The sequence below is a fragment of the Kitasatospora sp. NPDC059827 genome, assembly GCF_042731675.1.
Classification (GTDB): domain Bacteria; phylum Actinomycetota; class Actinomycetes; order Streptomycetales; family Streptomycetaceae; genus Kitasatospora.
On record NZ_JBHWIV010000005.1, the window covers coordinates 117,195 to 173,553 of the forward strand.

General features: G+C 74.3%; 47 protein-coding genes and 1 riboswitch. Of the genes, 27 read left to right on the plus strand and 20 right to left on the minus strand.

From position 1 onward, the window contains the following. Positions 1-340 precede the first annotated feature (340 nt). From ACFV8H_RS05145 to ACFV8H_RS05205, 13 genes are all read left to right on the plus strand, one after another. Positions 341-1,324, plus strand: a complete 984-nt coding sequence (locus tag ACFV8H_RS05145) for a zinc-binding alcohol dehydrogenase family protein (protein ID WP_380396587.1) — start codon at positions 341-343, stop codon at positions 1,322-1,324. Positions 1,325-1,676: 352 nt separating this feature from the next. Then, complete coding sequence (locus ACFV8H_RS05150) at positions 1,677-1,931, plus strand: hypothetical protein (RefSeq protein ID WP_375887298.1); 255 nt, start codon at positions 1,677-1,679, stop codon at positions 1,929-1,931. Positions 1,932-2,011: 80 nt separating this feature from the next. Further along, the gene (locus ACFV8H_RS05155) at positions 2,012-3,367 is read left to right on the plus strand and encodes an LLM class flavin-dependent oxidoreductase (RefSeq protein ID WP_380396588.1); all 1,356 of its coding nucleotides are present in this window, start codon (positions 2,012-2,014) and stop codon (positions 3,365-3,367) included. Positions 3,368-3,408: 41 nt separating this feature from the next. Further along, entirely contained in the window at positions 3,409-4,578 is a 1,170-nt protein-coding gene (locus ACFV8H_RS05160; protein ID WP_375887303.1) for a pyridoxal phosphate-dependent aminotransferase, read from the plus strand. Then, positions 4,568-5,533 (plus strand): 3-methyl-2-oxobutanoate hydroxymethyltransferase, encoded by a 966-nt coding sequence (locus tag ACFV8H_RS05165; protein WP_380396589.1) that lies wholly within the window; start codon positions 4,568-4,570, stop codon positions 5,531-5,533. The genes ACFV8H_RS05160 and ACFV8H_RS05165 overlap by 11 nt, the downstream gene beginning before the upstream one ends. Continuing rightward, positions 5,530-6,828 (plus strand): diaminobutyrate--2-oxoglutarate transaminase, encoded by a 1,299-nt coding sequence (gene ectB, locus ACFV8H_RS05170; RefSeq protein ID WP_375887307.1) that lies wholly within the window; start codon positions 5,530-5,532, stop codon positions 6,826-6,828. Before ACFV8H_RS05165 ends, ectB begins: the two co-directional genes overlap by 4 nt. Continuing rightward, positions 6,825-7,826, plus strand: coding sequence for a diiron oxygenase (locus ACFV8H_RS05175; RefSeq protein WP_380396590.1), 1,002 nt, complete (start codon positions 6,825-6,827; stop codon positions 7,824-7,826). Before ectB ends, ACFV8H_RS05175 begins: the two co-directional genes overlap by 4 nt. Next, the gene (locus tag ACFV8H_RS05180) at positions 7,826-9,067 is read left to right on the plus strand and encodes an MFS transporter (RefSeq protein WP_380396591.1); all 1,242 of its coding nucleotides are present in this window, start codon (positions 7,826-7,828) and stop codon (positions 9,065-9,067) included. Before ACFV8H_RS05175 ends, ACFV8H_RS05180 begins: the two co-directional genes overlap by 1 nt. 26 nt (positions 9,068-9,093) lie before the next feature. Further along, positions 9,094-9,966 carry an NAD(P)-dependent oxidoreductase gene (locus tag ACFV8H_RS05185; protein ID WP_380396592.1) on the plus strand — a complete coding sequence of 291 codons (873 nt, stop codon included), beginning with the start codon at positions 9,094-9,096 and terminating at the stop codon, positions 9,964-9,966. After that, the gene (locus ACFV8H_RS05190; protein WP_380396593.1) at positions 9,963-11,276 is read left to right on the plus strand and encodes an ATP-grasp domain-containing protein; all 1,314 of its coding nucleotides are present in this window, start codon (positions 9,963-9,965) and stop codon (positions 11,274-11,276) included. The genes ACFV8H_RS05185 and ACFV8H_RS05190 overlap by 4 nt, the downstream gene beginning before the upstream one ends. Further along, on the plus strand, positions 11,273-11,761 hold the full coding sequence (locus tag ACFV8H_RS05195) for a flavin reductase family protein (protein WP_380396594.1): 489 nt from the start codon (positions 11,273-11,275) through the stop codon (positions 11,759-11,761). The genes ACFV8H_RS05190 and ACFV8H_RS05195 overlap by 4 nt, the downstream gene beginning before the upstream one ends. 120 nt (positions 11,762-11,881) lie before the next feature. Further along, positions 11,882-13,129 (plus strand): acetyl-CoA carboxylase biotin carboxylase subunit family protein, encoded by a 1,248-nt coding sequence (locus ACFV8H_RS05200; protein ID WP_380396595.1) that lies wholly within the window; start codon positions 11,882-11,884, stop codon positions 13,127-13,129. Between the two features lie 6 nt (positions 13,130-13,135). Then, a complete protein-coding gene (locus ACFV8H_RS05205; RefSeq protein WP_380396596.1) occupies positions 13,136-14,170 on the plus strand; it encodes a ketopantoate reductase family protein in 1,035 nt (344 codons plus the stop codon). 43 nt (positions 14,171-14,213) lie between these two features. Here the strand turns inward: ACFV8H_RS05205 and ACFV8H_RS05210 are convergent, their stop codons facing one another. After that, positions 14,214-17,540 (minus strand): BTAD domain-containing putative transcriptional regulator, encoded by a 3,327-nt coding sequence (locus tag ACFV8H_RS05210; protein WP_380396597.1) that lies wholly within the window; start codon positions 17,538-17,540, stop codon positions 14,214-14,216. 398 nt (positions 17,541-17,938) lie between these two features. On the opposite strand from ACFV8H_RS05210, the gene ACFV8H_RS05215 reads away from it, so the two are divergent. Continuing rightward, positions 17,939-19,375, plus strand: a complete 1,437-nt coding sequence (locus ACFV8H_RS05215) for a diacylglycerol/lipid kinase family protein (protein ID WP_380396598.1) — start codon at positions 17,939-17,941, stop codon at positions 19,373-19,375. Beyond that, positions 19,372-19,929 carry a phosphatase PAP2 family protein gene (locus ACFV8H_RS05220; protein WP_380396599.1) on the plus strand — a complete coding sequence of 186 codons (558 nt, stop codon included), beginning with the start codon at positions 19,372-19,374 and terminating at the stop codon, positions 19,927-19,929. The genes ACFV8H_RS05215 and ACFV8H_RS05220 overlap by 4 nt, the downstream gene beginning before the upstream one ends. Positions 19,930-20,121: 192 nt before the next feature. Here the strand turns inward: ACFV8H_RS05220 and ACFV8H_RS05225 are convergent, their stop codons facing one another. Next, positions 20,122-20,673, minus strand: coding sequence for a hypothetical protein (locus ACFV8H_RS05225; protein ID WP_380396600.1), 552 nt, complete (start codon positions 20,671-20,673; stop codon positions 20,122-20,124). A 273-nt stretch (positions 20,674-20,946) separates the two neighbouring features. On the opposite strand from ACFV8H_RS05225, the gene ACFV8H_RS05230 reads away from it, so the two are divergent. The 6 genes from ACFV8H_RS05230 to ACFV8H_RS05255 all read left to right on the plus strand — a co-directional run bounded on the left by ACFV8H_RS05230 (position 20,947) and on the right by ACFV8H_RS05255 (position 26,881). Then, positions 20,947-21,714, plus strand: a complete 768-nt coding sequence (locus ACFV8H_RS05230) for an ABC transporter ATP-binding protein (protein ID WP_380396601.1) — start codon at positions 20,947-20,949, stop codon at positions 21,712-21,714. Continuing rightward, a complete protein-coding gene (locus ACFV8H_RS05235) occupies positions 21,699-23,657 on the plus strand; it encodes a hypothetical protein (protein ID WP_380396602.1) in 1,959 nt (652 codons plus the stop codon). The genes ACFV8H_RS05230 and ACFV8H_RS05235 overlap by 16 nt, the downstream gene beginning before the upstream one ends. Before the next feature lie 128 nt (positions 23,658-23,785). Further along, complete coding sequence (locus ACFV8H_RS05240; RefSeq protein ID WP_380396603.1) at positions 23,786-25,102, plus strand: sensor histidine kinase; 1,317 nt, start codon at positions 23,786-23,788, stop codon at positions 25,100-25,102. After that, complete coding sequence (locus ACFV8H_RS05245) at positions 25,066-25,722, plus strand: LuxR C-terminal-related transcriptional regulator (RefSeq protein ID WP_380396605.1); 657 nt, start codon at positions 25,066-25,068, stop codon at positions 25,720-25,722. The genes ACFV8H_RS05240 and ACFV8H_RS05245 overlap by 37 nt, the downstream gene beginning before the upstream one ends. Before the next feature lie 106 nt (positions 25,723-25,828). Beyond that, a complete protein-coding gene (locus ACFV8H_RS05250; RefSeq protein ID WP_380396607.1) occupies positions 25,829-26,278 on the plus strand; it encodes an ArsR/SmtB family transcription factor in 450 nt (149 codons plus the stop codon). Between the two features lie 372 nt (positions 26,279-26,650). Further along, positions 26,651-26,881: a hypothetical protein gene (locus ACFV8H_RS05255; protein ID WP_375894324.1), complete on the plus strand. Its 231-nt coding sequence runs from the start codon at positions 26,651-26,653 to the stop codon at positions 26,879-26,881. A 1-nt stretch (position 26,882) separates the two neighbouring features. Here ACFV8H_RS05255 and ACFV8H_RS05260 read toward each other — a convergent pair whose 3' ends face one another. The 9 genes from ACFV8H_RS05260 to ACFV8H_RS05300 all read right to left on the minus strand — a co-directional run bounded on the left by ACFV8H_RS05260 (position 26,883) and on the right by ACFV8H_RS05300 (position 34,612). Further along, positions 26,883-27,491 carry a nucleoside deaminase gene (locus tag ACFV8H_RS05260; protein ID WP_380396609.1) on the minus strand — a complete coding sequence of 203 codons (609 nt, stop codon included), beginning with the start codon at positions 27,489-27,491 and terminating at the stop codon, positions 26,883-26,885. A gap of 51 nt (positions 27,492-27,542) precedes the next feature. Continuing rightward, a complete protein-coding gene (locus ACFV8H_RS05265) occupies positions 27,543-28,958 on the minus strand; it encodes a nitrate/sulfonate/bicarbonate ABC transporter ATP-binding protein (protein WP_380396693.1) in 1,416 nt (471 codons plus the stop codon). An 11-nt stretch (positions 28,959-28,969) separates the two neighbouring features. Continuing rightward, the gene (locus ACFV8H_RS05270) at positions 28,970-30,748 is read right to left on the minus strand and encodes an ABC transporter permease (protein ID WP_380396611.1); all 1,779 of its coding nucleotides are present in this window, start codon (positions 30,746-30,748) and stop codon (positions 28,970-28,972) included. A gap of 99 nt (positions 30,749-30,847) precedes the next feature. Next, positions 30,848-31,213, minus strand: a complete 366-nt coding sequence (locus ACFV8H_RS05275; protein WP_380396613.1) for a glyoxalase — start codon at positions 31,211-31,213, stop codon at positions 30,848-30,850. Next, positions 31,210-31,692: a hypothetical protein gene (locus tag ACFV8H_RS05280; RefSeq protein WP_380396615.1), complete on the minus strand. Its 483-nt coding sequence runs from the start codon at positions 31,690-31,692 to the stop codon at positions 31,210-31,212. The genes ACFV8H_RS05275 and ACFV8H_RS05280 overlap by 4 nt, the downstream gene beginning before the upstream one ends. A gap of 66 nt (positions 31,693-31,758) precedes the next feature. Next, on the minus strand, positions 31,759-32,172 hold the full coding sequence (locus ACFV8H_RS05285; protein WP_380396617.1) for a winged helix-turn-helix domain-containing protein: 414 nt from the start codon (positions 32,170-32,172) through the stop codon (positions 31,759-31,761). Between the two features lie 35 nt (positions 32,173-32,207). Continuing rightward, the gene (locus ACFV8H_RS05290; protein ID WP_380396619.1) at positions 32,208-32,468 is read right to left on the minus strand and encodes a hypothetical protein; all 261 of its coding nucleotides are present in this window, start codon (positions 32,466-32,468) and stop codon (positions 32,208-32,210) included. A 70-nt stretch (positions 32,469-32,538) separates the two neighbouring features. Then, positions 32,539-32,859: a hypothetical protein gene (locus ACFV8H_RS05295; protein ID WP_375894309.1), complete on the minus strand. Its 321-nt coding sequence runs from the start codon at positions 32,857-32,859 to the stop codon at positions 32,539-32,541. A 103-nt stretch (positions 32,860-32,962) separates the two neighbouring features. Then, a complete protein-coding gene (locus ACFV8H_RS05300) occupies positions 32,963-34,612 on the minus strand; it encodes an NRAMP family divalent metal transporter (RefSeq protein ID WP_380396621.1) in 1,650 nt (549 codons plus the stop codon). A gap of 360 nt (positions 34,613-34,972) precedes the next feature. Next, positions 34,973-35,150, minus strand: a riboswitch (M-box (ykoK) riboswitch). A 172-nt stretch (positions 35,151-35,322) separates the two neighbouring features. On the opposite strand from ACFV8H_RS05300, the gene ACFV8H_RS05305 reads away from it, so the two are divergent. Continuing rightward, positions 35,323-36,648, plus strand: coding sequence for a YhgE/Pip domain-containing protein (locus ACFV8H_RS05305; protein ID WP_380396623.1), 1,326 nt, complete (start codon positions 35,323-35,325; stop codon positions 36,646-36,648). Positions 36,649-36,654: 6 nt separating this feature from the next. Here the strand turns inward: ACFV8H_RS05305 and ACFV8H_RS05310 are convergent, their stop codons facing one another. The 6 genes from ACFV8H_RS05310 to ACFV8H_RS05335 form a co-directional block, all read right to left on the minus strand. Then, complete coding sequence (locus tag ACFV8H_RS05310; protein WP_380396625.1) at positions 36,655-38,976, minus strand: FdhF/YdeP family oxidoreductase; 2,322 nt, start codon at positions 38,974-38,976, stop codon at positions 36,655-36,657. Positions 38,977-39,106: 130 nt separating this feature from the next. After that, a complete protein-coding gene (locus tag ACFV8H_RS05315; RefSeq protein ID WP_380396627.1) occupies positions 39,107-40,024 on the minus strand; it encodes a LysR family transcriptional regulator in 918 nt (305 codons plus the stop codon). Continuing rightward, the gene (fdhD, locus tag ACFV8H_RS05320; protein ID WP_380396628.1) at positions 40,025-40,885 is read right to left on the minus strand and encodes a formate dehydrogenase accessory sulfurtransferase FdhD; all 861 of its coding nucleotides are present in this window, start codon (positions 40,883-40,885) and stop codon (positions 40,025-40,027) included. A gap of 23 nt (positions 40,886-40,908) precedes the next feature. Next, on the minus strand, positions 40,909-42,147 hold the full coding sequence (locus tag ACFV8H_RS05325; protein WP_380396630.1) for an MFS transporter: 1,239 nt from the start codon (positions 42,145-42,147) through the stop codon (positions 40,909-40,911). 157 nt (positions 42,148-42,304) lie between these two features. After that, positions 42,305-42,772 (minus strand): GreA/GreB family elongation factor, encoded by a 468-nt coding sequence (locus ACFV8H_RS05330; RefSeq protein WP_380396632.1) that lies wholly within the window; start codon positions 42,770-42,772, stop codon positions 42,305-42,307. Positions 42,773-42,920: 148 nt separating this feature from the next. Next, positions 42,921-45,056, minus strand: a complete 2,136-nt coding sequence (locus tag ACFV8H_RS05335; RefSeq protein WP_380396695.1) for a UvrD-helicase domain-containing protein — start codon at positions 45,054-45,056, stop codon at positions 42,921-42,923. A 225-nt stretch (positions 45,057-45,281) separates the two neighbouring features. Between ACFV8H_RS05335 and ACFV8H_RS05340 the strand changes: the two genes are divergently transcribed. Next, positions 45,282-46,724 carry a glyceraldehyde-3-phosphate dehydrogenase gene (locus tag ACFV8H_RS05340; protein ID WP_380396634.1) on the plus strand — a complete coding sequence of 481 codons (1,443 nt, stop codon included), beginning with the start codon at positions 45,282-45,284 and terminating at the stop codon, positions 46,722-46,724. A gap of 100 nt (positions 46,725-46,824) precedes the next feature. Here ACFV8H_RS05340 and ACFV8H_RS05345 read toward each other — a convergent pair whose 3' ends face one another. Then, complete coding sequence (locus ACFV8H_RS05345) at positions 46,825-47,370, minus strand: hypothetical protein (RefSeq protein WP_375894283.1); 546 nt, start codon at positions 47,368-47,370, stop codon at positions 46,825-46,827. Between the two features lie 411 nt (positions 47,371-47,781). Then, positions 47,782-48,096 (minus strand): hypothetical protein, encoded by a 315-nt coding sequence (locus ACFV8H_RS05350; protein ID WP_380396636.1) that lies wholly within the window; start codon positions 48,094-48,096, stop codon positions 47,782-47,784. A gap of 222 nt (positions 48,097-48,318) precedes the next feature. Between ACFV8H_RS05350 and ACFV8H_RS05355 the strand changes: the two genes are divergently transcribed. The 3 genes from ACFV8H_RS05355 to ACFV8H_RS05365 are packed head-to-tail and all read left to right on the plus strand — an operon-like array spanning position 48,319 to position 54,236. After that, entirely contained in the window at positions 48,319-49,377 is a 1,059-nt protein-coding gene (locus ACFV8H_RS05355) for a hypothetical protein (RefSeq protein WP_380396638.1), read from the plus strand. A gap of 54 nt (positions 49,378-49,431) precedes the next feature. Continuing rightward, positions 49,432-51,303, plus strand: coding sequence for an HSP90 family protein (locus tag ACFV8H_RS05360; protein ID WP_380396640.1), 1,872 nt, complete (start codon positions 49,432-49,434; stop codon positions 51,301-51,303). Next, entirely contained in the window at positions 51,303-54,236 is a 2,934-nt protein-coding gene (locus ACFV8H_RS05365) for a hypothetical protein (RefSeq protein WP_380396642.1), read from the plus strand. Before ACFV8H_RS05360 ends, ACFV8H_RS05365 begins: the two co-directional genes overlap by 1 nt. 73 nt (positions 54,237-54,309) lie before the next feature. On the opposite strand, the gene ACFV8H_RS05370 is transcribed toward ACFV8H_RS05365, so the two are convergent. Beyond that, positions 54,310-55,620: a carbohydrate-binding protein gene (locus ACFV8H_RS05370; RefSeq protein ID WP_380396644.1), complete on the minus strand. Its 1,311-nt coding sequence runs from the start codon at positions 55,618-55,620 to the stop codon at positions 54,310-54,312. Between the two features lie 385 nt (positions 55,621-56,005). Between ACFV8H_RS05370 and ACFV8H_RS05375 the strand changes: the two genes are divergently transcribed. Continuing rightward, positions 56,006-56,206 (plus strand): hypothetical protein, encoded by a 201-nt coding sequence (locus ACFV8H_RS05375; RefSeq protein ID WP_375894266.1) that lies wholly within the window; start codon positions 56,006-56,008, stop codon positions 56,204-56,206. Positions 56,207-56,359 lie beyond the last annotated feature (153 nt).

Below are 56,359 nucleotides of genomic sequence, written 5' to 3' on the forward strand. Positions count from 1 at the left end.
GGGCCGCGCCCTGGCGCGGGGGCGTGACCAGCGTCCCCCCACCCCCCCCCCCCCCCGGGGGCCCCCCCGCGGCCCCCCCGGGCGGCGCGGCCCCCCCCCCCGACCGACCCGGTCCGCTGTTCGGCGGCTCGACGCGCCCCGCAAGGGCGCGAAGCGGCTCGAAGCGGACCGGCCCGGTCCACCGAAGTACCCCGCCGTAACCGGCAGTTCACGCGGTACCCGGCAGTTCGCGCAGTACCCGGCCGTTCACGCGGTGCGCCGCGGTCCACGCGGCTCGCCGCGGCGCCGACAGACCAGTAGCAGCAGCAGTTCGACAGCACAGCAGCCAGGAGGCATTCCCATGCGCGCCATTCGTTTCGACAGCTACGGCGGCCCCGAGGTCCTGACCCTCGTCGAGGTGGAGATCCCCGAGCCCGGTGCGGGCGAGGTGTCGATCGACGTGGAGTACGCGGGCGTCAACTTCGCCGAGGTGATGTTCCGCCGCGGCCAGTTCCAGCCCGGTACCCCGCACGTCCCCGGCCTGGAGGTCACCGGGACCGTCCGCGCCGTCGGCGAGGGCGTCACCAACCTGCGCCCCGGCCAGCGGGTCTCCGCGATCACCCTGGCCGGCGGCGGCTACGCCGAGGTCGCGGTGGCCCGCGAGCGGCTGACCGTCGCCCTCGACGGCGAGCTGGACGCCATCCCCGGCCCGGTCGCGGCCGCCTTCCCCTGCAACCTGCCGGTCTCCTGGGCGATCCTGCACGACGTGGCCCGGGTCCGCGAGGGCGAGAGCGTCCTGGTGCTGGCCGGAGCCGGCGGCGTGGGCAGCGGCGCCGCGCAGATCGCCCGCAACCTGGGCGCCGGCGCCGTCTACGGCGCGGTGAGCACCGCCGACAAGGCCGCGTTCGCCAAGGAGAAGTTCGGCTACGACGAGGTGTTCACCTACGACGAGCTGGAGGAGCGCCTCGCCGAGGTGACCGGCGGCCGCGGCGTCGACATCCTGCTGGACTCCATCGGCGGCCCGCTGCGCGCCAAGGCCCTGGACCTGCTGGCCCCGCTCGGCCGCCACGTGGTCTTCGGCAACGCCTCGCAGCAGGACCACACCTACGAGGCCAACCAGATGTGGTACACCGCCAAGACGGTGGCCGGCTACAACATCGGCGGCCTCGCCGACCAGCAGCCCGACCTGGTCCACGGCCACCTGGTGGAGGCCGCCCGCCAGCTCGCCACCGGCGCCGTCCGGATCGAGACCACCGAACTCGCCCTGGAGGAGGCCGTCAAGGCGCACGAGATCCTGGAGGCCCGCGGCTCCACCGGCAAGCTCGTCCTGCGCGTCAAGGCCTGACACCCGGCCGCCCGTACCAAGGGCCGCCTCCGCCATCCGGCGGGGGCGGCCCTTCGGCGTTCCCGCGCGCGAGCCCGTCCGGAAGCCCGTCCGAAGGCCCGTTCGCCGGCCCGGCCGAAGGCCCACGCGGAACCGCCGTCCCGGGGTCCGTGAGCGCAACCCCCTTCTGGAGTCCTTCTGATCGCCTTTCGACACTCGGGCCGCGGCGGAGGCCCCGTGAAAGGTGGTTGGAAAGCGCACCGGTCTGGACTGGTCCCAGCCGGGGCCGCCCGGCGGAACCGGACCGGGACCACACCCCGGGCCGGGCGAAGGCGCACGACAGCACAGTGAACAGCACATGGGGGAGAGCGCAATGACGAAGACCCGGATCATGATCCGCACCGTGCTCGGCCTGGCGGCCGGCGCGATGGCGGTCGGGGTGGTCCTGGCGGTCGCCGGCCCGGGCAGCGGGTCGGTCGACGACACCCACTGGGGCATGGCGCACTCCTCGGCCGACACCCACTGGGGCGCGCCGGTGCCGGTCGCGGACGACACCCACTGGGGCGCGCCGGTCACCGACGACACCCACTGGGGTGTGACCGGGCCGGAGTTCGCCCCCGGCGAGTGAACGACCGGCGAGTGAACGACCGGCGAGTGAACGACCCGAGGGGTCGGGACCGATCGTCAACGGACACGGAGGAAAAGGTCATGGGCGGGACACGCCGGATGATGAAGCTGGGGGCGTTCATGCTCGTCCCCGGGTACCACGTCGCCTCCTGGCGGCACCCGGCGGCGCGGGCCGACGGCGGCCTGGACTTCGGCCACTACCGGGACCTGGTGCGCACGGCCGAGCGGGCCAAGTTCGACATGTTCTTCGTCGCGGACGGCGTAGGCATCCGCACGCCGTACCAGGACGCCGACGAACTCAGCCGCTGGGGCCGGTTCCTGCAGTTCGACCCGATCACCCTGCTGTCCGCGCTCTCGGTGCACACCGAGCGGATCGGCCTGGCCGCGACCGCCTCGACCACCTACAACGAGCCGTTCCACCTGGCCCGCAAGTTCGCCTCGATCGACCACCTGAGCGCGGGCCGGGCGGCCTGGAACATCGTGACCTCGGTGACCGACGCCGAGGCCCGCAACTTCAACCGGGACTCCCAGCCGGACCACGGCGCCCGCTACCACCGGGCCCGCGAGTTCATGGAGGTGGTCACCGGGCTGTGGGACAGCTGGGAGGACGACGCCTTCCTCTTCGACAAGGACGGCGGGCAGTTCTTCCGGCCGGAGAAGCTGCACGTACTCGGCCACAAGGGCGAGCACTTCTCGGTCGCCGGCCCGCTCAACGTGGCCCGCCCGCCGCAGGGTTACCCAGTGCTGATCCAGGCAGGCGCCTCCGCCGACGGCCAGGACTTCGCGGCCCGGTGGGCCGAGGTGATCTTCACCGCCAGCCAGACGCTGGAGGAGGGGCAGGCCTTCTACCGGGCGATGGGCGAGCAGGTCCGGGCACACGGGCGCGACCCGGAGCAGGTGAAGATCATGCCGGGGCTGTTCCCGGTGGTCGGCCGCACCCGCGCCGAGGCCGAGGACAAGTACGCCGTACTTCAGGAACTCGTCGACCCGGTGGTCGGGTTCGGCCTGCTCACCCAGCTGCTCGGCGACGTCGACGTCTCCGGCAGCCCGGTGGACGGCCCGCTGCCCGAACTGCCCGAGACCCAGGGCAGCACCAGCCGGCAGCGGCTGGTCTACGACAAGGCGCGGCGCGAGGGGCTGACCATCAAGCAGCTCTACCAGTCCGTCTCCGGCGGCCGCGGCCACCGGGTGCTGATCGGCACCCCGGAGGAGATCGCGGACGCGATGGAGGAGTGGTTCACCGGCGGCGCGGCCGACGGCTACAACGTGATGCCGCCGGTGCTGCCGGACGGCCTGACCGACTTCGCCGACCTCGTCGTCCCCGAACTCCAGCGCCGCGGCCTGTTCCGCACCGAGTACGAGGGCACCACGCTGCGCGAGAACCTCGGCCTGGACCGCCCCGCCCACGGCGCCGCCGCCCGCGCCGAGAACGTCTGAACAGCTCGCACGTCATCCGAGAACCCGAGGAGCATCCGAGCATGCCGTCACTGGCACGAGACCTCAGAGAGATCCCCCCCTCGCCCCTGGTCCAGGTCGAGGAACTGCTCAGCCGCAGCGGCGACCTGGCCCCGATCGGCCTGCACCAGGGCAAGACGGTCTTCGAGCCCTGCGCCCGCCCCCGGCCGTGGAACGCCGAGGAGTTCGCCACCGCCGCCCACCAGCACGCCCCGCCCGGCGGTGTCCGACAGCTGCGCGAGGCCTTCGCCGAGCACCTGGCGGCCCGCCGCGGCAGCCCGGTCGAGCCCGCGCAGGTGCTGGTCAGCAACGGCGGCACCCACGCCATCTCGGTGCTGCTGCACGCGATCCTGGGCCAGGGCGACGAGGTGCTGGTGCTGTCCCCGCAGTGGCTGTTCGCCACCGGCCTGGTGTGGGCGGCCGGCGGGGTGCCGCGCGAGGTGCCGGTCTTCCTGGAGCTCAGCGCCGACGCCGACTTCGACTTCCTGTCGGTGATCGAGCGGGCGGTGACCGACCGCACCCGGGCGATCTACTTCAACAACCCCAACAACCCGACCGGCTACCGCCTCAGCGAGGCCCAGCTGGCGGCGCTCACCGAGCTGGCCGAGCGGCACGACCTGTGGCTGATCGCCGACAACGCCTACGAGAACTACGACTTCACCCGGACCGGCTTCGTCGACCCGGCCACCGTCGGGCGGGCCGCCGAGCGCACCTTCTCGGTGTACAGCTGCAGCAAGACCTACGCGATGCCGGGCGCCCGGGTGGGCTTCCTGGTCTCGCCGCCCGGCCTGGCCGAGGCGCTCACCAAGTGGTCCCTGCACTCGCTCTACTCGGTCTCCACCGCGGCCCAGTTCGCCGCGTACGAGGCGCTGCGCACCCCGGCCGAGGAGCTCACCCGCCGCCGCGACCGGGCCGCCGCGGCCTGGTGGCTCGCGGACTCCAAGCTGGAGGTCCCGCACACCGCGGTCTCCGGCGGGCTGTACACCTTCCTCGACCTGGCCGCCTACGGCGACGGCGAACGCTTCGTCCGCCGCTGCGCCGAACTGGGCGTGGGACTGGCCCCCGGCCGGGTGTTCGGCGCCCACTGCGCCGACTGGGCCCGGCTCTGCTTCACCGCCGCCACGCCGCCGCTGGTGGCGGAGGCGATCGACCGCATCAACAAGATCTACGGGGAGGGCATCGATGAGCACTGACACGGTGGTCCTGGAGCATTCCGGCCTGGCTCCGTTCCTGCGCCGCTACGACGCGCCGTCGCGCGTCGGCCTCAAGGTCAACGCCTACCGGGGTTACGAGGTGGAGGGCCTGGCCCGGGCGCTGGAGGCGCCCGAACTGGCCGACTGCCCGCTGGAGTGCGTGATGGTCGGCGACTCCTACTTCATGACCCACCTGGGCCGCCCGAGCACCGCGCTGGCCGACGACGCCGAGCGCGAATGGGCGATGGCCACCCTGACCGGGCTGGTCGCCGAGGTGCGCGAGGCGATCGACGCGCACTTCCCGGCCCACCGCCGGCCCTTCCTGCTGGCCGACCTGCCGGACGGCGCGACCGCGAGCCCCGCGGCCGCCCTCGCCGCCGGCGAGCGGTTCCGGGCGGCGGGCGCCGACGCGGTGAAGGTCGAGCTGGCCGGCGACGGCGACCTCGACTGCCTGGAGGCGCTCGCGCGGACCGGCGGCACCACCCTCGGCCACCTCGGCTACACCCCGCAGCGCGGCGAGCTGAGCCGGCACGGCGACAGCGTCGAGGGCGCGGAGCGGATGTTCGCCCAGGCCCGCCGGGTGCGGGACGCGGGCGCGGCCGGCCTGATCGTCGAGATGGTCAGCGAGCCCGTCAACCGGGCGCTGAGCCGCCCGGACGCCGCCGGCATCCCGCTGTACTCGGTGTTCAGCGGCCGGGCCGAGTGGGGCGGACAGAGCCTCAACGTCTGGGACGCGGTGGTCCGCCCGGCCCGCGGCGGCCGGTTCTTCCCGCCGACCGCGGTGATCGAGGCCGCCGAGGCCCCGACCCGCTACACCCCGGACCTGATCGCGGACCGCCTGCGCGAGCTGATCGGGCTCACCCTGGACGGCAGCTTCCCGCTGTCGCCGCGCACCGTCCTGACCCCCGAGGAGACCGAGCGGATCTCCGCGACCGAGCCCTGGAGCGCCCGATGACGACCACCCTCCCGACCGGCCCCTCCTCCGGCACCGAGGTCTTCGACCAGCTGGAGTCCGCGATCCGCACCTACTGCCGGCGCTTCCCGGCGGTCTTCACCCGGGCCAGCGGGCACCGGATGTGGGACGAGGACGGCCGCGAGTACCTGGACTTCCTGTCCGGCGCCGGCGCGCTGAACTACGGTCACAACCCGGCCGACGCCCGCCAGGCACTGGTGGACTACCTGCTCGCGGACGGCCCGGTGCACGGCCTGGACCTGCACACCGGCGCCAAGCGCCGCTTCCTGGAGCGCTTCCAGGAGGTCGTGCTGGCCCCGCGCGGCCTCTCCTACCGGGTCCAGTTCACCGGCCCGACCGGCACCAACGCGATCGAGTCCGCGTTCAAGACGGCCCGCCGGGTCACCGGCCGCACCGACATCGTCGCCTTCACCGGCGGCTTCCACGGCCTCTCGCTCGGCGCGCTCGCCGCCTCCGCCACCGCCTTCAAGCGCGACGCGGCCGGCGTCCCGCTGGGCAACGTGGTGCGGATGCCGTACGAGGGCTTCGCCGGCGAAGGTGTCGACACCATCGACTACCTGACCCGGATGCTGGACGACCCGGGCAGCGGCATGGACAAGCCCGCGGCCTTCGTGGTGGAGACCGTGCAGGGCGAGGGCGGCCTGGCCACCGCGACCCCGGAGTGGCTGCGCCGGCTGGCGCAGGTCGCCCGGGAGCGGGACATCCTACTGATCGTCGACGACATCCAGGCCGGCTGCGGCCGGACCGGCACCTTCTTCAGCTTCGAGGAGTCCGGCATCACCCCGGACCTGGTGTGCCTGTCCAAGTCGATCAGCGGCTACGGGCTGCCGATGGCGCTGGTGCTGGTCAAGCCGGAGCTGGACCAGCTCGGCCCGGGCGAGCACAGCGGCACCTTCCGCGGCAACAACCTGGCCTTCGTCACCGCCGCCGCCGTCCTGGACCACTGGGCCGACCCGGCGTTCACCGAGGGCCTGGCCGCCCGGGTGAAGGTGCTGGACGGCCTGCTGGCCGACCTCGCCCGGCGCTTCGCCGCGCTCGGCTGCACCCCGCGCGGCCGTGGCCTGATCCGCGGCCTCGGCTTCACCGACCCCGCCCTCGCGGACAAGGTCTCGCGCGCCGCGTTCGCCGCCGGGCTGCTGGTGGAGACCACCGGTGCGCGCGGCCAGGTGCTCAAGATCATGCCGCCGATCGTGCTCGCCGAGGACCGGCTGACGCACGGCATCACGCTGCTCGCCGACGTCATCGACGCGGTGTCCCGCAAGGAGGAGGACCGATGACCGATCTGCTGCACGACCTCGACACCCCCGGCGCCCCGGAGGCCGCGGACGGGCCCGACGACCACGCCCACGGCATCGACGAGACGGTGCTGCGCCGGCTCGCCGCGTCCTGGCCGCGCCGCGCCACCGTCCGCACCGACCTGGACCGGATCACCGACCCGGACCCGGCGGAGTACGACGCCGCGCTGCCCGACTACCCCGAGCGGCTGCTGCCCTTCGCCGAGCACCCGCTCTGGCTGGCCGCCACCCCGGAGCAGCGGCGGACCGTGCAGACGCTGGCCTGGCTGGTCTACAACGAGCGGGTCATCGCGGCCGAGGAGTACGTCGCCAACCCGACCTTCGCGATGATCATGCACGGCGTCTTCCCCGGCGCCGACGGCGTGCACACCAAGCGGGCGGTGCAGCAGACCCACGTCGACGAGGTGTGGCACACCTACATGCACATGGTCGCCATGCAGCGCACCCGGGAGCTGCGCGAGGTGACCGCCGAGCCGGCCTACCCGCACACCGTCACCTACCGGCGGCTGCTGGAGGCCGAGGCCAAGGTCTCCGAGAAGTGGGAGCGCGACCTCCTCAAGCTGGTCTGGACGACCGTCTCGGAGATCAGCGTCAACGCCTACCTGGAGCTGCTCTCCCGGGACGAGACCGTCCAGCCGCTGCACGCGCTCGTGCCCCGGCTGCACGCCCGCGACGAGTCCGCCCACTCCTCCGTGATGGTCGAGGTCGCCAAGGGCCTCTACACCCACCTGAACAAGGAGCAGCAGCGGGCCTTCGTCGGCGCCCTGCCCGAGGCCCTGAACGCCTTCGTCGCCCAGGACTTCGCGGTCTGGCCGGGCATCCTCAAGCACGCCGGGTTCGAGCGGGCCGACGAGATCGTCGCGGACTGCCAACGGGCCGCGGGCAGCAACCTGCTGGTGCGCGACTTCTCCGGGATCCGCCGGATCGTGCGCGAGATGGAGCTGACCGAACTGGTCGACTTCGACTTCGGGGTCGAGTGATGCGGCGGCCGGTCGGTCTGCGGGAGCTCTCCGCCGAAGGGCGCCGACTGGCCCTGGCCGCACTCGTCCAGTCCCTGGGCATCGGCCTGTTCACGGCCAGCTCGATCGCCTGGTTCACCCGGCACGTCGGGCTGTCCGCCAACCAGGTGGCGACCGGCCTCGCGGTGGCCGGCGCCGCCGCCCTGGCCGGCTCGCTGCTGGCCGGGGTGCTCGCCGACCGGCACGGCGCCCGGCGGGTGCTCGCCACCGTGTACGCGGGGCGCGGACTCTGCTTCCTCGCCTTCGCGTTCGTGACGGACCTCTGGCAGTACCTGCTGGTCACCCTCTTCTCGGTGGCCTTCGACCGGGCCGGCCCGCCGGTGCTCCAGGCCCTGGTCGCGGCCGCGCTGCCGCAGCAGCGCGACCGCAGCCGGCTGCTCGGCCTGGTCAACGTGGTGCGCAACATCGGCCTGGGGCTCGGCGCCATGGCCGGCGGGGTGACGCTCACCCTCGACACCGTCGAGGCGTACCGGATCACCATGGTGCTGATCACCGCGGCGTTCCTGGGCGGCGCCGTCCTGGTCCTGCGGGTGCCCGCCCCGCCCCGACCGGCCGCCGCCGCCACCCCCGTCGGCGGCGGCCCCCGGGCCCTGCCGGACCGCCACTACCTGGCGCTGACCGGCCTGAACTTCCTGTTGTCCTTCTTCGACGTGCTGCTGCTGGTGGCGATGCCGGTCTGGGTGCTGGACCACACCACCGCCCCGCACGCCACGGTGTCGGTGCTGTACGCGCTCAACACCGTCCTGGTGGTGGTCGCCCAGCTGCCGGTGAGCCGGCTCGCCGACGAGGTACGGCGCAGCAGCCGGATGCTGCTGTGGGGCGGGATCGCGCTGGCCGCCTGCAGCCTGTGCTTCGCCGCGGCGGGCGCGGTGCACGGCGCGGCGTCCGTCCTGATGCTGGTGCTGGCGATCGTGGCGCTGTCGGTGGGCGAGGTGGTCAGCACCTCGGCCACCTGGAGCCTGTCCATCGAGCTCGCCCCGCCCGAGGCGCGCGGCCGCTACCTGGCCGTGTTCGGCCTCGGCCTGGCCGGCCAGCGGGTGCTCGGACCGGTGGTGGTCACCGGGCTGCTGCTCGGCTCCGGCGCGGTCGGCTGGATCGGCGCGGCCGCGGTGTTCGCGCTGACCGGCGCCGCGGCGGAGCGGGTCGCGCTCGCCGGGCACGCCAAACTCCCCGCCCGGGAAACCGAATTGACGACAACGTGATGGATGCGAACGTAGGGAGACCGACCATGCGGATCGGATTCGCCGGACTCGGGACGATGGGCGGCGGCATGTGCCGGCGCCTGGCCGAGGCCGGTTTCGAGGTGGCGGCCTTCGACCTGGACGCCGCCGCCGCCGAACGGGCGGCCGAGCAGAGCGGCATCACCGCCGCGGCCGCGCCCGCCGGCCTGGCCGCGCCGGTCGTGGTCACCATGCTGCCGGACGGCGCCGCCGTCCGGGCCGTCGCCGAGCAGCTGCTGCCGGCCATGGCGGCCGGCTCGGTGCTGGTCGACACCGGCTCCAGCGACCCGGCCGACACCCGGGAGCTGCGCGAACTGGCCGCCCGGTACGGCGTGCACGTGGTGGACGCCCCGGTCTCCGGCAGCCCCGCGGCGGCCCGCGGCGGCGAGCTGACCCTGATGGCGGCCGGCGACCCGCAGGCCCTCGACCTGGCCGAGCCGGCGCTCACCGCCCTCGGCCGGGTGTACCGGGTCGGCCCGTCCGGCGCCGGCCACGCGTTGAAGGCGCTGAACAACCTGCTGTCCTCGGTCAGCCTCGCCGCCACCGCCGAAGTCCTGCTCGCCGGGCGGGCGTTCGGCCTCGAACCGGCCGTCATGCTGGAGGTGGTGAACGCCTCCACCGGCCGCAACCACGCCTCCGAGACCAAGTTCCCGGCGCACGTGCTGACCGGCACCTTCGACTCCGGCTTCGCCCTGCGGCTGATGCTCAAGGACCTGCGGATCGCCGACCGGCTGCTGGCGGACGCCGGCGGCCGCTCCGACCTGGGCCGGGCCTGCCGGGCGCTCTGGGAGGACGCCCGGGAGAAGCTGCCGGAGCAGGCCGACAACGTCGAGCTGGTCCGCTGGCTGGAGTCCGAGGCCGGACGGGAGCTGCGGTCATGAGCGAGCGCACCAGCCCCGCCGAGGGCGCGCCCGCGCCGCGGATCGCCGTGATCGGCGGCACCCCCGCCACCCTGCGCAAGGTGCGCGCCGCGGGCTTCGAGATCGTCTGGGTGTACGGGCCGCAGGAGCTGGACCCGGCCGGCCTGGCGCACGTCGCCGAGGCCTACCTGACGGACTACCGGGAGCCCGCCGCCGTCGCCGAACTGCTCGCCACCGTGCACCGGTCCCGCCCGCTGGTCCGGGTGGTCTCGATCATCGAGGACGGCCTGGAGCCGGCCGCCGCCGCGACCACCCGGCTCGGCCTGCCCGGCAACGGGCTGGACCTCGTCCAGGTGCTCCAGGACAAGCTGGCCTTCCGCACCCTGCTCGCCGAGCGCGGCGTGGACGCCGTCGCGGCCCGGATCGGGCACGGCACCGAGGACATCCGCGCCTTCGTGGCCGAGCACGGCCCGACCGTGATCAAGCCGCGCTACGGCTCCGGCAGCCTCGGGGTGCGCTTCGTCGAGGACCTCGCCGCCGTCGACGAGGCGGGCGCCTGGGCGGCCGGCTTCGGACTGCACTCCTTCCTGATGGAGCAGTTCCTGTCGGGCACCGAGATCAGCGTGGAGACCTTCAGCTACGCCGGCCGGCACGTGGTGCTCGCCTTCACGGCCAAGGAGAAGCTCGCCTCCTTCGTCGAGGTCGGCCACACCCAGCCCGCCCCGCTGGAGGACGCCACCGCCCGCCGGGTCGAGGACCTGGTCTTCGCGATGCTCGACACCGTCGGCCTGGCCGACGGCCCCGCGCACACCGAGGTGATCCTCACCGAACAGGGGCCCCGGCTGGTCGAGTCGCACAGCCGGCGCGGCGGGGACCGGATCACCGACCTGGTGAAGGAGGTCTACGGGATCGACACCGACGCCCTGGCCTTCCTCTGGTACGCCGGGCGCACCGACCCGGTCCGGCCCGGGGAGCCGTCCTGCGGCGCCTCGATCCGCTTCCTGACCGCCGAACCCGGCGTGGTCGCCTCGGTCGAGGGCCTGGACGGGGTGCTCGCCGACCCGGCGGTCGTCGACGCCTCGGTGAGCGTCGCCCCGGGCGACACCGTGGTGCCGATCGCCTGGTCCTACGACCGCTGCGGCCTGGTGCTGGCCCGCGGCCGGGACGGCCGGGACGCGGCCGAGCGGGCGAGCGCCCTCGCCGCCCGGATCGCGATCCGGACCGCGCCCGCCGAGACCGGCCCGCCGGCCCGCACCCTGGCCACCATCGCGGCCCGCCCGGACCGGCTGGTCGGCGCCGCCCCGGCCCCCGGCCCGGGGGCCGCCGAGTGAGCGTCGACGCCAAGGAACTGCGCGCCGCGCTGCGCCCGCACGCGGCCGGGATCGCGGTGCTCACCGCGCCCGGGCCGGTCGGGGTGACGATCACCTCCTTCACCTCGGTCAGCGCCAGCCCGGCCCTGGTCTCCTTCGCCCTGGCGGAGACGTCCAGCACCTGGCCGCGGGTCCGGGACAGCGAGTGGTTCGGCGTCCAGATCCTCGGCGCCCACCAGCAGGAGCTGGCCCGGCTGTTCGCCACCCCGGGCGCCGACCGCTTCGGCCCGGACACCCGCTGGCACCCCGGGCCGCACCAGGTCCCGCTGCTCGACGGCTGCCTGAGCTGGCTGGTCTGCACCCGGCACGACGTCCGCACCCTGGGCGACCACCACGTGGTCACGGCCGCCGTCACGGAGGTCCGCCGGGGCACGCCGGGCGACAGCCTGGTCCACCTGCACGGCGTGATGCAGCCGGTGGCCCAGCCCGCCCTGGCCAGGAGCTGATCCCGGCACGGGAGTTGACCCCGGCACGGGAGTTGACCCCGGCACGGGAGTTGACCCCGGCGCGGGAGTAGAACCCCCGGCCGGGAGCCGGCCCCCGCCCACCATCCGACTGGAGGAGCAATGGAGACGGAAGCACGACCGCCGCAGCAGCCGGCCACCGGGGCGACCGCCCCGCACGCCCTGGTGCTGGTGGACAGCGACCACGCCGACACCCCGTACGACGTCTGGGCGGCCGAACTCGGCGTCCGGCTGACCCTGCTGGTCTCCGAGGAGAAGTACCCGCAGTACGCCCACCTGCCGGCCGCCCGGTCGATCTCCGGCTACCACGGCGGCAGTGAACTGGAGCGGGTGGCCATGGAGTTGGCCGACGAGGACTTCGCCGCGGTGATCGCCCGCGGCGAGCGGGACGTGCTGCGGGCCGCCCGGCTGCGCGAGCTGCTCGGCCTGCCCGGCCAGCACTGGGACAGCGCCCTGGCCTTCCGCGACAAGGTCCTGATGAAGACGATGCTGCGCGAGAAGGGCCTGGACGTACCGGAGTTCGCGCCGGTGCGGGTCGCCCTCGACCTGTTCGGCTTCCTCCGCGAGCACGGCTACCCGGTGGTGGTGAAGCCCGCCCTGGGCTCCGGCTCCAAGGGCACCGTCGTGCTGCGCGACGAGGCCGACCTCACCGAACTGCTCGCCGGGGGCCTGCCGGACCACGCCGAGGTGGAGCGCTTCGTCGACGGCCGGATGTACGTCGTCGACGGCCTGGTCACCGAGGGCCGGTTGGCCGCCGTGTTCGTCTCGCACTACCTCAACGACTGCCTCACCTTCCACTCCGGCGGCTACCTCGGCTCGGCCCAGATGAACCGCGGCGAGCCGCTGGTGGACCGTCTGATCGAGTACGCCGAGACCGTGCTCACGGTGCTGCCCACCCCCGACTGCACCAACTTCCACCTGGAGGTCTTCCTCACCCCCGACGACCGCCTGGTGCTCTGCGAGGTGGCCAGCCGGACCGGCGGGGCCCGCACCACCGGGGCGATCCGCGCCGCCACCGGCTTCGACCTGGACCAGCGCTGGTTCGCCGCCCAGCTCGGCGAGCGGATCCCCCGGGCCGAGGAGCTGCGGGCCGTGCCGCCGGGCGGCTCCGGCGGCTGGGTGCTGTTCTACCCCGGGCAGGGCCGGCTGACCGGGCTGCCGCAGGACCCGCCGTCCTTCGTGGTCGAGGAGCGGATCAAGGGCACGGTCGGACACCGCTACCACGGCGGCGAGAAGTCCGGGGACTACCTCGGCGGCTATGTGATCATTGGCCGGGACGCGGCCGAAATCGCCGCCAACGCCGATGAGTTGGCCGCATGGTACGCGAACGGGATCAGCTGGGAGGAGTAGGAGTCGATGGACGAGCGGTACATCGTGATCGGCGCCGGGGCGGTCGGCGGCGTGGTCGGCGCGCGGCTGCACCGGGCCGGGCGGCAGGTGGTCCTGGTCGCGCGCGGCGAGCACGGCACGGCGCTGCGCGAGCACGGGCTGACCGTGCACGGCCCGGCGGGGGCGGACACCGCCCGGATCCCGGTGGCCGCCGGTCCGCAGGAGGTCGAGCTGCGCGAGGGCGACGTCCTGCTGCTGGCCGTCAAGACCCAGGACACCGCGGCCGCGCTGGCCGACTGGGCCGACCGCCCGGTCGGCCCGGCCGGTGCCCGGGCCGGCGCCCGGCTGCCGCTGGTCTGCCTGCAGAACGGGGTGGAGAACGAACGGCTGGCGCTGCGGCACTTCCGCCGGGTGTACGGCGCCATGGTCGTGCTGCCGGCCGCCTTCCTCACCCCGGGCGAGGTGCGCACCTGGTGCGGGCCGCGCACCGGCGCCCTGGTCCTGGGCCGTTACCCGGACGGCGTCGACGACACCGTCCGGGAGATCGCCAGGGACCTGCACCTGGCCGACTTCCGGGCCGTGCTGGACGAGGACGTGCTGTATTGGAAGTACGGCAAGCTGGTCGACAACCTGGCCAACGCCGTCGACGCGTTGTGCGGGCAGCGGCCCGGGGCCGAATCCGCGGAGCTGGCCGCCCGGGCGCGGGCCGAGGCCGTCGCGGTGCTGGAGCGTTCGGGCATCGCGTTCGCGACGCCCGAGGAGCTGACCGAACTGCGCCTCGGCGCGGTCGAGCGCCGGCCGTCGGACCCGGGGGCCGGGCACGGCTCGACCTGGCAGAGCCTCAAGCGGGGCGGCCGGTCCGCCGAGGTGGACTACCTGAACGGGGAGGTCGTGCTGCTGGGGCGCGGCTGCGGGGTGCCGACGCCGGTCAACGAGCTGCTCCAGGAGCTGGTGCACCGGTGGGTGCGGGAGCGCCGCGAGCCCGGCAGCCTTGCCGTGGCGGAGCTGGCCGAGCTGATCGGGCGGGCGGCGGACGAACAGCCCCTCGCGGCGGGGCAGTAGGCAGGGCAGTCGGCAGGGACCGGGCCGGGCGGTGGTCCGGCCGTCAGCAGCGGTCCGGGCGGCTCCCCAGGCGCAGCGCCGGTCCGGCCTCGGCGGCCGGTTCGGGGCTGCGCCGGGCCTCGGCCAGCAGGTCCTCGGTGCGCTCCAGCCAGGGCTTGGAACCGAGTTCGGTGAACAGCGTCCGGCAGGCCTTGAGGTGCCCGGCGGCCTGGGCGCGGTCGGCCCGGCGGAGCGCGATCTCGGCCAGCGCGTAGCGCGAGCGGCCCTCCACGGCCCGCTCGCCGACCTGCCGGGACAGCTCCAGCGCCCGGGTCAGGGTGTCCACCGCGCCGTCCAGCCGGCCCTCCCGGCGGTGCACCGTGCCGAGGCCGTGCAGCGCGTAGGCCTCGCCGATCCGGTCGCCGCCGGCCCGGACGATCCGCAGCACCTCCCGCAGGGCGTCCTCGGCCAGGTCCGTCCGCTCGGCCGACAGGTGCAGCTCGGCGAAGCGTTGCAGCACCTGGGCCTCCACCCGGACGCAGTGCTCCGCCCGGCAGATCACCAGGGCCTGTTCCAGCAGGGTGCGGGCCTGCTCGGGCCGGCCCGCCGTCATCCACCAGCCGGCCAGGCTGCGCAGGATGTGGGCCTCGCCGATCCGGTCGCCGACCAGCCGCATCACGGTCAGCGCCTCGTCGTACTTCTCCCGCATCGCCAGGTCGTCGCCGCGCACCCCGTCCAGGAAGGCGTCGTTGCGCAGCACCAGGGCCCGGCCGTGGTCGTGCCCGGCCGCCTCGAAGAGCTCCCGGGCGAGCGCGAAGTGCTCCTGGGCCTGCTCGTGCCGGGTCTGGAACATGTGCAGGGTCCCGAGCGAGTAGAGCATCGCGGCCCGGCCGACCGTGTTGCCCGCCCGGACGGCCGCCTCCTGGGCCAGTCGGGAGGTCTCCTCCCAGTCGTCGAAGTGCCCCTTGGCCTCGAACAGGGTGACCGAGGTGAGCGCGAGGTCCCAGCAGAGTTCGTCCAGCCCGGCCGCGGCGGCCTGCCGTACGGCCGTCACCAGGGCCAGCCGCTCGGTGTCCCAGCCGTCCACCCCGGTCCCGGCCGCGCCGGAGCGGCCCTCCAGCGGCGGCCGCCAGCGTTCGGCCGTGCCGTGGATGACGGTGTAGTCGCCGCCGTACTCCCGGCGGTGGGCGTCCTCGGCCAGGGCCAGCCAGCCGCCCAGCATCCGGGTCAGCGCGGCCTCCCGCTCGGCCGCGTCCTCGGTGGCCACCAGCTGCTCGTGGGCGTAGGCGCGGACCAGGTCGTGGAAGCGGTAGCGCGGCCCCGGCTGGTTCGGGTACTGGACGATGTCCATCACCTGGGCCTCGACCAGCAGGTCGAGGGTGTCCTCGGCGGTGTACGGGTCGCAGTCCAGCAGCGCCGCCGCGATCCAGGCGGGCGCGTCCGGCAGCTGGACCAGGGAGAACAGCCGGAACAGCCGCTGCGCCGAGGGCGGCAGGGCGCGGTAGGTGAGGCTGATGGTGGAGCGCAGTTCGAGGCCGTGGTGGCTGAGCTCGTCCAGCCGGCGGCGCTCGTTGCGCAGCCGCCGGACCAGCCGCTCCACCGGCCAGTGCGGGTGCGAGGCCAGCCGGGCGCCGGCGATCCGCAGCGCCAGCGGCAGCCCGTCGCACAGGTGCACCAGCTCGACGGCGGTGTCCAGTTCGGCCTGGACCCGCGGTCTGCCGATGATCCCGGCGAGCAGGTCCAGCGCGTTGGACATGTCGAACACCTCGACGTCCACCCGGTGGATCCCCGGGACGCGGGACAGCCGGACCCGGCTGGTCGCGAGCACCGCGCAGCTCGCGCTGCCCGGCAGCAGCGGCGTCACCTGCTCCGCGCTGGTCACCCCGTCCAGGACCACCAGGACCCGGCTGTCGGCCAGCCGGCTGCGGTACATCTCGGCCCGCTCCTGGGGGTCCTCCGGTATCGCCTTGGCCGGCACCCCGACCGCCCGCAGGAAGCGGGCGAGCAGCGTCCCGGTCCGGCCCTCGCCGCCCTCGCCGGGGGCGCCCGGCTCGGTGGTCGGGGTGTGCAGGTCGGCGTAGAGGTGGCCGTCCGGGAAGTGGGCGCCGGCCTCGTGCGCGGCGCGCACCGCCAGCGCGGACTTGCCGACCCCGCCCGGGCCGCAGATGTTGACGATCGGCACCGCGTAGCCGGGGGCCTGGGTGCCGGCGTAGGGCACGATCAGCTTCTTGATCTCGTCGAGCTGGCTCCGGCGGCCGATGAAGTCGCTGATGCTGGCCGGGAGTTGGCGGGGGGTGAGGCGGAAGGCGGTCTCGGCGGCGGGGTGTGCCGGGTGCGTGGTGAGAGTGGCCTGGACGGTGTGGGTGGTGTGGGTGGCCTGGACGGTGTGGCCGGGGTGGCTGGTGTGGCTGGTGTGGCTGGTGTGGCCGGGGTGGCCGGGGTGCGCGGCGGGGGCGGCGGGAGCCGTGGGTGCGGGCGGGGGAGCGGAGGACGGGTCCGCCGTGCCCCGGTCGGCGGGCGGCGGCGACAGCGGCGCCACGGACACCAGGGGCACCGGGGGTACGGGCGCCGGTGCGGGGGCGAGCGGCGGTGCGGCCGGGTCGGCGGCGGTGTGCCGGGCGTGCCCGTCGCGGTGCCCCGGCAGGTCCAGCCCGGGGGACTGGCACAGGATCGCCCGCTCCAGCTCCCGCAGCTCCTGGCCCGGTTCGATGCCGATCTCCTCCACCAGGGCCCGGCGCGCCCGCTGGAACGCCTCCAGCGCGTCCGCCTGCCGGCCCGAGCGGTACAGCGCCAGCATCAGGTGCCCGTACAGCCGCTCCCGGAGCGGGTGGCGGGCGGTCAGCGAGGCGAGTTCGGCGCCCAGCTCGCCGTGCCGGCCGAGCAGCAGGTCCAGCCGGACGCGTTCCTCCAGGACGGTCAGCCGCCGGTCGTCCAGATGGGTCGCGGCCCGCTGGGCCAGCTCGCCGGGCACCCCGTCCAGCGCCGGTCCGCGCCACAGGGCCAGCGCCTCGCGCATGGTGGCGGCCGCCCGTTCGATGCGGCCCGCGCTGCCCTCCTCCCGGGCGAGCGCGACCAGCCGCTCGAACTCCAGGCCGTCCACGTCGGCGGGCTCCAGCTCCAGCGCGTAGCCGGGGGAGCGGGTGGTGATCGCCTCCGGCCGGCCGGCCTGGGTGAAACGTTTGCGCAGGGTGGAGACGGCGACCTGGATCTGTCCGCGGGCCGTGGTCGGCGGTGCGTCCCCCCACACCGCGTCGATCAGCTGTTCGGTGGAGACGGTCCGGTCGACGTTCAGTCCGAGCATCGCCAGGACCACCCGCTGCCGCGGGCCCCCCAGGTCCAGCGAGCGCCCCTCATGGACCAGTTCGACCGACCCCAGCAGCCGTAGCAGCATGCCTTCCTCCCCGTCAACCGAAACGCGCTCAGCGTATTGGTATACACCAGATTCCCCCGTGGACACTACAGTCACAGCATTAACCGGACAGTCCGTGCGGGAGGTTTCTGTACGCCCGGCGAATTCTCGCCATAACCCCCGCGCTATCGTACGTGATCCTGGGCTGACCATGGCTGACGCAGATGCTTCGTACACGTGCCGGCTTCGTCGGGGCGTCCGGACGGATTCTCCGGGGCGGGGCCCCCGGCGGATGGCCCCGGAATTGTTTTTGGACATTCGGGAGCGGCCCGCCGGGCCCCTGAACCGGCCGCGCCGCACGGCCCGTTCGACGCGCCCCGAACGGGCCCTCAGGTTACGGTGACCGGACCGGACGGGGCCGAACGGAGGAGGGCGGGCCGATGGCGGGCGGGTCGAAGTCGACGGCGAGCGGGTCGGTGAAGGGCGTGGCGGACGTGGAGGGCGTGGGGGACGTGGCGGACGTGGTGGACCGGCGCCGGCCGCGCCGACTCGCGCGGCTCGCCCTGCTGTGCGCACTGGCCGCCGTGGTCGTGCTCGCCTTCACCGGCCCGCACGGGCCACTGGTGCTGCTCGCCGAGTTCGTCGGCCTGGTGGTCACCGCCGTCGGCGTCTGGTGGGCGATCACCCGGCGGGCCCTGTGGCGGCTGATCGGCGCGCTCCTGGCCGTCGCCGCGCCGGCCGCCGGCGTCCTGCTCGCCTACGACGCCGGGGTGCTGGCGCTCACGGTGGCCGCCGTGGCCCTCTGGCTCGCCGCCCTCGCCTGCGGCCGGGCCGCGCTGCGCGCCGCCCGGCCGCCGCGCCCGATGCCCGCCCGGGAGACCCCGCCGCCGCGGCAGCCCGTCCTGATCATGAACCCGAAGTCCGGCGGCGGGAAGGTCGAACGCTTCGACCTGGTCCGGCGCGCCGAGGAACTGGGCGCCCGGGTGGTGCTGCTCGACACCTCCGCCGAGCAGGACGTCGCCGAACTCGCCCGCCGGGCCATCGCCGACGGCGCCGACCTGCTCGGCGTGGCCGGCGGCGACGGCACCCAGGCCCTGGTCGCGGCCGTCGCCGCCGAACACGGCCTGCCGTTCCTGGTCGTCTCCGCCGGGACCCGCAACCACTTCGCGATGGACCTCGGCCTCGACCGCACCGACCCCGCCACCTGCCTCGACGCCCTCCGCGACGGCGTCGAACTCACCGTCGACCTGGGCCGGGTCGGCGACCGGACCTTCGTCAACACCGTCTCCTTCGGCGCCTACGCCGAGATCGTGCAGAGCCCCGAGTACCGCGACGCCAAGACCGCCACCGCCCTCGGCGCCCTGCCCGACCTGCTGACCGGCGAGGCCGGGCCCACGCTCACCGCCCGCGCCGACGGACACCGCATCGACGCCCCGCAGGCCCTGCTCGTCAGCAACAACCCGTACGCCGCCCCCGACCCCGTCGACCTCGGCCGCCGCCCCCGGCTGGACGAGGGCCTGCTGGGCGTGGTCGGCGTCCGGGTCGACGGCGCCGCCCAGGCCGCCGAACTCGTCCTGCTCGGCGAGCGGGCCGCCGCACTGACCCTGCTCTCGGCACGGCAGGTCACCGTGCACGCCGACGTCCCCGAGATCGCCGTCGCCGTCGACGGCGAGGCGCTGACCCTGCCGACCCCGGTGGTCTGCACCCTGCGGCACCGCGCCCTGCGGGTCCGCGTCCCGCGCGAGCGCCCCGGCGCCGACCCGGCCCAGCGGGCCCACGCCCACCCGCTGGACTGGCGCGACGTCACCCGGCTGGCCCTGTCCGGGGCGGGCACGCACCCGGCGCAGGCCGCCCGGCCCACCGGGAGCCACCGGTGACCGGCCCGGTCCTGCGCGACCTCACCGCACTCGACGCGGCGCTCTACGCCGCCGTCGCCGCCACCGACACCCCCGCCCTCGACTCCGCCCTGCGCACCCTCTCCGCAGCCGCCGACCACTCGAAGATCAACCTCTCCGTCGCCGCCACCCTGGCCCTCGTCCCCGGCCGCTGCCGCCGCGCCGGGCTGACCGGCGCGGCCGCCGTCGCCCTCGCCTCCTTCACCGCCAACGTCCTCGGCAAGCAGCTGGTCCGCCGGCCCCGCCCGGACCGGGAGGCCGCCCGGGTGGTGCTGGGCCGGCACGTCCCGATGCCGGCCAGCGCCTCCTTCCCCTCCGGCCACACCGCCTCCGCCTTCGCCCTGGCCACCGCCGTCGGCACCCTGCTGCCCGCCACCGCCGCCCCGCTCGGCCTGCTCGCCGCCGCCGTCGGCTACTCCCGGGTGCACACCGGCGTCCACTACCCGGGCGACGTCCTGGCCGGCGCCCTGGTCGGCACCCTGCTGGGCAGCACCAGCGCCGGGATCGTGCTCGCCGCCGGGCGGCGGACGCCGTAGGGCCGATCCCTCGGACCGGGGGAGGGGACCACCGATGCCGCACCGCAGCCTGGGAGTTGACGGCAAGGTCACCGCCCTCGGCCGCAGCAACCACCGCACCGCCGACCCCGCGGACCAGCGCCACCGCCTGGACACCGCGGACAGCTGACCGGCGCAGCTGGGCGCCGTGCCCCGTGTCGGGCCGCCGGGCCGTCAGTGCCGCCCGGTCCCCGTGGCGGGGCGCCGCACCGGGAACGTCCACCGCCGCCGGCCGGCCGGGCTGCCCCCGGCACCCGTCGTACGGACCCCGTGCACCCGGCGGCGGGCTTGCTCGGCGAGCCCGCGGGTGTCCGCCGTGGTCCGGTCGAGGGCGGTCGCGACCAGGTCGACGTGCAGGCGGAACACCTCGTGCAGTACGAAGGCGACCCGCTCGGCGGGGGCCAGCGCGTCCAGCGCGGCCAGCAGCGCGGGCCCGACCGACCCGTCCGACGGCACCGGGCGCGCGGGCCCGGCCACCGCCTCCGGCACCCGCCGCGGCCGGGCGTCCCGCGAACCCAGCAGCCCCAGGCAGACCCGCCCGGTCACCGTGGTCAACCACTCGGCGAGGTCCGCCACCTCCTCCGGATCGATCCGGCCGAGCCTGACCCACACCTCCCGCACCGCGACCTCCGCCTCCGCGTGCGAGCCCAGTAGCGGGTACGCGAGGGCCCTCATCCGCGGCCTCAGGTGCTCGAACTGGCCTGCCTGCCGGTCCTGCTCGGGCACGGTCGCACTCCTCGACTCCGGAGGGTTCGTCACCGACCGGTACCCGGCCGTGGCTGGACCTTACTCGGAGAAGCAGGTTGATCACACCGGGTGAGCCGGAGCAAATCTCCGGGGAGATCCCGGGCGGGGCACCGCAGTTTCGGCCGCCGGGTGGGGGTGGGGCCAGGCCCACCCCGGTCCGGGGGGCAGGTGGATTCTGCGGGCGGGGCGGTGTCCCTAGATTCGGTCACGAGCCGCCTCCGGGGCGGGTGGTGGTGAGACGGGGAGAACGTCGTGCGGGGATCGGTGCAGCCGGCGCTGCGGTTGGTGGGGCTGCGGAAGCGGTTCGGGGCGCACGTCGCCGTGGACGGGGTGGACCTGGTGGTGCCGAGCGGGTCGTTCTACGGGCTGGTCGGGCCGAACGGCGCGGGGAAGACGACCGCGCTGTCGATGGCGGTCGGGCTGCTGCGGCCGGACGCCGGGAGTTCGGCGATCCTCGGGGTCGACGTGTGGAGCGACCCGGTGCGGGCCAAGGCGCTGGTGGGGGTGCTGCCGGACGGGATGATGCTGCCGGAGCGGCTGAGCGGGCCCGAAGTGCTGCACTACCTGGGGCGGTTGCGCGGGCTGCCGGGGGCGACGGTGGACGCGCGGGCGGCGGAGCTGCTGGCCGTGCTGGAGCTGGACGGGGCCGGGGACACCCCGGTGATCGACTACTCGACCGGGATGCGCAAGAAGATCGGTCTGGCGACGGCGCTGCTGCACGCGCCGCGGCTGCTGGTGCTGGACGAGCCGTTCGAGGCGGTCGACCCGGTGTCGGCGGCGACGATCCGGGCGATCCTGCGGCGCTTCGTCGCCTCGGGCGGGTCGGTGGTGTTCTCCAGCCACGTGATGGCGCTGGTGGAGCAGCTCTGCGACCACGTCGGGGTGATCGCCGGGGGCCGGGTGCTGGCGGCCGGGCCGGTGGCGGAGGTGCGGGCCGGGCGGGGGCTGGAGGACGTCTTCGTCGAGCTGGTCGGCGCCCGTACCGGCGGGGAGGAGGGGCTGTCGTGGCTGGCGTCGTGAAGTCCGGGGGCGTGCTGGATCCCGGGGGCGTGCTGAACCCCGTCGTCGTCCTGACCGGGATGAAGCTGGCCGTGCTGCGGCGGTCGAGGTCCGGTCCGCGGGCCGCGAGCCTGATCGCGGGCGGGGTGTGCGGCGGTCTGGTGGCGGTGGGCACGGCACTGCTGGGCCTGGTGGACTTCCCGGCGCCGGAGGCCGGGGTGGGCACGATCGCCCTGGTGCTGCTGGTCTGGACGGTCGGCTGGGCGGTCGGGCCGACCCTCACCGGCGGGGACCCGACCCTGCGGCTGTCGTACTTCGCGCTGGTGCCCCAGCCCCCGCGTCGGCTGGCGCTGGGCCTGCTGGCGGCCTCGTTCGTCGGTGTCACCCCGGCGGTCGCCCTGGTCGCCTTCGCCGTGCTGGTGGTGTTCGGCGCCGGGCTGGGGCTGCTGCCCGCGCTGGTGGCGGTGCCCGCCATGCTGCTCCAGCTGCTGTTCGTGGTGGTGCTCGCCAAGCTCGGCGTGCAGGGCCTGGGCCGGGTGGCCCGGTCGCGGCTGGGCTGGGAGCTGTCGGCGCTGCTGGTCGGCCTGGTCTGCGGGTTCCTGAACACCGGCTGGTTCGGGATCGCCTTCTTCTTCAAGCTGCTGGGCGGCCACTGGGCGCCGACCATCGGCACGGTGGTGCGCGTTCTGCCCTCCGGCTGGTCGGTGGTCGCCGTGGACGCCGCCCGGCGCTCCGACTGGGCCCTGGTCGGCGCCTGCCTCGGCGGACTGCTCGCCCTGTGCGGGCTGCTGTTCGCCGCCTGGACGGCGCTGCTGGCCCGGCAGTTGGTGCGCGGTACGGCGGGCGGCGGACGGCCCGCCGGCCGTCGGCGCGGCCGCCCGCGGCTCCTCCCGGACACCCCCGGGGCCGCCGTCCTCGGCAAGGAACTGCGCCTGTGGGCGCGCGACCCGCGCCGGGCCCGCTTCCTGCGGATCGCCCTGTGGACCGGCCTGTTCACCGGCCTGCTGCCGGTGCTCGGCGGCTTCCCGACCGTACTGCCGTGGACGGGCGTGGTCACGGCGCTGTACGCCGGTGCGCTCGGCTCCAGCCTGTACGGGCTGGACGCCGGCGCCCTCTGGCTGACCCTGGTCGCCCCCGGCGCCGAGCGGATCGACGTCCGGGCCCGGCAGCTGGCCTGGCTGCTGCTGGTCGGCCCGGCCGCGCTGCTGCTCACGGTCGCCGGGACGGTGGCCGTCCCGAACGGCTGGGCCTGGCCCTGGCTGCTGGCCGCCCTGCCGGCCGTGCTCGGCGCGGGCGCGGGCCTGGTGCCGCTGATGTCGCTGCTCGGCCCGGCGCCGTTCCCGGACCGGCCGGGCGGCAACCCGCTGGACGGATTCAGCGACGAGAGCGGCGACCAGGTCCGGATGCAGAGCCTCGCCGTCCTGCTGCTCCAGCTGTTCGCCGCGCTGCCGGCCACCGGCGTGGTGCTGGCCGGGACGCTGCTGCACAGCGCACCGCTGCGCTGGGGCGGCGCGGCGGTCGGCCTGGCCACCGGGCTGCTGTTCGCCGGGTGGATGGGCCGGGCGGCCCGGCGCCGGCTGGAGACCCGAGGACCGGAACTGCTGGACGTGATGCGCAAGGGCGTCCGCCGGAAGGCCGGGACGGCGGACCGCTCGCCGCAGGAGCAGGACCTGCTGGACCACCTCTCCCGCCGCCGGACCGCGACCGCCGGGCTGCTGGTGACGGTCGGGGTGCTGAGCACGGCCCCGCAGGGCGGGGTGGCGCTGGCCATGTCGCTGCTCGCGCCGGCCAACCGGAGCTGGTTCCTGGCCCTGTACCTGCCGCCCGCCTGGCAGGTGCCGGTCGCGACGGGGTTCATCCTGCTGGGCTCGGCGTGCTTCGTGGGGGTGTACCGGCTGATCCGGGCCAAGCAGGCGGCCGAGCGGGCAGCTGAGCAGGCGGCCGAGCACGTAACGGGGGGCTGAGACGGGCCCGTTGCGGGGCTGCCATCATGATCGTCCAGCACAGCACAGCACAGCCGCAGGGCAGCACAGCAGGACACCGCACAGCAGGACACCGCACAGAACCGTCGAGCCGACCGGAGGCCCACCCCGTGAGCACCCCGCAGTCCCGAGGCGCCGAGGCGCTGCGCACCGCCCTCCTGGCGCTCGGTCGCCTCGCCGTCCTCACCCTGCTGATCCCGGTCGGCGCGGTGATGGGCGTGCTCTTCGTGGTCTCTTTCCTGCTCTGGGTCGGCGCCGGGCTGGTCCCGTTGTTCCCGGTGACGACCCGGGTGGTCCGCTCCGCCGCCACGGCCGCCCGCTGGGCCTCCGGCCACTGGTCCCAGGTGCCCGTACCGGTGCCGTACGTGCCGCGCCCGGCGCTGGAGCGCACCCTGCACGGCTGGTACTGGACCGGCCACGACTACCACAAGAACCGCTGGTTCGCGGGCTTCGCGCTCAAGCTCCGCTGGCTCTGGAACGACCCGGCGACCTGGCGGGACGCCGCCTGGCTGCTGGTCGACCCGCTGGTCGGCGGCGCCGTCGCGGCCGTGCCCGTCCTGCTGACCGGCTACGGGCTGTACGGGCTGGCGCAGCCCGTACTGCCCGAACCCGGCCCCGGCTACGGCCTGTTGCCGCTGCCCGGGCTGCTCGGACCGCTGCTCGGCCTGGTCCTGGTGCCCGCCGGACTCGCCCTCGCCGGGCCCGCACTGCACCTGCACGGCCGGTGGACCCGTACCCTGCTCGGCCCCACCGAGCGTTCCCGGCTGGCCCATCGGGTCGAGCAGCTCACCGAGATCCGGCTGGACGCCACCGAGGCCCAGGCCGCCGAGCTGCGCCGGATCGAACGGGACCTGCACGACGGCGCCCAGGCCCGGCTGGTCGCCGTCAGCCTGCGGCTCGGCGCGGTGGTGCCGCTGATCGACCGGGACCCGGAGAAGGCGAAGCAGGTGGTGACGGACGCCCAGGAGAACGTCACCCAGGCCCTCCAGGAGCTGCGCGACCTGGTGCGCGGCATCCACCCGCCGGTGCTCGCCGAACGCGGCCTCGCCGAAGGGATCCGGGCGCTCGCGCTGGACGTGCCGTTGAAGGTCGAGGTCCGGGCCGAACTGCCCGGGCGGGCCGAGGCACCGGTGGAGTCGGCGATGTACTTCGCGGTCAGCGAGGCGCTCACCAACGCGGTCAAGCACGGCGACGCCCGGCACGCCGGGGTGGAGCTCACCCACGCCGCCGGACTGCTCCGCGCCGAGGTCTTCGACGACGGCCGGGGCGGCGCCGACCCGGAGGGCGGCAGCGGTCTGCGGGGCATCCAGCGCAGGCTGGCGGTGTTCGACGGTACGCTCACGCTGACCAGCCCCCCGGGGGGGCCGACCAGGCTGATCATGGAGCTACCGTGCGTGTTGTCCTCGCCGAGGACCTCGTCCTGCTGAGGGACGGACTCGAACTCCTGCTGAGCGCCCACGGCCACGACATCGTCGCGGCCGTGGAGAGCGGGCCGGAACTGTCCGCCGCGCTCGCCGAGCACCGCCCCGACATCGCCGTGGTCGACGTCCGGCTGCCCCCCACCTACTCCGACGAGGGCCTCCAGGCGGCGCTGGCGGCCCGCCGCGAACAGCCCGGGCTGCCGGTGCTGGTGCTCTCCCAGCACGTCGAGCAGCTCTACGCCCGGGAGCTGATCGCCGACGGCGCGGGCGGCGTCGGCTACCTGCTCAAGGACCGGGTCTCCAAGGCCGACCAGTTCGTCGACGCCGTCCACACCGTCGCGGCCGGCGGCACCGTCATGGACCCCCAGGTCATCACCCGCCTGCTGGCCCGCAACGCCTACGACGAGCCGCTCGCCATGCTGACCCCGCGCGAACGCGACGTGCTCGAGATGATGGCCGAGGGCCGTTCCAACGCCGCGATCGCCCAGCGGCTGCACTTCAGCGAGGGCGCGGTCAGCAAGCACACCTCCAACATCTTCGCCAAGCTCGGCCTCGGCGCCTCCGACGACGACAACCGCCGCGTCCTGGCAGTACTCGCCTACCTGGACGGAACCCGCGCGGAGTAGGGCACCGGAAGTCGGCGGGGCCGACTTCTGCTGCTGGGGCCATACTGCCGGGGTGGGGGTGCTTGCCGGGGGTGGGGGCGGGGGCGGCCGTCGGTACGATCGGCGTATGGGTGGTGCGAAGGACGAGGCCTGGGACGCGGATGCGGCCGAGCGGGCGGTGGCGGTGTTGAAGGCGGTGGCCGACCCGTCGCGGTACCGGTTGCTGTGGGCGTTGAGCCGCCGGGAGCTGCCGGTCAGCGAGCTGGCCGAGCTGTTGGGCGCGCACGTGGCGGCCACCTCGCAGCACCTGGCGAAGCTGCGGGCGGCGGGGCTGGTGGTGGCCCGCCGGGAGGGGACGCGGATCTTCTACCGCGCCACCGAGGTGCGCGGGCTGCTGACCGAGGCGGCCGTGATCGCCAACGACCTGCCGGACCGCAGCGGTGGTGACGGCGGCGGTGGTGCCGGCGGCGCGGCCGCGGCCGCCGACACGGCGGAGCAGCCCTTCGGCCGGGCCGCCCGGGCCGCCCGCGCCGTCCGGGGGGTGCGCGGCCGCCCGGCGGCCGGCCCGACGGGCTGAGCCGGAGCCGGTCAGGGGTGTGCCGGGGCCGGTCCGGGTTGTGCCGGGGCCGGTCCGGGTTGTGCTGAGCATGCCCAATTGGTCTGGACCACTGGCCGGAACGCGCGGGTCTGCCCGCCCCCGTCCCACCGGGTGACCGCTCCGCCCCGGGGGCCTGCGGAGCGGGGGAGGGCGCGGTCCTTCGCCGACGGACCGAGGGGTGGGGCCGTCGCGCCCCGGGAGTCCGTCGCCCCGACGGCCCCGGCGGCTTCCGGCCGAATTGGTCTCGACCATTGCCCTCCGTCCGCCGGTGCACGAGGCTGCTGCGCACCGGGCACCGAATCATCACGACCGGAGCCCTTGCCCCCGGAACAGGAAGGCAGCAACACGCCCATGCGCAAAGCGATTTCGACCCTGAGTCTGACCGGACTACTGGCTGTCGGCGCGCTGTTGGCCGCGCCGTCCGCGCAGGCCGCCAGCTTCGTCTACATCGGCATGTACCCGAGCGGTGCCGCGTGCGACGCGGCCGGCAAGGACTACGTGGCCCGGGGTGAGGCGATCACCTACTTCTGCGACGTCGCCCCGACCACCGCCCGGCTCTCGATCGTGCCTTCCTGGCGGTAAGTCAGATCCCTTGACTGAAAGGCCCGGTGGCCTCCCCGCCACCGGGCCCGCCACCACCACCGCGGATGACCTGGGCGCGGCGGAACAGCTCGTCCGTCTCGTCGGCCAGCACCCCGCCCAGCAGCAGTCGCGGGTGGTAGAAGGAGTCGGCGGCCTTGGCCACGTCGACGGCGGACAGGTCGATCTGGTCCAGGCCGGTGCGGCGCAGCCCCTCGATCGAGGTGGCCCAGACGACCTGGCCGATGCCGGCCCAGGCGCAGGCGCTCATGCACATGGGGCAGGGTTCGGCGGTGGTGTACAGGGAGGTGCTCGCCCACTCGGGGCTGCCGTAGGGCTGCCCGAAGTCGTCGATGGCGACCATCTCGCCGTGGTGGGTCGGGCCGTCCTGCGCCGCGTTGACGCCCCGGGCCACCACCTCGCCCGAGCGCACCAGCACCGCCCCGAAGGGGTAGCGCTCGTTCCTGCGCCCCTCCTCGATCGCCGCCGCCATGAAGCGCTTGTGGTCGCGGTCGTGCTCGTGGCGCGCGGCGGCCGGTGCCGGGTGCGGCGCCGCACCCACTGCGCCCGCCGCCGTTGCTGCGCCGAGAAAGTGACGCCTGTTCAACACCACGCTGTGCTCCGTCCGGTCGGCGTACGGGGGTTCCGGAGCATTCTCCCCGCCCTACGCCTCCTCCGACCGGTACTCCTGCCGGGCCGCGTCGTAGCCGAACAGGCCCGCGTAGCGGCCCCAGTCGGTGGCGGTCTCCAGCTGCCGGTCGACCTGTTCGCTGGTGTAGTGGTGGGCGAGGAGGTCGCGGAAGAAGCCGGCCCGGACGGTGGCGCCGGGTTCGCCGCCGAGGCTGTTGGCGATCAGCTTGACCAGCGGGACGTCGAGGGCGGCGCCGGCGAAGAGGGCGCGGGAGTCCTGGACGTCGGCGTGGGCGAAGGCGGTGCCGTCCTCGGTGAGCAGGAGGTCGTCGCCGTGGATCTCGGCGAAGCCGAGCAGGTCGAGGGCGTCGACCTGGGGGAGCATGTCGTCGATGTCGAGGCCGAGTTGGTCGGCGAGGTCGGCGAGGTCGCAGCGGCCGGCGCGGTGGGCGATCATCTCGGCCAGGCCGGAGAGGCCGTCCACGCTGGCGCTGGGCAGCGGGGTGTTGGCGACGGTCCGGCGGTCGGGGCGGTCCGGGTCCGTGCGGTCCGGGTCCGTGCGGTCCGGTTCGGTGAGGCCGGGCTCGGTACGGTCCGGCTCGGGGCGCCCGGCCGCCCGGGGGTCCTTGGGGCGGCCGGTCATGATCCGGTAGACCCGGTCGACGAGTTCGTCGAAGGCGGCGGAGTCGCGGTCGCGCGGCCGTTCCAGGTCGACGTCGATGGTCTCCCGGATGGTGCCGTACGGGCGGGAGCCGAGGACGACGACGCGGTCGGCCATCAGCACGGCCTCCTCGATGTTGTGGGTGACCAGGACGACGGCGCGGGTGGGGAACTGGCCGGATTCCCACAGTTCCAGGAGTTCGCCGCGCAGGTTCTCGGCGGTGAGCACGTCGAGCGCGGAGAACGGTTCGTCCATCATCAGCACGTCGGGTTCGACGACCAGGGCCCGGGCGAAGCCGACGCGTTGGCGCATGCCGCCGGAGAGCTCCTTGGGGTAGGCGTTCTCGAAGCCGGTGAGGCCGATCAGGTCGATGGCCTGGTCGGCGGCGCGGGCGCGTTCGCGCGGCGGCACCCCGCGGGCCTCCAGGCCGAGTTCGACGTTCTGCCGGACGGTCAGCCAGGGCAGCAGGGCGAAGGTCTGGAAGACGAGCGCGGTGCCGGGGTTGGCGCCGGTGAGGGGGGTGCCGCGGTAGCGGACGCTGCCGGAGCTGGGCGGCAGCAGGCCGGCCAGGCAGCGCAGCAGGGTGGACTTGCCGGAGCCGGAGCGGCCGAGCAGGGCGACGATCTCGCCGGCCCGGACGGTGAGGTCGATCCCGGAGAGCACCGGGAGTTCGCCGTCGGCGCCGGCGTAGGACTTGGTGAGGCCGACGGTCTCCAGCAGGGTCGCGCCGTCCGCCACGGCGGGCTGGGTGACGGCGGGGGCGGGGCGGGAGGAGAACGGGAAGCGCATCGGGGGGAACCTCATTGGAGCGAGTAACGGCGTTCGGCCAGGCGGTACAACCGGCGCCAGACCAGGCGGTTGAGGGCGACGACGTACAGGCTCATCACCGCGACCCCGGCGAGCAGGTGCGGGTGGTCGCCGCGTTCGGTGGCGCCGGCGATGTACGCGCCGAGGCCGGTGGCGGTGAGGGTGGTGCCGCCGAAGGTGACCACCTCGGAGACGATGGAGGCGTTCCAGGCGCCGCCGGAGGCGGTGATGCCGCCGGTGACGTACGCCGGGAAGATGCCGGGGACGATGAGCCGCCGCCAGCGCTGCAGGCCGCGCACGCCGAGGTTGTCCATGGCCTCGCGCAGGTCGCTGGGGATCGCCATGGCGCCGGCGATGGCGTTGAACAGGATGTACCACTGGGCGCCGAGGGCCATCAGCAGCACGCCGCCGAGGTCGATCGACAGGCCGGTGCGCAGCAGCAGCCAGACCACCAGCGGGAACAGGAAGTTGGCGGGGAAGCTGGCGAGCACCTGGACCAGCGGCTGGGCGATCCTGGTCAGCCGGGGGGAGAAGCCGATCCGCACGCCGATCGGCACCCAGACGACGGTGGCGACCGCGACCAGCACCACCACCCGGGCCAGGGTGGCGAGGCCGAGCAGCAGGGGCTCGCCGAAGACGCCGAGGCCGGTGGTGCCGGCGAGGTAGCGGCCGAGGTCGACCAGGCCCCAGAGCACGATGCCGCCGGAGACGACGGTGAAGAGGAGGTCGCCGGTGCGCTGCCGGGCGCGGCTGACCGCGAGCGGCCGGTCGTCGGTGCCGAAGACCCGTCCGGCCCGGTCCAGGGCCCGGCCGAGGGGCCGCAGCACCCGGCCGAGCAGCCCGGGCAGCCGGGAGCGGCGCAGCAGGGCGAGCACGACGGAGCGCTGCACCTCGGTGGCCTCGGACTGCTCGTTCTTGAAGCGTTCGGCCCAGGCGGTGAGCGGCCGCCAGAACAGGAAGTTCACGCCGATGACCAGGACGGCCATGGTGGCGATCGCCCAGCCGACCCGGCCGAGGTCGCCGGCGGCGATGGCGGCGCCCGCGTAGGAGCCGACCCCGGGCAGGGCGTAGCGCTGGTTGTCGACGCTGATCGCCTCGGAGGCGACCAGGAAGAACCAGCCGCCGCCGAAGCTGAGCATGCCGTTCCAGACCAGGCCGATCATGCCGGAGGGCAGTTCGACCTTCCAGAACCGCATCCACCGGCTGAACCGGAAGGAGCGGGACAGCTCGTCGAGTTCGCGCGGCAGCGAGACCAGGGAGTGGTAGAAGCCGAAGGTCATGTTCCACGCCTGGGACGTGAAGATGGCGAACACGGCCGCGCACTCCAGGCCGAGCTCGGAGCCGGGGAAGAGGGCGAGGAAGCCGGTGACGGCGACGGTCAGGAAGGCGAGCACCGGCACCGACTGGAGGATGTCCAGCGCGGGGATCAGCACCCGTTCCAGCCGGCGGCTGCGGGCGGCGGCGTAGGCGTAGCCGAAGGTGAAGCCGACCGAGAGGACCAGCGCCGCGAACATCCGCAGCAGCGAGCGCGCCGCGTCGTACGGCAGCCGGGCCGGGTCGGTGTCCACGGCGGCGTCGCGCGCGGTGGAGAACCGTACGGTGGTGCCCTGTCCGACCCGCAGTGCGAGGTAGAGCAGGACCAGGACGGCGGCGGCCACGACCACGTCCGCCCAGCCCGCCCGGGGGGCCCGGCCCGCCCGGGACGGGCGGCCCGCGGTCCGGGGCGGCAGCGGGCCCCGGGACGGGCCCGGGGCGGACTTCGGGAAGGACATGACGGGGACCTCCGGCGCAAACCCGGGCAGTCTGCTCCCTTCTGACGTCCGTACGCAAATGGACCGGTGTTTCGGTCCGGTGCTCAGGCCGGACAGGGCCTACGCGGTTTCGACGAACTCCAGCAGGTTGCCGACCGGGTCGGTGGTGTAGAAGCGGCGCCGGGGCGGGAGGCTGTCGTCCCAGACGACCTGGGCGCCGAGTCCGGCGAGGAGTTCGGCGAAGTCCTCGATCTCGCAGACCGCCATGCCGGGGTGGGCCTTGACGCTGGGGCGGAAGCGCTCCTCGATGCCGAGGTAGAGCCGGACCCGGCCGCCGTCGGCGGCGAACCAGCAGCCGCCGCGGCCGGTCAGCGGCTGGGGCTTGGGGATCTCGGCCATCTGCAGGACGTCGCCGTAGAAGGCGCGCAGCAGGGGCTCGCTGCCGGGCGGCGCGGAGAGCTGGACGTGGTCGAGGGCCGTGATCACTTCGGCTTCCTCTCGGAGGGGTCGGACGGGGTGGACGTGGCGTGCTGCCGGGCCGCGGTGACCAGCAGCCGGGCGGTCGGGGTGGGCAGGCCGAGGTGGTGGGCGATCCACTGGGGGTCGTGCCCGTGGGTGGCGAACACCCAGGCGGTGTACAGCCGGTTGAGGCCGGGGGCGTCGGGGCCGAGCAGGAGCGGGCGGACCTGCTCCATCGGGAAGCCCTCCAGCGAGCGGGCGCTGAACCACTGGGCGTCGTCCTCCGGAGCGGGCGGTACGGCCAGGCCCGCCCGCTGCCGGCTGTGGGCCAGCAGCAGGGCGAGCAGCAGCCCGACGGCCGAGCCGCCGATGAGCACGCCGGAGAGGAACAGGCGCAGCGGGGCGGGGGCGGCGCCGAGGGCGGCGACCTGGAGGGCCAGGAGGAGCACGGCGACGCAGAGCGCCGTACCTCGGCTCGTCCAGGGGAACAGGGCGGTCCGGGGCATGCGGTGTCCTCCTCCGGTGGTGTCGGTGCTGGCGGTGGTGCCACTGGCGCTGCGGCGGGGCCGGCCTCAGGCGGCGCGGACCAGCCGGGGGTCGTACTTGTAGCCGATCTGCCGGACGGTGGCGATCGCCTCCCGGTGGCCGGGGCCGAGCTTGCGGCGGATCCGGGCGATGTGGGTGGCGATGGTGCGGGTGTCGCCGGTGTCCGGCCGGCCCCAGACGGACTCCATCAGCTGGCGGCGGGAGTGCACCCGCAGCGGGTTGCCGACCAGGTGGGCGAGCAGTTCGAACTCCAGGTACGGCATGTCGAGTTGCTGGCCGTCGACGGTGACGGTGCGCTGCTCCGGGTCGACCACCAGGCCGGCCGAGTCGAGGACGGGCCGCGGGCCGGGGACGGGCCGGGCGGCGGGGACGGGCCGCAGGACGGGGGCGGCGGTGTGGTCCGAGAAGATGGCGTCGAGCCTGCGGTAGCGCACGGCCATGGCGGATGCTCCTTCGGCTGGTGGGGTCGGTCGGGTCAGTGGCCGGGGTGCCAGGAGGCTTCCAGTCGGGCCGTCCCGTCCGGGCCGGTGACGGAGTGCCAGCTGGCCCGCATCCGGGTGGGCCGGTCGTTCGGGAGTCCCGGGGTCGGGCTCGGGGCCGGGGCGCCGACGGCGCGCAGCACGGTGTTGTCGAGCGGGCTGGCGGCCAGCCGTCGGCCCACCGCGGCGAGGGCGGCGCGCAGTCGGCCGCGATCGGTGGACGGGAGGGCGGGCTGGAAAGCGGCAACGATGGACATGGCTGGTCACCTCCGTGACAGGACAGGCAAGATCTGAACAAGTGCGCTGGTGCGCAGGGGAGTTGATGATTCAGGCAGCGGCGGGCGCGGGCGCGGGCGTGGTCGCGGCGGCGGCCCGGTGGCGGGCGGCGGCGAGGGCGATCCGGTGCGCGGCGGCCGGCGGGAGGTCCGCGAAGCGGGCGAGCCAGTCCGGGCGGTGGCCCTGGCGGGCCAGCAGGTAGGCCAGGTGGACACGCGGCTCGTACGCGGAGGCCGGGGTGTTGCGGGTGCCCGAGCGGGGGCAGCTGCCGGGGTCGTCGAGGCGGTAGGCGCGCTCGACGCCGTCGTGCAGGGCGAGTCGGACGCTGGGGCAGTGGTGGAAGAGGTGGTGGAAGGGGGTGGTGGTGCGCATGGCCGTACTGCCTTCCTTCCCCCGGGTGCGGGGTGGTCGAGGGTTCCGGGGCGGGGCCGGGGGCGGCGGGCCGTCGTGTGCGGCGCCGCCCTCGGCGTCCGGGTCAGTGGTTCAGTGCGGTCTGCACGATCTTGACGATCACCATCACCATCGCGACCAGCAGGTAGACGCGCAGGGCGCCCATGCCGAGCTTGCGGGTGGTGGACATCACCGGCTTCTCCAAGGTCTCCAGCGGGGGCATCCGCCAGTTCTCCCGGCCGGTGCGGTCGATCGGGTCCTCCTTGGTGCCGCGGCGGCCGGAGAGGAAGGAGTACCCGGCGACCAGGACGCCCGCCACCCCGCAGCCGGCCATGATCCGCAGGATCGCGTCCGAGCTGATGTCCGGCCAGACGACGGCCGCGGTGAGGATCAGCGACAGGGTGACCAGCACGCCGACCACGGCGGCGGTGAAGGCGTTGGTCTTGGGACCGTTCACCCAGGGGCCGAGCACGGCCTTGTCGTTGCAGAGCAGCAGCAGGAAGACGGTGGCGGAGGGCAGCAGCACCCCGGCCAGCACCTGGACGAACTGGGTGATCAGGCCCTGGGTGTAGCCGTTGGACAGCAGGGTGATCGTCGCGGCGACGGCCACCAGTCCGGCGTACACGGCGTAGAAGCCCTTGGCGCCCTTGACCCCGCGGTGCAGCGAGTGCTTGATGCCGAAGACGTCGCCGATGGCGTAGGCGGTGGAGAGCGAGACGGCGAAGGCGCCGATGATCGAGGCGTCCAGCAGGGCGATGGCGAACAGCACGCCCGCCAGGTGGCCGGCCTTGTCCTCGATGCCCTTGGCGACGGCCCCGGCGTCGGAGAACTGGCCGAAGCCGTCGGTGCCCGCGAAGGCGGCGGCGGTGAAGCCCATCATGGCGGCGGCGCCGATGATCACGATCGCGATGCCGATCCAGAGATCGGCCTTCTCGTACCTCATGAAGCGCGGGGTGATCCGCTTGTCGATGACGTACGACTGCTGGAAGAACAGCTGCCAGGGGGCGACGGTGGTGCCGACGATCGAGATGATCACCAGCATGACCGCGGCCAACTCGCCCGCGCCGCCCGGCATCTGCGGCACCACGAAGTCGTGGGCCATCTGCGAGGTCTTCGGGTGGACCATGAAGTAGATCGGCACCAGCAGCAGCGAGCCTATGCACAGGGTCACCGCGACCCGCTCGAAGCGCTGGAAGGAGCCGGTGAAGGCCGAGGCGATGATGATCGCCGCCGCCAGCACCACCGAGGCGACCTTGGGCAGGCCCAGGTAGCCGGCCGCGAGCGTCACGCCGATGAACTCGGTGACCAGGGTGAGGGCGTTGAGCAGGAAGAGGTCGATGACGCTGAACGCGCCCCAGAACTTGCCGAAGCGCTCCAGGATCAGCCGGGCGTGGCCGACACCGGTGACCGCGCCCAGGCGCAGCACCATCTCCTGGTTGACGTACAGCACGGGCACCAGCATCAGCAGCGTCCACAGCAGCTGGGTGCCGTAGTTCTGGCCGGCCTGGCCGTAGGTGGAGAAGGCGCCGGCGTCGTTGTCGCCGACCATCACGATCAGGCCGGGGCCGACGATCGCCAGCAGGGTCTTGAGTCTTGCCGACAGACCCTGGCGCGGTGCGTCGTCATCGAGCTTGATGGTGCCGAGCGCACCCTTGATGTCGCCGACGTGGGCGTCGTCCAGGACGGCCGAACGCGGCTTCTGCGGCTTGGAGTTGAGTGTGGCGTTGGTGGTCATGACGTTCCTCCCGTGGACCCCGGGACAGGCGGGGTGATGGGGGCGCGCAGCAGTAATTCCCCCTGCGTGCGGGCACGGCGCACCGGCCCGCGGCGGGGCGTGCCGGGGTGGGCACGGCGGAGCCGCGTGCGTGCTGGTGAACGGTGCGACGACGTCGCCGCCATGACGTGACGGTGTGTCAGTTATACGCGCAGGGAAGGTTGTTACCGCGTGCCGGAGGTGTACGAGGACAGGCGGGGGCAGGGGCTACTGTGGCCCGGACTACTGCAATCCATGTCTCTCGCCTCCTCCCGGTCGACGCACCCCGTGGTGCGTTTCATCGACGCGGCAAGGAGTTCACCGGCGCGCGGAACGTCCACCGGTTCACCCCAACTCGTCAGAGCTTTGGCACTCCACGGCGTGTCCGGCCCGTTCGGGGCGGAAGCCACTTCGGATCAACCCTTAGGTCGGGAAGATCTGTCCTAACCCTGGGCGTCTCTCGACGTCGTCGGATCAGTGGCCTGTGTCCGTGAAGAAGCCTCACCGAACGAGGTGCCTTCTTCAAACCTCCAGAAGCATAGACCGGCGGGGGCGCGATACTTGCGCACTTGGTAGAACCTTTACCTTTCGCGAGGCGTGACGTCCGTCCGGGTGACGCGGGTTTGAGCGCCACGTGACGACGGAACGACTTCCCGCCGGATCCGTACCCGCACACGCAGCTGAGGGGTGGCATGGCGACCGCAGGCTCCCAGACCGCAGGACCTCCGGGGGCTCCCCGGCGGGCGAGGGCGCTGGCGCTCGCCCGGCGCCCGAAGCTCTGGCTCTTCCCCGGCGTCCTGTGCGCCCTGGTGGCCGCGCTGCTCTCGCTGCTCTACCTGGGCGGCATCGTCAACCCGACCGGGCACCTGCACCGGCTGCCGATCGCCCTGGTGAACGCCGACCAGGCCCCGCCCCCGCCCGGCCAGCCGGTCAACCTCGGCACCCAGCTGACCCGCGCCGTGGTGGCCGGGACCCCGGACGACACCGTCCGCTGGCGCCAGACCGACGACGCGGGCGCCCGCGACCTGCTCGCCGCCGGCAAGGTCTACGGCGTGCTGCTCGTCCCCGCCGACTTCACCGCCACCGTCACCGCGCTCGCCACCGGCGGGGCCACTCACCGGCCCACCCTCACCGTCCTCACCAACCCCGGCCTGGGCAGCCTCGGCTCCTCGATCGCCGCCCAGATCGCCCAGAACGCCGCCCACCAGGCCTCGGTCGCGGCCGGACAGCGGCTGCTGGCCGCCGTACCGGCCCAGGGCGGCCCGGGCGCCCAGGGGCCGGACACCGGCGCCACCGCCCGGCTGCTGCTCGCCGACCCGTTCGCCGTCGCCACCCAGGTCGGCCACCCGATCGGCAGCCACAGCGGCCTCGGCCTGAGCGCCTTCTACTTCACCCTGCTCGCCGTGCTGACCGGCTTCATCGGCGGCAACATCATCCACAACGGCGTCGACACCGCGCTCGGCTACAGCGACAGCGAGATCGGCCCCTGGCACACCCGCCGCCCGACCGTCCCGATCAGCCGCACCCAGACCCTGCTGCTCAAGATGCTGATGACCGCCGGGATCATGCTGGTCACCACCTCCCTGGTGCTGCTCTGCACGGCCGGGATCCTCGGCATGGACGCCCCGCACCAGGCCCTGCTGTGGGTGTTCGCCTACTGCGCCAGCCTCGCCGTCGGCCTCGGCGTGCAGGCGATCAACGCCGCGTTCGGCGGGATCGGGCAGCTGGTGTCCATGTTCGTGTTCATCGCGCTCGCCCTGCCGTCCTCCGGGGCGACCGTCCCGCTCCAGGCGGTGCCCGGCTTCTACCGCTTCCTGGCCGTCTTCGAGCCGATGCGGCAGCTGAGCGACGGCATCCGGGCGATCCTCTTCTTCGACGCCCGCTCGGACGCCGGGCTGGCCCGCGGCTGGGTCATGATCGCCATCGGGGTGGCGCTGGCCCTGGCCTTCGGCTTCGGGATGACCCGCTACTACGACCGCAAGGGCCTGCACCGCTGGACGCCCCAGCCCTCGGAGTAGCCGCTCCTAGGCCTTGGTGACGGTCACCTTGAGGTGCTTCATGATCGGCTGGTCGCTCTGGGTGCTGTGGTCGCCGATCGCGCACAGCACGTTCAGCTCCGGCATGTACCCGGCCGCGCAGCCGCGCGGGATGTCGTACGGGACGGCCAGGTAGCCGTGCACCGAGCGGGTGGAGCCGTCCCGGGCGGTGCTGGTGATGTCCACCGGGTCGAACTCGGCGATGCCGCGCTCGCGCATGTCGTCCCGGTTGAGGAAGACCAGGGTGCGCAGGTTCTTCACGCCCCGGTAGCGGTCGTCGTCCGAGTAGATGGTGGTGTTCCACTGGTCGTGCGAGCGCATTGTGCCGAGCGCCAGGGTGCCGGGCGCGGGGACGACGTCGGGCAGCGCGGCGGCGGAGAACTCGGCCTTGCCGGAGGGGGTGAGGAAGACCAGTTCGCGGGCGGGCTGCTTGATCCGGAAGCCCAGCGGCAGCCGCACCCGGCGGTTGAAGTCCTCGAAGCCGTCCAGGACTTCGGCCATGGTGTCGCGGATCCGGTCGTAGTCCTCGATGTACCACTCCCACGGGGTGGGGCTGTCCGGCAGGGCCGCGCGGGCCATCCCGGCGACGATCGCGGGCTCGGAGAGCAGGTGCGGTGAGGCCGGGCGCTTCATGCCGGCCGACAGGTGCACCATGCTCATCGAGTCCTCGACCGAGGTGGACTGCACCCCGGCGCGCTGGTGGTCCTTCTCGGTCCGGCCGAGGCAGGGCAGGATCAGCGCCCGGCGGCCGTGCACCAGGTGGCTGCGGTTCAGCTTGGTGCTCACCTGGACGGTCAACTCGCAGGTGCGCAGGGCCTGGTAGGTGTAGGGGGAGTCCGGGGCGGCGAGCGCGAAGTTGCCGCCCATGCCGACGAAGACGGTCACCTCGCCGCGCCGCATCGCCTCGATCGTCCCGACCGTGTCCAGGCCGTGGGCGCGCGGCGGGTCGATCCGGCAGACCGCGCCGAGCCGGTCCAGGAAGGCGTCGGCCGGCCGGTGGTCGATCCCGCAGGTGCGGTTGCCCTGGACGTTGCTGTGCCCGCGCACCGGCGAGGGCCCGGCCCCCTCCCGGCCCAGGTTGCCGCGCAGCAGCAGCAGGTTGACGATCTCCCGTACGGTGTCCACCCCGTGCTCGTGCTGGGTGACGCCCAGGCACCAGCTGAAGATCGAGCGGTCCGCCTCGCGGTAGACCCGCGCCGCCTTGAGGATCTCCGCCCGGCCCAGCCCGCTCTGGCGCTCCAGCTCCGCCCAGGGCGTCTGCTCGCAGACGCGCCGGTAGGCCGCGAAGCCGCTGGTGTGCCGCTCGATGAAGAGCCGGTCCAGCGCCCCGTCGTCGGCCGCGGACTGCTCCAGGAGCGCCTTCGCCATGCCGCGCAGCAGCGCCATGTCGCCGCCGATCCGCGGCTGGAGGTTGAGCGTGCTGGTGCGGGTCGCCCGGTTCAGCGCCATGTCGGTGAAGTCGTGGGGGATGATCGTCCGGGTCGCCGCCGCCTCGACCAGCGGGTTGACGTGCACGATCTGCGCGCCGCGCCGGAAGGCCTCGGCGAGCGAGGTGAGCATCCGGGGCGCGTTGGAGGCCGCGTTGACGCCCAGGATGAACAGCGCGTCGGTGACCTCCCAGTCCTTGAGGTCGACCGTCCCCTTCCCGGTGCCCAGCGCCGCCTGGAGGGCCCGTCCACTGGCCTCGTGGCACATGTTGGAGCAGTCGGGGAGGTTGTTGGTGCCCAGCTCGCGGGCCATCAGCTGGTAGAGGAAGGTCGCCTCGTTGCCGAGCCGGCCGGAGGTGTAGAAGGCCGCCCGGTTCGGGTCGTCCAGCCCCCGCAGGGTGCGGCCGACCAGGTCGAACGCGTCCTTCCAGCCGATCGGCAGGTAGTGGTCGGTGTCCGGGTCGTAGACCATCGGCTCGGTGAGCCGGCCCTGGTCCTCCAGGGCGAAGTCGCTCCAGTCGGACAGCTCGGTCACCGAGTGCGCGGCGAAGAACTCCCGGCCGACCCGCTTGCGGGTCATCTCCCAGGTGACGTGCTTGATGCCGTTCTCGCAGATGTCCAGGTGCAGGCCCTTGGTGTCGTCCGGCCAGGCGCAGCCCGGGCAGTCGAAGCCGCCGTTCTCGTGGTTCATCCGCATGACGGCCCGCGGGCCGTCCAGGTACGCCCCCTCGCGGGCCATGAAACGGGTGACGCTCTTCGCCGCGCCCCAGCCGGCGGCGGGGTGGTGGTACGGCGCGTAGCGGGGCGGCGCGGCGGGGGAGGGGCCGACCTCCTCCGGCTGCTGCGGGGCGGCGGCGGTCGCTTCGTCGTCGGAGGTGGTCACGGTGCTCGCCTTCCGTCGCGCGGCTGGGTCACTCGGGGGTCCGGGTCGACGCTACGCCGGGCCGTCGGCCCCCGCGCGTCGACCGCTACGGCTCCGGCGCGTTGGCCGCTACGGCCCCGCGCGTCGACCGCTACGGCTCCGGCAAGGCGCCCAGCACCCCGGCCAGGTCCGTCCGCCGGGCCACCTCCCGCAGGGCGCGGGCCATCACCGACCCCGGCTCCCGGGCCGCGGTCACCAGCCCGATCGGCGTGCTGTGCACCGGCTCCACCAGCGGGACGGCCCGCATCCCGGGCGGCACCCCGAACACGTGCAGCCAGGCGTACGGCACCACGCTCGCCCAGTGGCCGGTGCGCACGTGCGCGAACAGCGAGCCCACCGAGTCCGTCTCCACCCGGGGCACCGGCGCCAGTCCGAGGCCCGCGAACACCCCGTCCAGCACCCGGCGGCCCTGCATGCCCGGGTGCAGCAGGCACAGCGGCAGCCGGGAGGCCTCCGTCCAGGTGGCGTGCGGCTGCCCGGCGAGACCGTCGGCGGGGCCGGTCAGCAGGACGTACCGCTCCTCGTACAGCGGGACGGTGCGCACGCCCTCGGTGCCCTGCTCCGGGAGGTAGCTGAGACCCGCGTCGATCTCGAAGTTCCGTACCTGGCGCAGGAGTTCATCGGCGCGCAGGTCGGTGGACAGCTCCACGGCGGCCAGCGGGTGGGCGGTGCAGAACGGCCCGGTGAGCAGCGGGACGGCCCCCGAGGCGGTCGGCACCGAGCCGATCCGCAGCCGTCCGCTCAGTCCGGTGCGCAGCGCGTCCACCTCGTCCCGCAGGGCGTCCCGGTCGGCCAGGATGCGCTGCGCCCACCGCACGATCCGCTCGCCCTCGGGGGTCAGGCCCTCGTACGCCCGGCCGCGCCGCACCAGCAGCACCCCCAGTTCGTCCTCCAGCTTGCGCAGCGCCTCGGACAGCGCCGGCTGGGAGACCAGGCAGGCCTGGGCGGCGCGGGCGAAGTGCCGCTCGCGGGCGAGGGCGACCAGGTACTCGAGCTGGCGGAACAGCATCTACTCGGCCTCGGCCTCGGCGGTGTGCCCGGCCTCGGTCAGGTCGATCCGGTCGGTGCGGGTGTACACGTTCATCGAGTCGCCGCGCAGGAAGCCGACCAGGGTCAGCCCGCTCTCCTCGGCCAGGTCCACCGCCAGCGAGGACGGCGCGGAGACGGCGGCGAGCGCCGGGATGCCGGCCATCACCGCCTTCTGCACCAGCTCGAAGGAGGCCCGGCCGCTGACCATCAGCACCGTGCCCCGGGCCGGCAGCAGGCCCTCGCGCAGCGCGTGGCCGACCACCTTGTCCACCGCGTTGTGCCGCCCCACGTCCTCGCGCAGGCAGAGCAGCCGGCCCTGCGCGTCGAACAGCCCGGCCGCGTGCAGGCCGCCGGTGCTGTCGAAGACCTTCTGGGCGGCGCGCAGCCGGTCCGGCAGCGCGGACAGCAGCTCGGGGGTGATCCGCAGCCCGTCCGCCGCGACGCTCCACGGCGCGGTGGTGCGCACCGCGTCCAGGCTGGCCTTGCCGCACAGGCCGCAGGAGGAGGTGGTGTAGAAGTTGCGCTCCAGCGAGGCGTCCGGGGCGGGCACACCGGCCGCGAGCACCACGTCCACCACGTTGTAGGTGTTGCCGCCGTCGGCGGTGGCCCCGGCGCAGTAGCGGATCCCGGCCAGGTGGTCGGCGGCGTGCAGCACGCCCTCGCTGACCAGGAAGCCGGCCGCGAGGTCGAAGTCGCTGCCGGGGGTGCGCATGGTCACCGTCAGCGGACGGCCGCCGACCCGGATCTCCATCGGCTCCTCGGCGGCCAGGGTGTCGGGGCGGTGCGAGGGCACGCCCTTGCGCAGCCGCAGCACCCTGCGGGGTACGGTCACTCGGCCCATGGTCGTCGGCTCCTCGGGGTCGGTCAGCTCTGTACGGATGAATCCTCGCGCGTTTCCGGGCCGGCCGGGCGCCCGGGGAGGTGGCGGCGGCTGTGGAGGCCGGTGACCGCCAGGCAGAGCACGCCCACGGCGGCCATGCCGATCAGCAGCGCGGGGTAGGACGCGTGGCCGACGGTGCCGGCGAGCAGCAGCGGGGTGAGGAAGCCGCTGGAGGTGGTGCTCTGGTAGAGCGCGGCGGAGGTCGGGCCGGTGGGGCCGCGTCCGGTGCCGGGGTCGGCGCTGCGGGCGGTGAGCCGCTCCACCTCGTGCAGGCCCGCGCCGAGGGTCAGTCCGTACCCGGTGCCGAGCACGACGGCGGCCGCCAGCACCAGCCCCACCGAGTCGCGGTCGGCGGCCAGCGCGCCGAGCAGCAGTCCGGCGATCACCGTCGCCATCGCGGTGAGGGTGGCCCGGGCGCTGCCCGCGTCGTCCAGCCGGGCCGCGAAGGGCTGGGCGAGCACTCCCATGGCGAGCGTCAGGGCCGCCACCAGACCGCTGAACAGCGGTGCGTAGCCCGGAAGATGGTGGGCGACCAGCGGCGGCAGCACGACGTAGCCGACGGTCGCGGCGCCCAGCACGGCGGGGCTGGCGGGCAGCACGACGTAGCGGAACCGGGGGTGCTGCACGGCCGCGCGGTGGTGCTCCGCGGGCCGGACCGGGCGGCGCACCGGCGCCGTGTCCGGGAGCCGGCCGGTGGCCCGCAGGACCAGCAGACAGGCCGCGGCGTGGGCGAGGCAGGGCACGACGGTCGGATCGGGCAGCCACTCCGAGAGGACGCCGGAGGCCAGCGCACCGGCCGAGAAGCCGATCCCGGTGGCGTACATCGCGCGGCGCGCGGCGGCCACCGGCGACACCCCGGGGCCGGAGAGCTCCCGCAGCCAGGTCGTCCCGGCCAGGAACACCAGCCCGGCCGCGAAGCCGGTCGCCAGCCGGGCGACGTACCCGGTGGGCTCGTCGGCCAGCGCCAGCAGTGCGCTCGCGGCCGCCGACAGGGCGAGCCCGGCCCGCACCGTGCGCCGGCGCCCGTACCGGTCCGCGGCCGGGCCGCCCAGCAGCAGCCCGGGCACCAGCCCGACCAGGTACACCGAGAACATCCCGGCCAGCGACACCGGCGACCAGTCCGTGTGCGCCCGGTAGACGCTCGCCAGCGCGGTGAACTGGTTCGCGCCCCAGGCGGCGACCGCCACGGCGGCCGCGGCCGGTATCCAGCGGGCGGTGCGCACGTGCGGGGTCTCCTCGGACGGTTCGCTCGGACGGGGAATCCGGCGGCGGTGGGCCGCCCGTCCAGTGTCCTGTCCGGCATCGTCGCAGGTCAAAGAGGTCGTACCAGTCGTCCGATCGGCGCGGCCTATCGAACGGCTCGGCCCCGGACGGCCCCCGCTAGCCGCCGCCGCCCACCGCCAGCACGACCGCGCTCGCCGCGCCGCCCGGCGTCTCGTAGTTCACCGTCTCCCCGGCGTGGCGGCCCAGCAGCGCCTTCCCGAGCGGGCTGTCGTACGTCACCAGGGTCAGCTCGCGCTCCTCGGCCAGCTCGGAGATCTCGACGGTCTCCTGCTCGCCGTCGGAGAACCGCACGGTGACCGTCGACCCCACCCCGATCACGTCCGTGGACGGCGCCCCGGCCACCTCGGCCTCCCGCAGCCGCCCCTCCAGCTCGGCGATCCGCCGGTCCAGCCGCGCCACGTCCGAGGCCCGCTGCAACTCGTCCGCCGCGTCGGCGCGGTCCCCCACCGGATCCTCCCCGCGCAGGGTCGCGGCCACCTCCCCCCGCTCCGCCCGCAGCTGCGCCAACTCGTCCTGCACGGCACGCAGCCCCTCGGCACTGATCGGTTCCGGCCCACCGCTCATTGCACGCTCCCGGGTCTCTGAGGGAACACCCAAACACCGGTCGCCTCTCATTACCCCACCCCACCGAAGCCCGGGCAAATCCTCGGCGGACGCAGGCCGGGACGCGGGCCGGGACGCGCGACGGGGCACCGGCCGGGCCGGGCCGGGGTCAGCGGGCGAGACGTTCGGCCGGGACGACCGGTTCGAGAAAGCGGCTGGCCGCGCCGTGCCAGGAGACGGCGAGGGCCTCGCGGGCGCGGGTGCAGGCCACGAACAGTAGGTTCAGCTCCCCGTTGAGGTCCTCCCGGTGCTGCTGCGGGTCGGTGTCCTCCGGGGTGAGCGCGTTGCCGTTGGGCACCATGGCGTCGCCGACGCCCACCACGGCGACGCAACGGAACTCCAGGCCCTTCATCCGGTGCATGGTGCCGATCCGCACGCCGGGGGCCGGCGCGCTGCCGAGCAGGTGGGCCGGGGTGCCGGCCTGCTCCAGCGCCCGGGCCGTGTCGCGGCCGAGTTGGGCGGTGCGGGTGGCGACGCCGATGTCCTCCGGGCCGACCCCCGAGGCGGTCCACGCCTCGATCCGGGCGACCAGGGCCCGGAGCTCCTCGGCCTGGTCGGCGTGGCCGCGCGCCTCGGGCTGGGCGCCATGCAGGGTCGAGTGGTAGCCGACCAGCGACTCCTCGCCGCCGTCCAGGTCGTCCGGGCGTTCGCCGGTGAGCAGCGAGGCGGCCCAGCTCAGGATCTCGTGCGTGGTGCGGTAGTTGACGCGCAGTCGGGAGGAGCGGCCGACCACCTGGATGCCGAGCGAGCGCAGCGAGACCTTGTTGCCGTAGATCCGCTGGTGGGGGTCGCCGGCCAGGAACAGGTCGTCCGGTCCGGGGGCGGCGAGTGCGCGCAGGAAGCGCCACTGCGCGGGGTGGAGGTCCTGCGCCTCGTCGACCACCACGTGCCGGAACGGGCGTTCGTCCCGTTCGTCGAGGGACCGGGCGGCGTGCGCGCAGACCTGGAGGAAGGTCCGCTCCCCGCTCTGCCGCAGCTCCTCCTCGAACGCGGCCACCGTGCGCCACAGTTGGGCGCGTTGCAGCGGGCCGAGCGCGGTGCCCCGGCCGGTCCGCGGCGCCTTGAGGTACTGCTCGGGGCTCTCGATCGCCTGGGCCAGGACGACCTGCCGCCACTCCTGGTCCAGGAAGACGTCGGTGAAGTCGACCCCGAGCCGCTGCCCGACCCGGCGCCAACGGGCCAGCACCGCCCGCTGGTTGAACAGGATCTTCAACGGGGCGCCGCCGAGCGAGCGGCGCAGCACCTCGTTCGCCAGGGCGTCGACGGTGACCACCCGGACCTTGGCCCGGATCCGCCCGTCGGTGATCAACAGGCCCAGGCAGCGCTCCAGTTCGGCGGCGAGGTCCTTGGTGTAGGTGGTGAGCAGCACCGACCCGTCGGGGGCGTCGGCGGGCAGTCGGCGGGCCAGGTGGTAGGCCCGGTGCAGGGCGACCACGGTCTTGCCGGTCCCGGGGCCGCCGGTGACCCGGGCCGGGCCCTGGTACGAACCCCGGTAGGCGATCCGGTACTGGGCCGGGTGCAGGAAGATCCGCCAGGCGTCGAAGGGGCGCTCCAGGATCTCCTGGAGCTCCTCGGGCCCGGACACCAGGGCGACCCGGCCGCGGGCGTGGGCCATCGCCGAGATCAGTTCGTCCCCGGGGCGCCCGGTGCCCGCCGGGTCCGCCGCCCGTGCGTACGCCTGGACGATCTCGCGGTCGATCTCGGCCGGTTCCATCCCGCTGGCCAGGCCGACCAGCACGTCGAACTGCTGCTCCGGCAGGACCCGGTGGAGCGCCTCCAGGTGCGCCTCGTCGGGCAGCAGGCGGATGATCGGCAGGATCTCCTCCTCGATGCCCAGGCTGCGCAGGACCTTGTCGGAGCGGTCGGCGAAGAGCCGCTGGGGCTCGTCCGAGGCCCGGGCCCGCAGCGAGGCGGAGGCGCGCTCCAGGGCGACGTCGTTGCGGATCTCGACGCCCTGGGTGGCGGCGTTCACCGAGGCGCGGTGCTTGAGCGCCCAGTCGTTGGCCTTGTCGTGGGGGAGCACCTTGAGCAGCAGGTAGCCGTCGCCCCGGTCGGCCTTGAGGACGACCCCGCGCCAGAAGTCGGTGATCCGGATGGTCCGGATCCGCGGGTCCCGCTGGTGGGTGAGCTTCTCCAGGTGGGTGCCGGCGTGGGTCGCCCCGGTGAACTTCTCGAAGGTCTCGAAGACCCGCCGCTGCACCGACCGCTCCAGCGCCGCGAACTCCAGCAGGAAGTCCCGGTGCATCCCCAACGTCGCCACCCGGGCCCCCTCACGCCTCTGTCCGGATCTTCGGTGTGCCCACTCTACTGGGGGACTTGGAGGTGGCGGTGGTCACCTCCGGGGGCGGGGAGGCGGGGGAAAGCGCAGGTCGCAGGGGTGGGGCGGAGGAGCGGGGGAGGGACCGGCCGTCGGGCCGGAAGCGGGCGAAGCTACCATGTGCGCAACACCCTCAGCTCGAAAGATGGACTTGTGACTGTCAACGACGACGTGTTCACGGACTGGAAGAACCGCGAGGAGATCGCGGAGTCGATGATCCCGATCATCGGGCGACTGCACCGGGAGAAGGACGTCACCGTCCTGCTCCACAGCCGTTCCCTGGTGAACAAGTCGGTGGTCAGCATCCTCAAGACGCACCGCTTCGCCCGGCAGATAGCCGGCGAGGAGCTCTCGGTCACCGAGACGATGCCGTTCCTGGACGCCCTGACCACCCTGGACCTCGGCCCCTCGCAGATCGACCTGGCGATGCTCGCCTCGGCCTACCGGGCGGACGACCGGGGCCTGTCGGTGGCGGAGTTCACCGCCCAGGCCGTCGCCGGTGCCACCGGTGCCAACAAGCTGGAGCGCCGGTCCGCGCAGGACGTCGTGCTGTACGGGTTCGGCCGCATCGGCCGGCTGGTCGCGCGGCTGCTGATCGAGAAGGCCTCGGGCAACGGCCTGCGGCTCAAGGCCATCGTCGTGCGCAACGGCGGCGGCGACGACCTGGTCAAGCGCGCCTCGCTGCTGCGCCGGGACTCGATCCACGGCCAGTTCCAGGGCACGATCACCGTCGACGAGGCGAACAACAAGATCGTCGTCAACGGCAACGAGATCACGGTGATCTACTCCAACGACCCGAGCGAGGTCGACTACACGGAGTACGGGATCAAGGACGCGATCCTGATCGACAACACCGGCCGGTGGCGTGACCGCGAGGGCCTGTCCAAGCACCTGCGCCCCGGCATCGCCAAGGTCGTGCTGACCGCCCCGGGCAAGGGCGACGTCCCGAACATCGTGCACGGCGTCAACCACGACATGATCAAGCCGGACGAGCAGATCATCTCCTGCGCCTCCTGCACCACCAACGCGATCGTCCCGCCGCTCAAGGCGATGGAGGACGAGTACGGCGTCGTGCGCGGCCACGTCGAGACCGTCCACTCGTTCACCAACGACCAGAACCTGCTGGACAACTACCACAAGGCCGACCGTCGCGGCCGCTCGGCGCCGCTGAACATGGTGATCACCGAGACCGGTGCCGCCTCGGCCGTCGCCAAGGCGCTGCCGGACCTCAAGGCGAAGATCACCGGCAGCTCGATCCGGGTGCCCGTTCCGGACGTCTCCATCGCGATCCTGAACCTCCAGCTCAAGCGGGAGACCACCCGCGAGGAGGTGCTGGACCACCTGCGCGAGATCTCGCTGACCTCGCCGCTCAAGCGGCAGATCGACTTCACCGACTCGCCCGACGCGGTGTCCAGCGACTTCATCGGGTCGCGGCACGCCTCGATCGTGGACGCCGGTGCGACCAAGGTCGACGGCGACAACGCGATCCTCTACCTGTGGTACGACAACGAGTTCGGCTACTCGTGCCAGGTGGTCCGGGTCGTGCAGTACATCTCGGGCGTCGAGTACCCGACGTTCCCGGTGTCGGCGGGCTGATCCGGCGGTTGGATCGGTTTCGACGGGGCGGTGACCTTCTGGTCGCCGCCCCGTCGGCGTCGGGGCCCGGGTGCGGGCGCGCGGGGTGGGGGAGAGGCCGTCAGGCCTTGGCCAGGCCCGCGTCCGGGACCTTGCCCGACTGCGCCTGCTCGATCCGGTTGACCAGCATCACGGCGAACCGCCGGGCGGCGGGCAGGTCCACCGGCCCGCCCTCGGTGGTCACGCTCGCCACCACGGTGCCCGAGCGCACCACGATGCTCACGCCGTCACCGTCCGCCAGCGGCCCCACGAAGGCCTGGCTCTCGCTGCCCACCGCCGGAGCCTCGACCTTCTTGAACGGCCCGACCGGGTAGGAGGCGTACGTCTCCTTCGCCCGGCTCTTCGCGGCGTCCCGGCTGGGCAGGGTCTCCACCAGGAAGCGGGTCACCAGGTCCCCCGAGGAGAACCGGACCGACCCGCTGAGCGGCTTGCCGCTGCACGGGGCCGAGGCCGTGCAGGTCACCGCGTGGTCGGCGGTGTCGACCTTGCGCTTCTCCTCCTGCCACCCGGCCATCGCCTTGGCGTCGGGCAGCACCTGCCCGACCACCTTGTCGTCCAGCAGCGGAGCCTCCAGGTCCGCGCTGGGCGCCGCCGCCGGCGCCGTCACCCCGCCGCCCGCCCCGGCCGCGGGCGCCGAGGCCCCGGCGGACCCACCCGGCGAGGGAGCCCCGGCCGCCGTCGGTGCCGACGCCGTACCGCCCGGGGCCGACGCCGTACCACTCGGGGCCGCAGCGCCCGCAGCCGTCGAACCGGGCGTTCCCGCAGCGCCCTTGGCCGCCTCCGACCCTCCGGACGAACACCCCGCCAGCACCCCGGCCAACACTCCGGCCGCCACCACGACGGTGACCCGCCGACCACCCATCCCCATGCGCCCACTCCCTTACGGCTGTCCGTGAACCCTCAAGATAGCGACCCCCCTGCACACGAACGGCCCCGCCCCGGGTCTCACGAGCCACCCCCGGCCTCACGACAACGCGGCGAGGTGCGTGCCCCGGCGTCGCGCGCCCGGCGGGAATCGTCAGACACGCCCCAGGGCGAGCAGGGTGTCCAGGGCGCAGTGGGGCACCAGCCAGCCGGGCAGCGGGCCGGTCGGGTCGGTCGCGGCGGCGCAGGCGGCGGTGAGGGCGGCCTCGGCGGCGAGCAGGCCGTCGGCGAGGACGAAGGCGACGCCGTCCACCGCGTCCGGCCCGACCAGGATCCGGGTGTGCTCGATCCGGGCCCCGGCGGGCAGGCCGCGGGTCAGCCCGTCCCGGACGGCCTCGGGGGAGGGCGGGTGCGGGGCCGGGCGGTCGGGGTGGTCCGGGGCGCGGAGGTGGAAGCGAATGGCGTGCACGTGACCCAGCCTGACGGATCGTCGGTGCCGACGGCACCCAGCCTGCTGTCAGAAAACTGTCAGGCAGCAAGATGTCACCCGTTCCCGGGCTCCGGCGCCCCCGGCCCCGGGCGGCGCTGGGCTGGGCAAACGGATGTCGGTCGGCCGTGATATGTACTCACCTGGGGCGGTCACTGTGCGGCCGTGCGATTGATGCCGATGATGTTCGAGGGGGCCACACACATGCCGCTGTTCCGACGCCGCTCGGGCGGGGAGGGCGAGCCCGGCGCGCAGGACCGCGCCGGTCGGCGCGGGTTCGGGTTCGGGCTGGGCCGACGGGCCGCCTCGGCGGCGCCCGGGCCGGCGGCCGGCCCCGGGTCGGCGCCGCGGCTCGACCCGGCGTTCGGCGACGAGTCCGTGCGGCTGCTGCTCGGGCAGGCCGCCGCCGGGGACTGGACGGCGCTGCGCCCCGCGCTGGCCGCCGCGACCGGCGCCGAGCTGAACTTCCTGGTCGGCGCGGTCTCCGACGTCGCCGGGGTCGAGCAGTGGACGGCCCGCGCGGTGGCGGACGCCCCCGGCGACGCGCTGCCGCTGCTGCTCTCCGGGGCCCGGCACGTCACCTGGGCCTGGGAGGCGCGCAGCGGCGCCCGGGCCAAGCACGTCGGCGAGGAGCAGTGGAAGCTGTTCCACCAGCGGCTGGACGTCGCCGAGGAGCAGCTGCTGGAGGTCGCCGAGCGGGAGCCCGGCTGGCTCGCCCCCTGGTTCTTCCTGCAGATCAGCGCGCGCGGCGCCTCGCTCGGCGAGGAGGTCGCCACCGCCCGCTTCGAGGCGGCGGTGCGCCGGGCGCCGGGGCACCCGGGCTCGCACCGCCAGCGCCTGCAGCAGCTGTCCGCCAAGTGGGGCGGCTCGCACGACGCCATGCACGGGTTCGCCCGCTCCTCGATGCTGGCCGCCCCCGAGGGCAGCCCGCTGGGCGAGCTGGTGGCGCTCGCCCACCTGGAGCGCTGGCTGGACCTGCCGGACGGCGAGGACCACGCCTACCTGTCCGGCCCCGCCGTGGTGGCCGAGTTGCAGGAGGCCGCGTTCCGCTCCGTCCTGCACCCGGACTTCGTCCCGGACCGCGGCTGGCAGTCGAGCTTCAACACCTTCGCGATGGCCTTCTCGCTCGCCGACCAGCGCAGGACGGCGCGGCTGCTGTTCGACGCGCTGGACGGCACGGTCACCGAGTCGCCCTGGCACTACCTGGCCGGCGACCCGGTCAAGGCCTTCCGCGCCCACCGGGACCGCTGCGCCGCGTACTGACCCGCGCCCCCCGTACGTCACCCCTTCCGCATTCCGCGACCGAAAGAGCCTCCGGTGTCCCCAACCGACAACCCGACGAGTGCGCACACCTTCCAGGTGGACCTGCGCGGCCTGGTGGACCTGCTCTCCCACCACCTCTACTCCAGCCCGCGGGTCTACCTGCGCGAGCTGCTGCAGAACGCGGTGGACGCGATCTCCGCCCGCCGCGCCCTCGACCCCGGGGCGCCGGCCGCCATCACCGTCCGGGCCGACGACGAGCTGTCCGTCACCGACACCGGCATCGGCCTGACCGAGCAGGACGTCCACACCTTCCTCGCCACCATCGGCCGCAGCTCCAAGCGCGACGCCGACGGCGGGCTGGACGGCGACGGCCTGGCCCGGGCCCGCGGCGACTTCATCGGTCAGTTCGGCATCGGCCTGCTGGCCTGCTTCGTGGTCGCCGACGAGATCACCGTGGTCACCCGGCACGCGGGCAGCCCGGACGCGCCGGTGATCGAGTGGCGCGGCCTGTCGGACGGCAGCTACACCATCCGCACCCTGCCCGCCTCGGCCAAGCCCGAGCCGGGCACCACCGTCACCCTCGCCCCGCGCGCCGACGCCGCCGAGTGGACCCGCCCCGCCCGGGTGCTCACCCTGGCCCGGGACTTCGGCAGCCTGCTGCGCCACGACGTCACCGTGATCGACGCCAACGGCACCGAGCACGCGGTCAACCGCACCCCGCCGTGGGCCGAGCGGCACGGCTCCCCGCTGGCCCGGCGCGACGCGCTCGCCGAGTACTGCCGGAGCACCTTCGACTTCGTCCCGCTCGACACCATCGAGCTGGACCTCCCGCTGGTCGGCCTGCGCGGCGTCGCGTACGTGCTGCCCGACGCCGCCCCGCCCTCGCGCCGCCACGGCCACCGGGTGCACCTCAAGGGCATGCTGCTCTCCGACCAGGCCGACGAACTGCTGCCGGACTGGGCGTTCTTCGTCCGCTGCGTGGTGGACACCGACGGGCTGCGCCCGACCGCCTCGCGCGAGGGCCTGTACGCCGACGAGACGCTGGCCGCCGTCCGCGACGCGCTCGGCGCCCGGATCCGCGACTGGCTCACCGGCCTGTCCGCGAGCGACCCGGCGCTGCTGCACCGCTTCCTCTCCGTGCACCACCTGGCCGTCAAGGAACTCGCCCGCTACGACGACGAGTTGCTGCGGATGATGCTGCCCTGGCTGCCGTTCGAGACCACCGACGGCAACGTCACCCTGGACGAGTTCGCGCGCAGCCACCCGGTGGTGCTGGTGACCCGTACGGTCGAGGAGTTCCGCCAGGTCGCCCCGGTGGCCGGCGCGGCCGGGCTCGGCGTGGTCAACGGCGGCTACACCTACGACCGGGACCTGGTCCACCGGCTGCCCGAGATACGCCCCGGCGTCTCCGTCTCCGACCTCGACCCGGGCACCGTCACCGCGCACCTGGACACCGTCGACCCGGCCGCCGAACTGGCCGCCGCCACCTTCCTGGCGATCGCCCGCGAGGTGGTCGGCCGGTTCGACTGCGACGTCGCCCTGCGCAGCTTCCACCCGACCAACGCGCCCGCCCTGCTGCTCGACAACCGGGAGGCCCGGCACGAGCGCACCCGCGCCCAACTCGCCGACGAGGCCGACGGGTTGTGGGCGGACATTCTGGGCTCGCTGCGCGCCGAGGCGCCCCGCGCCCAGCTGGTGCTGAACCACCTCAACCCGCTGGTGCGCCGCGCCGCCGGCGTCACCGACCACGACCTGGCCGTCACCGCCGTGGAGGCGCTGTACGGGCAGGCCGTGCTGATGACCCGCCGCCCGCTCAAGGCCAGCGAGTCGGCGCTGCTGAACCGTTCGTTCATCAGCCTGCTCGACCATGCGATGCTCGGCCACGAGGCGGCCGGCCCGGACCACGACGGCCCGAAGGGGGCGTGATGCTGGACACCCCCGGCGCGGTGATGGCCGCGCTGCGCGAGAACGACGCCCGCCCGTACGGCCGCACCCGCACCGTCACGGCCGAGGAACTCGTCGACGCCGCCGAACAGTTCGAGGACACCGAGGTCCGCTCGATGGCCCTGCTCGAACTCATGGAGGCCTACGAGTACGACGGCGAGAGCAACAAGAGCCCGGTCGTCTTCGCCTGCATCCTCAAGCTGTGGGACCAGGACCCGGACGGCTTCGGCGACTGGGCCGCGCAGCAGGTGTTCTGGCGCTTCAAGTGGGTGGCCGGCTCGCTGCGGGACAACCCGGACGTCCCGCTGCCCGCCGTCGAGCGCTGGCTCACCGAACTGCGCGACCGCTACCGGGCGGCCGGCCACGGCCTCCAGCCGTACTACGCCCAGCGCTACCACCTGGCCCGGCACACCGGCGTCGGGGTCCAGGACGCCTACGAGCTGTGGACGGCCCGCCCGCGCACCGAGCTGAGCAACTGCCACGCCTGCGAGACCCGCGCCCGCGCCCGGCACTTCCTCGACCTCGGCGAGGACGCCCGCGCCCTGGAGACCCTCGCCCCGGTGCTGAGCGGCCGCAGCAGCTGCGCCGAGGAGCCCTGCCTCAGCCAGTCCGTCGCACTGCTGCCGCTGCTGCGCCTGGGCCGCCTCGACGAGGCCCGCTCCACCCACCTCACCGGCTACCGCGCGGCCCGCGGCAAGGCCTCCATGCTGGCGGCGGTGGCCCGGCACATCGAGTTCTGCGCGCTGTCCGGCAACGAGCCGCGCGGGCTGGAGCTGCTCGCCGAGAACCGCGACCTGTTCGCGGTCACCGGTGAGCCCGGCGCCCGGCTGGACTTCCTGACCGGCGTCGAGGTGCTGATCGCCGCCCTGGCCGCGGCCGGCCACGGCGAGCTCGCGGTCAGCGGCCCGGCCGGCCGCGGCTGGACGGTCGACACTCTGCTCGCCCACCTGCGCACCGAGGCCGACGCCCTGGCCGCCCGCTTCGACGCCCGCAACGGCACCGACACGGTCGGCGCCGCCCGGCGGGCCCGGCTGGCCGTCCGGCCGCTGCTGGCCGAGCCGCTGGCACTCGGCGTACGGGCGCTCGCCGCACCGGAGTTGGCGGGCGCGGCCCCGGCCGTGGCCCCCGCGCCGCGGCGCACCGTCGAGGCCGTACCGGAGGACTTCGCCGCCCTGGTGCTGCGCGCCCGCGAGCTGGAGCTGCTCGGCCATCCGGACGGCGACCGGCTGTGGAAGCGGGTCGCCGAGCGCGCCGCCGCCGCGGACTTCACCCACCCGGAGCACGCCGAACTCGGCGGCCCGGAGCGGCTGCGCGCCGAACTCGCCGAGCAGCGCGCCCACGAGGCGCTGCAACGGGACGACCACGCCGAGGGCGCGGCCGGCCTGCTGGCGGCCGCCGAGCTGTTCGAGCGGGCCGGGCTGCCCGGCCCGGCCCTGATGGTCCGCACCCGGACGCTGATCGTCGAACTCGGCGAGGTCGAGGGCGCGGTGGCCGACTGGCCGGCCCTGGACGCCGCGCTGGCCCGGGCCGAGGAGCTGCGCGCCACGGGCGACATGACGGACGACGACTACCTGATCGTCCTGCAGTCGCTCGCCTACGCTGCCCACCACGACCTGGTCGAGGCGCTGCCCGAGCCGTCCGCCGGGACGACCGCGCGCTTCGAGGCGGCCGTCGGCGGCTACCGGCGCGCAGCCGTCGAGCTGGGCTCGGCCCGCCGGGCCGCGACCTCCCGGCAGTACCTCGCCGACGCCGCCGCCCGGCAGGGCCGGTCGGCCGAGGCGGCGGCCGAACTGCGCGAGGTGCTGGCCCAGTTGGAGGCGGCCGAACTGCCCTGGCACACCCCGCGGGTGCTCGGCCTGCTCGGCCAGGTGCTGCTCAAGGGCGGCGAGCCCGGCGAGGCGGTCGAGGTGTTCCACCGGGCGCTGGCCGAGGCCGTGCGCTGGGGCGACGACGCCTACCCGTACGCGCCGACGTACATGCTGCTCGGCCACGCGGCCATGCAGGTCGAGGACTTCGGCGGGGCGGTCCGGGCGCTGTCCGAGGCCGCCGCGCGCTTCGACCGGCTGGGGGACGGGGCGGTCGAGGACGCCGCCCGGGTACGGCTGCAGCTCGCCGAGGTGCTGCGCGGCACCGGCCGGGACGCCGACGCGGTGGCCGTGCTGGAGTCCGTCCTGGACGCCTCGGCCTCGACCGCCGGCCTGGACGCCCGGATGGTCGCCCAGGCCCGGCTGGACCTCGCCCGGGGCCTGGTCGAGCTGGAGGAGTACCGGGACGCCGCCGAGGAGTACCTGCGGCTGGCCGAGCTGGTCGCCGACTGGGAGGACCAGGAGACCCACACCATGGTCGCCTGCGAGGCCGCTCTGACGCTCGCCAAGGCGGGCAGCTGGGACGCCGCCGAGGCCGCCCTCGGGCGGGCCCGGGAGGCGCACGCGAAGGCCCCGCAGGTCGACCAACTGGCCTCCACCCTGCGGGAGTTCGCCCAGCTCACGATGTGCGAGCGGGGCGGCCCCGAGTGGCTGGACGCCGCGCTCGCCCTGCTGGCCGAGGCCGATGCGCTGGGCGAGGCCGCCGAGCGGGGCGGGCAGGAGTACACCGCCTGGTACCTGCGCGGCGGTTCGCACTACGCCCGGGCGCGCTGCCTGGCCGTCGCCGACCGCTTCGAGGAGGCGCTGGCCGAGGCCGAGCGGGCCGTCGAGGTCTACGGCGAGCAGGGCGAACCGGCCGGGGCGCCGCAGCCGGAGTCGCTGCGGGCCGAGTCGGTCCGGCTGGCCGCGCTGATCGAGGGCGGCGACCTCGACCGCCCGAAGGCCGCGGTGAAGCGGCTGACCGCGGCGATCGCCCGCGCCGAGGCGGCCGGCCTGACCGAGGCGCCGCGGGTGCTCGCCGAGCTGCGGGGGCGGATCGCGGGCGACTGAGCCGGGGCGTCACCGGTACCGGAAGAGGGGCGGGCGTCCAGGACGCCCGCCCCTCACCGCTGTTCCGGCGGGGTCAGCAGGGGCCGTCGTCACCCCAGACGCCCCATTGGCCGCTGGCGCTCGGCACCTCGTTCAGCGTCCACCACTTGGCGTGGTAGGTGTGGCCGTTGTACGAGACCTTGGCGCCCGCGGTGTACGTGGTGCTCGCGCTCCACGCCGGGGCGGTGCAGGTGCCCGGGTTGCCGGTGGGGCTGCCGGTCGGCGTGCCCGGGCCGGTGGGCGGGGTGGTCGGGGGCGTGGTCGGCGGGGTGGTGGGCGGGGTCGCCCCGGCGAACTTCACGGTGTACTTGGTGAAGTCCCAGTCGCTCTGCGCCACGCTGGAGCAGGAGCCGGACAGGCCCGGGTCCACCGGGCCGGTGCACTGGCGGTCCCGGTTCACCGACCAGTAGGTGTAGCGGGCCAGGCCGTGCGCGGTGGCGAAGTCCAGCACGCTCTGGAAGTCGGCCTGGCGGAAGTACTCGGCGGCGTCGGTCCGGCCGTTCATCATCGACACGCCCTCGTGGGCGTACGCGGTGGCCTCGCTCCAGCCGAAGGTGGTCTGCAGGATCTGGTTGAACTTCACCAGCGCGTCGGTCTGCGCCGCGGCGCCGTTGAAGCCGCCGTCGAACGGCATGATCGAGTAGTTGTTCGGCGTGAAGCCCTGCGACTTGGCCTCGTTGAGCATCTGGGTGCCGAACCAGCCGGTGCCGGCGTTGGTCCCGGCGGTGGTGATCGAGACGTACAGGCCGGGGTTGTTCTGCTGGAGGATGCGGGCCGCGCCGATCTCGTTGTGGATGGCGGCGGTGTTCTCGTACTCCGGCTCCTCCAGGTCGAAGTCGATCGCCTTGAGGCCGTACTTGGTGATGACCTGCTGGTACCCGGCGGCGGTCGCCTCCGGGGTGCCGCAGACCTGGCCGAGCTTGGTGCCGCCGTACCCGCCGACCGACACCGAGACGTCCCCGCCCTTGCCGCGGATGGTCTGGATGACGGCGGGCATGGCGGTGTCGGAGTCGATCGAGGAGGTGCCGCCCCAGGCGGGCGAACAGCTGTTGCCCTGGGCGAGGACGAAGGCCAGCTGGAAGGCCTTCTGGCCGGTGGCGTCCATCACGGCGGCGGCGTCCGGCGGGCTGTTGTCCTCGGGCATCAGGTACGGCGCCGAGGCGTACCAGTTGCTGCCCAGGCCGGCGGCGGTGGTGCCGGTGGTGGAGGCGGAGGCCGGGCCGGTGCCGGCCAGGGCGGCGAAGCCGCCGGCGACCAGGCCGAGCACGCCGGCCACGGCGAGGGCGGCCCGGGATCTGCGGGTGGTCGGTGCGGTGCGTGGCTGTGGGGGAAGTGCGCGGTGCATCGGGGTGCCTTTCCGGGAGGCGTGCGTGGGGGAGGGCCCGTGCGCGCCGGAGGTGGGGGTGGCGCGGGCAGGCCGAACTGTCCCGGGGCGTGGGGTGGTTGCCCAGAGCTCCCACTGGTATAGACCTTTCCCGGAGGGCCGGTCAAGGGTCCGGTCAAGGGCCCGGCCGGGCGGGGGGCGGGCGCGGGCGTGGCGGAGGCGCGACGGAGGCGCGACGGCGGCGGAGCGGGGCCGCGGAAAGGGAATCGGCTCGTCCGGATCAAAGCTCGATGATCCTCGAATTTGGTCTAGACAGGTTCTCGAACGGTCGGTTAGCTTTCGGACCACGAGATCTCGTGGGTAACCGCACAGCCTCTCCAGTCCACCTTCCCGAGCGGAGGAAAAAATGGTTCAGGCGATTCTCAACCTGGTCGACCGGGCGGTTTCCGGCGGACGCAAGGCGCAGGCCGCCGACGCGTATTGCCAGTGCCCGGCCGGCACCACCACCAACTGCGTCGGTGAGACGCTCTACGTCCGGGAGTGCTGCTCCTGGAACTGTGCCGTCGCCCCCAGCTGCATCACCTACGCGATCGTGGGCGGCTGCTGACCCGACCGGCTCGGCCGACTGATCCGGCCGGCTGACACACGGCCGCCGGTGCCCCCCCCCAGCGGGAGCGCGGGGGGCGGGGGGGGGGGGGGTATTATACCCATACTCTTTGTGTGGTGTTGGACCCGGAGCACGGGGGGGTGTTGCCCCATT

Coding starts and splice junctions, on each gene's coding strand:
- ACFV8H_RS05285 (WP_380396617.1), bottom strand. CDS start 32,172: ATGGCCGTGCGCTACCGCAGGCTCGACGCCATCTTCTCGGACCACACC.
- ACFV8H_RS05305 (WP_380396623.1), top strand. CDS start 35,323: ATGGCGACCGCAGGCTCCCAGACCGCAGGACCTCCGGGGGCTCCCCGG.
- ACFV8H_RS05250 (WP_380396607.1), top strand. CDS start 25,829: ATGGGTGGTGCGAAGGACGAGGCCTGGGACGCGGATGCGGCCGAGCGG.
- ACFV8H_RS05180 (WP_380396591.1), top strand. CDS start 7,826: ATGCGGCGGCCGGTCGGTCTGCGGGAGCTCTCCGCCGAAGGGCGCCGA.
- ACFV8H_RS05185 (WP_380396592.1), top strand. CDS start 9,094: ATGCGGATCGGATTCGCCGGACTCGGGACGATGGGCGGCGGCATGTGC.
- ACFV8H_RS05300 (WP_380396621.1), bottom strand. CDS start 34,612: ATGACCACCAACGCCACACTCAACTCCAAGCCGCAGAAGCCGCGTTCG.
- ACFV8H_RS05335 (WP_380396695.1), bottom strand. CDS start 45,056: ATGCACCGGGACTTCCTGCTGGAGTTCGCGGCGCTGGAGCGGTCGGTG.
- ACFV8H_RS05165 (WP_380396589.1), top strand. CDS start 4,568: ATGAGCACTGACACGGTGGTCCTGGAGCATTCCGGCCTGGCTCCGTTC.
- ACFV8H_RS05145 (WP_380396587.1), top strand. CDS start 341: ATGCGCGCCATTCGTTTCGACAGCTACGGCGGCCCCGAGGTCCTGACC.
- ACFV8H_RS05280 (WP_380396615.1), bottom strand. CDS start 31,692: ATGCCCCGGACCGCCCTGTTCCCCTGGACGAGCCGAGGTACGGCGCTC.
- ACFV8H_RS05255 (WP_375894324.1), top strand. CDS start 26,651: ATGCGCAAAGCGATTTCGACCCTGAGTCTGACCGGACTACTGGCTGTC.
- ACFV8H_RS05355 (WP_380396638.1), top strand. CDS start 48,319: ATGCCGCTGTTCCGACGCCGCTCGGGCGGGGAGGGCGAGCCCGGCGCG.
- ectB (WP_375887307.1), top strand. CDS start 5,530: ATGACGACCACCCTCCCGACCGGCCCCTCCTCCGGCACCGAGGTCTTC.
- ACFV8H_RS05330 (WP_380396632.1), bottom strand. CDS start 42,772: ATGAGCGGTGGGCCGGAACCGATCAGTGCCGAGGGGCTGCGTGCCGTG.
- ACFV8H_RS05270 (WP_380396611.1), bottom strand. CDS start 30,748: ATGTCCTTCCCGAAGTCCGCCCCGGGCCCGTCCCGGGGCCCGCTGCCG.
- ACFV8H_RS05205 (WP_380396596.1), top strand. CDS start 13,136: ATGGACGAGCGGTACATCGTGATCGGCGCCGGGGCGGTCGGCGGCGTG.
- ACFV8H_RS05265 (WP_380396693.1), bottom strand. CDS start 28,958: ATGCGCTTCCCGTTCTCCTCCCGCCCCGCCCCCGCCGTCACCCAGCCC.
- ACFV8H_RS05365 (WP_380396642.1), top strand. CDS start 51,303: ATGCTGGACACCCCCGGCGCGGTGATGGCCGCGCTGCGCGAGAACGAC.
- ACFV8H_RS05190 (WP_380396593.1), top strand. CDS start 9,963: ATGAGCGAGCGCACCAGCCCCGCCGAGGGCGCGCCCGCGCCGCGGATC.
- ACFV8H_RS05315 (WP_380396627.1), bottom strand. CDS start 40,024: ATGCTGTTCCGCCAGCTCGAGTACCTGGTCGCCCTCGCCCGCGAGCGG.
- ACFV8H_RS05160 (WP_375887303.1), top strand. CDS start 3,409: ATGCCGTCACTGGCACGAGACCTCAGAGAGATCCCCCCCTCGCCCCTG.
- ACFV8H_RS05370 (WP_380396644.1), bottom strand. CDS start 55,620: ATGCACCGCGCACTTCCCCCACAGCCACGCACCGCACCGACCACCCGC.
- fdhD (WP_380396628.1), bottom strand. CDS start 40,885: ATGGGCCGAGTGACCGTACCCCGCAGGGTGCTGCGGCTGCGCAAGGGC.
- ACFV8H_RS05375 (WP_375894266.1), top strand. CDS start 56,006: ATGGTTCAGGCGATTCTCAACCTGGTCGACCGGGCGGTTTCCGGCGGA.
- ACFV8H_RS05210 (WP_380396597.1), bottom strand. CDS start 17,540: ATGCTGCTACGGCTGCTGGGGTCGGTCGAACTGGTCCATGAGGGGCGC.
- ACFV8H_RS05150 (WP_375887298.1), top strand. CDS start 1,677: ATGACGAAGACCCGGATCATGATCCGCACCGTGCTCGGCCTGGCGGCC.
- ACFV8H_RS05175 (WP_380396590.1), top strand. CDS start 6,825: ATGACCGATCTGCTGCACGACCTCGACACCCCCGGCGCCCCGGAGGCC.
- ACFV8H_RS05295 (WP_375894309.1), bottom strand. CDS start 32,859: ATGCGCACCACCACCCCCTTCCACCACCTCTTCCACCACTGCCCCAGC.
- ACFV8H_RS05290 (WP_380396619.1), bottom strand. CDS start 32,468: ATGTCCATCGTTGCCGCTTTCCAGCCCGCCCTCCCGTCCACCGATCGC.
- ACFV8H_RS05215 (WP_380396598.1), top strand. CDS start 17,939: ATGGCGGGCGGGTCGAAGTCGACGGCGAGCGGGTCGGTGAAGGGCGTG.
- ACFV8H_RS05155 (WP_380396588.1), top strand. CDS start 2,012: ATGGGCGGGACACGCCGGATGATGAAGCTGGGGGCGTTCATGCTCGTC.
- ACFV8H_RS05200 (WP_380396595.1), top strand. CDS start 11,882: ATGGAGACGGAAGCACGACCGCCGCAGCAGCCGGCCACCGGGGCGACC.